52 protein-coding genes, 5 pseudogenes and 1 other annotated feature (1 of these 58 running past the window's edge) are annotated in these 57,671 nt (G+C 66.3%); of the genes and pseudogenes, 28 read left to right on the forward strand and 29 right to left on the reverse strand.

Annotated features, from left to right (window positions below; all coding sequences use genetic code 11):
• On the reverse strand, nucleotides 1-222 hold a 222-nt coding region (locus OO71_RS31470), incomplete at its 3' end, for a hypothetical protein (RefSeq protein WP_033293606.1).
• A gap of 183 nt (nucleotides 223-405) precedes the next feature.
• Here OO71_RS31470 and OO71_RS31475 point away from each other — a divergent pair.
• Together OO71_RS31475 and OO71_RS31480 are read left to right on the forward strand one after the other, a co-directional pair.
• Nucleotides 406-1,908: a TldD/PmbA family protein gene (locus tag OO71_RS31475; protein ID WP_245633841.1), complete on the forward strand. Its 1,503-nt coding sequence runs from the start codon at nucleotides 406-408 to the stop codon at nucleotides 1,906-1,908.
• The gene (locus OO71_RS31480) at nucleotides 1,905-3,293 is read left to right on the forward strand and encodes a metallopeptidase TldD-related protein (RefSeq protein WP_033293608.1); all 1,389 of its coding nucleotides are present in this window, start codon (nucleotides 1,905-1,907) and stop codon (nucleotides 3,291-3,293) included. Before OO71_RS31475 ends, OO71_RS31480 begins: the two co-directional genes overlap by 4 nt.
• A gap of 417 nt (nucleotides 3,294-3,710) precedes the next feature.
• Here OO71_RS31480 and OO71_RS31485 read toward each other — a convergent pair whose 3' ends face one another.
• Complete coding sequence (locus OO71_RS31485) at nucleotides 3,711-5,096, reverse strand: metallopeptidase TldD-related protein (protein WP_033293609.1); 1,386 nt, start codon at nucleotides 5,094-5,096, stop codon at nucleotides 3,711-3,713.
• 85 nt (nucleotides 5,097-5,181) lie between these two features.
• On the opposite strand from OO71_RS31485, the gene OO71_RS31490 reads away from it, so the two are divergent.
• Entirely contained in the window at nucleotides 5,182-6,597 is a 1,416-nt protein-coding gene (locus tag OO71_RS31490; protein ID WP_033293610.1) for a S10 family serine carboxypeptidase-like protein, read from the forward strand.
• Between the two features lie 45 nt (nucleotides 6,598-6,642).
• Here the strand turns inward: OO71_RS31490 and OO71_RS31495 are convergent, their stop codons facing one another.
• Complete coding sequence (locus tag OO71_RS31495) at nucleotides 6,643-7,827, reverse strand: aminotransferase class V-fold PLP-dependent enzyme (RefSeq protein ID WP_033293611.1); 1,185 nt, start codon at nucleotides 7,825-7,827, stop codon at nucleotides 6,643-6,645.
• A 531-nt stretch (nucleotides 7,828-8,358) separates the two neighbouring features.
• Nucleotides 8,359-8,568, reverse strand: a complete 210-nt coding sequence (locus OO71_RS53415) for an amidohydrolase family protein (RefSeq protein ID WP_156096637.1) — start codon at nucleotides 8,566-8,568, stop codon at nucleotides 8,359-8,361.
• 642 nt (nucleotides 8,569-9,210) lie between these two features.
• Between OO71_RS53415 and OO71_RS31500 the strand changes: the two genes are divergently transcribed.
• The 4 genes from OO71_RS31500 (at nucleotide 9,211) to OO71_RS31515 (ending at nucleotide 14,383) form a co-directional block, all read left to right on the forward strand.
• Nucleotides 9,211-10,452 (forward strand): dicarboxylate/amino acid:cation symporter, encoded by a 1,242-nt coding sequence (locus OO71_RS31500; RefSeq protein WP_245633842.1) that lies wholly within the window; start codon nucleotides 9,211-9,213, stop codon nucleotides 10,450-10,452.
• Nucleotides 10,453-10,465: 13 nt separating this feature from the next.
• Nucleotides 10,466-11,182, forward strand: coding sequence for a cysteate racemase (gene cuyB, locus OO71_RS31505; RefSeq protein ID WP_033293612.1), 717 nt, complete (start codon nucleotides 10,466-10,468; stop codon nucleotides 11,180-11,182).
• A 208-nt stretch (nucleotides 11,183-11,390) separates the two neighbouring features.
• Nucleotides 11,391-12,725, forward strand: coding sequence for a methylaspartate ammonia-lyase (locus tag OO71_RS31510; RefSeq protein ID WP_211260654.1), 1,335 nt, complete (start codon nucleotides 11,391-11,393; stop codon nucleotides 12,723-12,725).
• Between the two features lie 2 nt (nucleotides 12,726-12,727).
• Nucleotides 12,728-14,383 carry a fumarate hydratase gene (locus OO71_RS31515; protein WP_425388718.1) on the forward strand — a complete coding sequence of 552 codons (1,656 nt, stop codon included), beginning with the start codon at nucleotides 12,728-12,730 and terminating at the stop codon, nucleotides 14,381-14,383.
• Between the two features lie 92 nt (nucleotides 14,384-14,475).
• Here the strand turns inward: OO71_RS31515 and OO71_RS31520 are convergent, their stop codons facing one another.
• A complete protein-coding gene (locus tag OO71_RS31520; protein WP_051792490.1) occupies nucleotides 14,476-15,147 on the reverse strand; it encodes a GntR family transcriptional regulator in 672 nt (223 codons plus the stop codon).
• Nucleotides 15,148-15,407: 260 nt separating this feature from the next.
• On the opposite strand from OO71_RS31520, the pseudogene OO71_RS53420 reads away from it, so the two are divergent.
• Nucleotides 15,408-16,095, forward strand: a pseudogene (locus tag OO71_RS53420) (hypothetical protein); the annotation flags it as partial.
• Between the two features lie 414 nt (nucleotides 16,096-16,509).
• On the opposite strand, the gene OO71_RS31530 reads toward OO71_RS53420, so the two are convergent.
• Nucleotides 16,510-17,553, reverse strand: coding sequence for a LysR substrate-binding domain-containing protein (locus tag OO71_RS31530; RefSeq protein ID WP_245633843.1), 1,044 nt, complete (start codon nucleotides 17,551-17,553; stop codon nucleotides 16,510-16,512).
• A gap of 420 nt (nucleotides 17,554-17,973) precedes the next feature.
• Complete coding sequence (locus tag OO71_RS31535) at nucleotides 17,974-19,149, reverse strand: CaiB/BaiF CoA transferase family protein (protein ID WP_033293614.1); 1,176 nt, start codon at nucleotides 19,147-19,149, stop codon at nucleotides 17,974-17,976.
• A 983-nt stretch (nucleotides 19,150-20,132) separates the two neighbouring features.
• Here OO71_RS31535 and OO71_RS53425 point away from each other — a divergent pair.
• Entirely contained in the window at nucleotides 20,133-20,309 is a 177-nt protein-coding gene (locus OO71_RS53425; protein ID WP_425388719.1) for a hypothetical protein, read from the forward strand.
• Between the two features lie 429 nt (nucleotides 20,310-20,738).
• On the opposite strand, the gene OO71_RS31545 is transcribed toward OO71_RS53425, so the two are convergent.
• Nucleotides 20,739-21,569: an alpha/beta fold hydrolase gene (locus tag OO71_RS31545; protein WP_162186133.1), complete on the reverse strand. Its 831-nt coding sequence runs from the start codon at nucleotides 21,567-21,569 to the stop codon at nucleotides 20,739-20,741.
• Nucleotides 21,570-22,180: 611 nt separating this feature from the next.
• On the opposite strand from OO71_RS31545, the gene OO71_RS53430 reads away from it, so the two are divergent.
• Nucleotides 22,181-22,651, forward strand: a complete 471-nt coding sequence (locus tag OO71_RS53430; protein ID WP_156096639.1) for an alcohol dehydrogenase catalytic domain-containing protein — start codon at nucleotides 22,181-22,183, stop codon at nucleotides 22,649-22,651.
• Nucleotides 22,624-22,812 carry a hypothetical protein gene (locus OO71_RS31550; RefSeq protein WP_033293616.1) on the forward strand — a complete coding sequence of 63 codons (189 nt, stop codon included), beginning with the start codon at nucleotides 22,624-22,626 and terminating at the stop codon, nucleotides 22,810-22,812. Before OO71_RS53430 ends, OO71_RS31550 begins: the two co-directional genes overlap by 28 nt.
• Nucleotides 22,813-22,912: 100 nt before the next feature.
• Here the strand turns inward: OO71_RS31550 and OO71_RS31555 are convergent, their stop codons facing one another.
• The 7 genes from OO71_RS31555 to OO71_RS31585 form a co-directional block, all read right to left on the reverse strand.
• Entirely contained in the window at nucleotides 22,913-23,098 is a 186-nt protein-coding gene (locus OO71_RS31555; protein ID WP_033293617.1) for a hypothetical protein, read from the reverse strand.
• A gap of 595 nt (nucleotides 23,099-23,693) precedes the next feature.
• On the reverse strand, nucleotides 23,694-24,227 hold the full coding sequence (locus OO71_RS31560) for a cupin domain-containing protein (RefSeq protein WP_051792492.1): 534 nt from the start codon (nucleotides 24,225-24,227) through the stop codon (nucleotides 23,694-23,696).
• A 1,012-nt stretch (nucleotides 24,228-25,239) separates the two neighbouring features.
• The gene (locus tag OO71_RS31565; RefSeq protein WP_084145410.1) at nucleotides 25,240-26,604 is read right to left on the reverse strand and encodes a carboxylesterase family protein; all 1,365 of its coding nucleotides are present in this window, start codon (nucleotides 26,602-26,604) and stop codon (nucleotides 25,240-25,242) included.
• Nucleotides 26,601-26,966 carry a metal-sulfur cluster assembly factor gene (locus tag OO71_RS31570; protein ID WP_051792494.1) on the reverse strand — a complete coding sequence of 122 codons (366 nt, stop codon included), beginning with the start codon at nucleotides 26,964-26,966 and terminating at the stop codon, nucleotides 26,601-26,603. The genes OO71_RS31565 and OO71_RS31570 overlap by 4 nt, the downstream gene beginning before the upstream one ends.
• A gap of 1 nt (nucleotide 26,967) precedes the next feature.
• Nucleotides 26,968-28,044 (reverse strand): amidohydrolase family protein, encoded by a 1,077-nt coding sequence (locus OO71_RS31575; protein WP_033293618.1) that lies wholly within the window; start codon nucleotides 28,042-28,044, stop codon nucleotides 26,968-26,970.
• Nucleotides 28,045-28,051: 7 nt separating this feature from the next.
• The gene (locus tag OO71_RS31580) at nucleotides 28,052-28,570 is read right to left on the reverse strand and encodes a gamma carbonic anhydrase family protein (protein ID WP_033293619.1); all 519 of its coding nucleotides are present in this window, start codon (nucleotides 28,568-28,570) and stop codon (nucleotides 28,052-28,054) included.
• Nucleotides 28,554-29,951 carry a phenylacetate--CoA ligase family protein gene (locus OO71_RS31585; RefSeq protein ID WP_245633844.1) on the reverse strand — a complete coding sequence of 466 codons (1,398 nt, stop codon included), beginning with the start codon at nucleotides 29,949-29,951 and terminating at the stop codon, nucleotides 28,554-28,556. The genes OO71_RS31580 and OO71_RS31585 overlap by 17 nt, the downstream gene beginning before the upstream one ends.
• Nucleotides 29,952-30,236: 285 nt before the next feature.
• Between OO71_RS31585 and OO71_RS31590 the strand changes: the two genes are divergently transcribed.
• The 5 genes and pseudogenes from OO71_RS31590 to OO71_RS31605 all read left to right on the forward strand — a co-directional run bounded on the left by OO71_RS31590 (nucleotide 30,237) and on the right by OO71_RS31605 (nucleotide 36,067).
• The gene (locus OO71_RS31590; RefSeq protein ID WP_033293620.1) at nucleotides 30,237-30,992 is read left to right on the forward strand and encodes a hypothetical protein; all 756 of its coding nucleotides are present in this window, start codon (nucleotides 30,237-30,239) and stop codon (nucleotides 30,990-30,992) included.
• Nucleotides 30,993-31,009: 17 nt separating this feature from the next.
• Nucleotides 31,010-31,177 (forward strand): annotated as a pseudogene (locus tag OO71_RS53435) (thiamine pyrophosphate-dependent enzyme); the annotation flags it as partial.
• A gap of 38 nt (nucleotides 31,178-31,215) precedes the next feature.
• Complete coding sequence (locus OO71_RS52465) at nucleotides 31,216-31,668, forward strand: hypothetical protein (protein ID WP_033293621.1); 453 nt, start codon at nucleotides 31,216-31,218, stop codon at nucleotides 31,666-31,668.
• Nucleotides 31,669-31,735: 67 nt separating this feature from the next.
• Entirely contained in the window at nucleotides 31,736-32,350 is a 615-nt protein-coding gene (locus tag OO71_RS31600) for a TetR/AcrR family transcriptional regulator (protein WP_033293622.1), read from the forward strand.
• A gap of 483 nt (nucleotides 32,351-32,833) precedes the next feature.
• The gene (locus OO71_RS31605) at nucleotides 32,834-36,067 is read left to right on the forward strand and encodes a bifunctional cytochrome P450/NADPH--P450 reductase (RefSeq protein WP_033293623.1); all 3,234 of its coding nucleotides are present in this window, start codon (nucleotides 32,834-32,836) and stop codon (nucleotides 36,065-36,067) included.
• Here the strand turns inward: OO71_RS31605 and OO71_RS31610 are convergent.
• The 7 genes and pseudogenes from OO71_RS31610 to OO71_RS52475 form a co-directional block, all read right to left on the reverse strand.
• Nucleotides 36,040-36,693 carry a TetR/AcrR family transcriptional regulator gene (locus OO71_RS31610; protein ID WP_051792496.1) on the reverse strand — a complete coding sequence of 218 codons (654 nt, stop codon included), beginning with the start codon at nucleotides 36,691-36,693 and terminating at the stop codon, nucleotides 36,040-36,042. The genes OO71_RS31605 and OO71_RS31610 overlap by 28 nt on opposite strands.
• Before the next feature lie 283 nt (nucleotides 36,694-36,976).
• Nucleotides 36,977-37,099, reverse strand: coding sequence for an IS3 family transposase (locus OO71_RS51005; protein WP_162186135.1), 123 nt, complete (start codon nucleotides 37,097-37,099; stop codon nucleotides 36,977-36,979).
• Between the two features lie 10 nt (nucleotides 37,100-37,109).
• Nucleotides 37,110-37,886: an IS3 family transposase gene (locus tag OO71_RS47785; protein WP_156096640.1), complete on the reverse strand. Its 777-nt coding sequence runs from the start codon at nucleotides 37,884-37,886 to the stop codon at nucleotides 37,110-37,112.
• Nucleotides 37,794-37,922 (reverse strand) — a sequence feature (AL1L pseudoknot). Its footprint overlaps the gene before it by 93 nt.
• Nucleotides 37,883-38,068, reverse strand: a complete 186-nt coding sequence (locus OO71_RS49390) for a hypothetical protein (RefSeq protein ID WP_084145416.1) — start codon at nucleotides 38,066-38,068, stop codon at nucleotides 37,883-37,885. Its footprint overlaps the feature before it by 40 nt. The genes OO71_RS47785 and OO71_RS49390 overlap by 4 nt, the downstream gene beginning before the upstream one ends.
• A pseudogene (locus OO71_RS53440) lies at nucleotides 38,065-39,121 on the reverse strand (IS3 family transposase). The gene OO71_RS49390 and the pseudogene OO71_RS53440 overlap by 4 nt, the downstream one beginning before the upstream one ends.
• Nucleotides 39,122-39,353: 232 nt before the next feature.
• A complete protein-coding gene (locus OO71_RS31640; RefSeq protein ID WP_162186136.1) occupies nucleotides 39,354-42,251 on the reverse strand; it encodes a M36 family metallopeptidase in 2,898 nt (965 codons plus the stop codon).
• A 205-nt stretch (nucleotides 42,252-42,456) separates the two neighbouring features.
• Nucleotides 42,457-43,415, reverse strand: a pseudogene (locus OO71_RS52475) (ATP-binding cassette domain-containing protein).
• Between the two features lie 257 nt (nucleotides 43,416-43,672).
• On the opposite strand from OO71_RS52475, the gene OO71_RS31650 reads away from it, so the two are divergent.
• Nucleotides 43,673-43,930, forward strand: a complete 258-nt coding sequence (locus OO71_RS31650; RefSeq protein WP_156096641.1) for a hypothetical protein — start codon at nucleotides 43,673-43,675, stop codon at nucleotides 43,928-43,930.
• A gap of 87 nt (nucleotides 43,931-44,017) precedes the next feature.
• Here the strand turns inward: OO71_RS31650 and OO71_RS52985 are convergent, their stop codons facing one another.
• From OO71_RS52985 to OO71_RS52490, 3 genes and pseudogenes are all read right to left on the reverse strand, one after another.
• Nucleotides 44,018-44,140 (reverse strand): hypothetical protein, encoded by a 123-nt coding sequence (locus OO71_RS52985; protein ID WP_281178493.1) that lies wholly within the window; start codon nucleotides 44,138-44,140, stop codon nucleotides 44,018-44,020.
• 195 nt (nucleotides 44,141-44,335) lie between these two features.
• Nucleotides 44,336-45,158 (reverse strand): annotated as a pseudogene (istB, locus tag OO71_RS53445) (IS21-like element helper ATPase IstB).
• A 12-nt stretch (nucleotides 45,159-45,170) separates the two neighbouring features.
• Nucleotides 45,171-45,608, reverse strand: a complete 438-nt coding sequence (locus OO71_RS52490; RefSeq protein WP_425388720.1) for a Mu transposase domain-containing protein — start codon at nucleotides 45,606-45,608, stop codon at nucleotides 45,171-45,173.
• Here OO71_RS52490 and OO71_RS52495 point away from each other — a divergent pair.
• Nucleotides 45,495-45,905, forward strand: coding sequence for a hypothetical protein (locus OO71_RS52495; RefSeq protein WP_245633848.1), 411 nt, complete (start codon nucleotides 45,495-45,497; stop codon nucleotides 45,903-45,905). The two genes, OO71_RS52490 and OO71_RS52495, sit on opposite strands and share 114 nt — an antisense overlap.
• Here OO71_RS52495 and OO71_RS52500 read toward each other — a convergent pair.
• Entirely contained in the window at nucleotides 45,884-46,156 is a 273-nt protein-coding gene (locus OO71_RS52500) for a hypothetical protein (protein WP_245633849.1), read from the reverse strand. The two genes, OO71_RS52495 and OO71_RS52500, sit on opposite strands and share 22 nt — an antisense overlap.
• Here OO71_RS52500 and OO71_RS52505 point away from each other — a divergent pair.
• From OO71_RS52505 to OO71_RS31700, 9 genes are all read left to right on the forward strand, one after another.
• Entirely contained in the window at nucleotides 46,142-46,327 is a 186-nt protein-coding gene (locus OO71_RS52505) for a hypothetical protein (RefSeq protein WP_245633850.1), read from the forward strand. The two genes, OO71_RS52500 and OO71_RS52505, sit on opposite strands and share 15 nt — an antisense overlap.
• 290 nt (nucleotides 46,328-46,617) lie before the next feature.
• Nucleotides 46,618-47,865, forward strand: coding sequence for an IS256 family transposase (locus OO71_RS31665; RefSeq protein WP_033293625.1), 1,248 nt, complete (start codon nucleotides 46,618-46,620; stop codon nucleotides 47,863-47,865).
• Between the two features lie 687 nt (nucleotides 47,866-48,552).
• A complete protein-coding gene (locus OO71_RS53450; protein WP_033293677.1) occupies nucleotides 48,553-48,804 on the forward strand; it encodes a hypothetical protein in 252 nt (83 codons plus the stop codon).
• A 79-nt stretch (nucleotides 48,805-48,883) separates the two neighbouring features.
• A complete protein-coding gene (locus tag OO71_RS31675; protein WP_033293626.1) occupies nucleotides 48,884-49,255 on the forward strand; it encodes a hypothetical protein in 372 nt (123 codons plus the stop codon).
• Complete coding sequence (locus tag OO71_RS31680; protein ID WP_033293627.1) at nucleotides 49,252-50,424, forward strand: hypothetical protein; 1,173 nt, start codon at nucleotides 49,252-49,254, stop codon at nucleotides 50,422-50,424. Before OO71_RS31675 ends, OO71_RS31680 begins: the two co-directional genes overlap by 4 nt.
• Before the next feature lie 19 nt (nucleotides 50,425-50,443).
• A complete protein-coding gene (locus tag OO71_RS31685) occupies nucleotides 50,444-52,849 on the forward strand; it encodes a DEAD/DEAH box helicase (RefSeq protein ID WP_211260655.1) in 2,406 nt (801 codons plus the stop codon).
• Nucleotides 52,850-53,059: 210 nt separating this feature from the next.
• The gene (locus OO71_RS31690; protein WP_033293679.1) at nucleotides 53,060-53,395 is read left to right on the forward strand and encodes a helix-turn-helix domain-containing protein; all 336 of its coding nucleotides are present in this window, start codon (nucleotides 53,060-53,062) and stop codon (nucleotides 53,393-53,395) included.
• 15 nt (nucleotides 53,396-53,410) lie between these two features.
• Entirely contained in the window at nucleotides 53,411-54,277 is an 867-nt protein-coding gene (locus OO71_RS31695; RefSeq protein WP_033293628.1) for an ImmA/IrrE family metallo-endopeptidase, read from the forward strand.
• Complete coding sequence (locus tag OO71_RS31700) at nucleotides 54,274-54,888, forward strand: PIN domain-containing protein (protein ID WP_033293629.1); 615 nt, start codon at nucleotides 54,274-54,276, stop codon at nucleotides 54,886-54,888. Before OO71_RS31695 ends, OO71_RS31700 begins: the two co-directional genes overlap by 4 nt.
• On the opposite strand, the gene OO71_RS50450 is transcribed toward OO71_RS31700, so the two are convergent.
• From OO71_RS50450 to OO71_RS52995, 3 genes are all read right to left on the reverse strand, one after another.
• Nucleotides 54,885-55,241: a hypothetical protein gene (locus OO71_RS50450; protein ID WP_156096642.1), complete on the reverse strand. Its 357-nt coding sequence runs from the start codon at nucleotides 55,239-55,241 to the stop codon at nucleotides 54,885-54,887. The two genes, OO71_RS31700 and OO71_RS50450, sit on opposite strands and share 4 nt — an antisense overlap.
• Before the next feature lie 425 nt (nucleotides 55,242-55,666).
• The gene (locus OO71_RS31705; RefSeq protein ID WP_033293630.1) at nucleotides 55,667-56,779 is read right to left on the reverse strand and encodes an IS630 family transposase; all 1,113 of its coding nucleotides are present in this window, start codon (nucleotides 56,777-56,779) and stop codon (nucleotides 55,667-55,669) included.
• Between the two features lie 71 nt (nucleotides 56,780-56,850).
• Nucleotides 56,851-56,979 carry a hypothetical protein gene (locus OO71_RS52995; RefSeq protein ID WP_281178495.1) on the reverse strand — a complete coding sequence of 43 codons (129 nt, stop codon included), beginning with the start codon at nucleotides 56,977-56,979 and terminating at the stop codon, nucleotides 56,851-56,853.
• A 182-nt stretch (nucleotides 56,980-57,161) separates the two neighbouring features.
• On the opposite strand from OO71_RS52995, the gene OO71_RS31710 reads away from it, so the two are divergent.
• Nucleotides 57,162-57,671 carry the 5' portion of a hypothetical protein gene (locus OO71_RS31710; RefSeq protein WP_051792502.1) on the forward strand. The gene runs 423 nt beyond the window's last position, so only the first 510 of its 933 coding nucleotides appear in the window; it begins with the start codon at nucleotides 57,162-57,164; its stop codon lies off the right edge, out of view.

The raw sequence follows: 57,671 nt of genomic DNA on the forward strand, positions 1-57,671 counted from the left end.
CTCCGACACCACCGCACCCGCCAACGACACCCCCGACACCCGCCACCACACCGGCACCCCACCCACACCCAAACCCACACACTCCACCAAACCCTCACCCCAGCCGCTGTCCTCCAGTTCCGAGACGCGAGAGGTGATGTCGAGCCGGTCGCCGGAGTCGACCACCTCGATCGAACCGATGTTCTTGCCTGCGCGGACCATGGCGAAGTTTTCGACGGTCATGGTGGCCTTCCGTTGATGGGTCGGAGCGATCGTGCGCTGCAGCCTATTGCGGCGCATTTCGATGAATCATTGAAAGTATCCTCAAAGTGTTGACATCGGTCAACTTGGAATGGAATGGTTGCCTGGCAACGTTGTCTCATCACGCCGGGCTGGACCCGTCAGCGGGAAATGAGGAATGCCACCGTGCCGGAGATCGATCAATCCTTCCTTGACCTGCCTGCCCGAAGGCTGGCCGACGCCGCGTTGGGCCGGGCCCGTGAACTGGGTGCCGAACATGCGGATTTCCGCTTGGAGCGGATCCGCACCGGAACGTTGCAACTGCGCGATGCCAAGCTGGAATCGAGCACGAGCGAGGAGGATTTCGGCCTGGCGGTGCGGGTCATCCACCACGGGGCATGGGGATTTGCGAGCGGGGTGGCCCGTTCCACCGACGCCGCCGCCGCGCTGGCCGAGCTGGCGGTGTCGACCGCGCGGGTGGGCCGGGTGCTGGTCCGGGACCCGGTCCGGCTGGCAGCAGAACCCGTGCACGACGCCGTCTGGGTTTCCTCCTATGAGCAGAACCCGTTCGAGGTGCCCGAAGCGGACCGGGCGGAACGGATGACCGACCTTTCCGGGCGACTGCTGTCGGCCAAGGGTGTCGACCATGTCGACGCTCTGCTCATGCAGGTGATCGAGAACAAGTTCTACGCCGACACCGCGGGCACGACCACCACCCAGCAGCGGGTCCGGATCTGGCCGCGGCTCACGGCGGTGCACCTCGACAGCGGAGCCGGTCAGTTCACGTCGATGAGCACCCTCGCCCCGCCCACCGGGCGAGGATGGGAGTACCTGACCGGAACCGGCTGGGATTTCGACAGCGAGGTGGCCGAACTGCCCGGTCTGCTTGCCGAACAGGCCGTGGCGCCGAGCGTGGAAGCCGGTAGCTACGACCTGGTCGTCCATCCCTCGAACCTCTGGCTCACCATCCACGAATCGATCGGCCACGCAACCGAGCTCGACCGGGCCCTCGGCTATGAGGCCGGGTACGCCGGTACGAGCTTCGCGACGTTCGACAAGCTGAACAACCTGAAGTACGGCAGCAAGGTCATGAACGTCACCGGTGATCGGCTGGCCGACCACGGGCTCGCGACGATCGGTTACGACGACGAAGGTGTTGCGGCGCAGAAGTTCGACCTCATCCGGGACGGCACACTGGTCGGCTACCAGCTCAACCGGCAGATGGCCGACATGAAGGGATTCGGGCGATCGAACGGCTGCGCATTCGCCGACTCGTCCCGCCACATCCCGTTGCAGCGCATGCCCAATGTATCGCTCCAACCCGCCGACAACGGTCCCTCCACGGAGCAGTTGATCAGCGGCGTGACCCGCGGCATCTACGTCGAGGGTGACCGCTCGTGGTCGATCGACATGCAACGCTACAACTTCCAGTTCACCGGGCAGCGGTTCTACAAGATCGAGAACGGCCGGCTGGCAGGCCAGCTCAGGGACGTCGCGTACCAGGCGACGACAACCGACTTCTGGGGTTCGCTCGAAGCGGTTGGCGGACCGTCCACCTTCGCGCTCGGCGGTTCTTTCTACTGCGGCAAAGGTGAGCCGGGACAAGTGGCCGCGGTCTCGCATGGCTGCCCCACTGCGGTGTTCAGTGATGTGAACATCCTCAACACCAGGACGGAGGCCGGCCGGTGAGCACATCCCAGGAAATCGTCGAGGCAGCGTTGAACGCGTCGGTGGCGGACGGCTGCGTGGTGATCGCGGCCGAGACGACCGAGACGAATCTGCGCTGGGCAAACAACAATCTGACGACCAACGGGCAGATGAGTTTCCGGACGCTGACCGTGGTGTCCGTGGTCGACGGCGACCGCGCCGGGGTGGAGACCGGGGTGGTCACGAGCCTGGACGAAGCGGCGGAGCTGGTCAGATCGGCGGATGCCGCGGCGCGCAACGCGGCACCGTCGGATGAGGCCAGTCCGCTGGTCGAGCCTTATGAGCACGATGACGATTGGAAAGCGGACACTCCCGGCACCTCGGCCGCGATCTTCGAGGGTTTCGCGCCGGCCTTGGCGCAGGCATTCGAGCAGTGCGAGCGGGATGAGCTGAAACTGTTCGGATTCGCCGAGCATCGGATGACCTCGACCTTCCTCGGGACGTCCACCGGTCTGCGCCGCCGGTTCGATCAGCCGACCGGACACGTGATGATCACCGGCAAGTCCCCTGACTTGTCGCGGTCGGCGTGGATCGGCAGCCCCACCCGTGATTTCACCGAGGTGGACCTCCCGGCCGAGGTCGACCGGCTCCGGCAGCGGCTGGAATGGGCAGAGTCGAAGATCGAGCTGCCTCCCGGCCGGTATGAGACGATCTTGGCGCCCGCGGCGGTGGCCGACCTGGTTGTACATGCGTACGTGGAAGCGGACGCCAGGAGGGCGGACGAGGGACGGAGTGTGTTCGCGTCCACGGCCGGTGGTGGCAACCGGATCGGCGAGCGGCTGTCCGATCTCCCGCTGTGCCTGTACTCCGACCCGGCGGAGCACGGCCTGGAATGTGCCCCGTTCGACATCGTCACCGGAAGTGTTCTCACGTCCGGAATGCAATCGGTGTTCGACAACGGCCAGCCCGTATCGGCCACTCGCTGGGTCGAGGACGGACGGCTGGCCAACCTGGTCCGCAGCCGGTCCTGGGCACGGCAAACGGGAACGAAACCGCAGCCGTTCATCACCAATGTGATGCTGTCCGGTGGCGAGGGCGGTCCTTCTCTCGACGACATGGTGGCCGGCACCGAGCGGGGCCTGCTGGTGATGTCGTTGTGGTACCTCCGTGAGGTCGACCCGAAGAGCCTGCTCCTCACCGGCCTGACGCGGGACGGCGTCTATCTCGTCGAGAACGGCCGGGTGCGAGGCGCGGTCAACAACTTCCGGTTCAACGAGTCACCGATCGACCTGCTGGGAAGGCTGACCGAAGTCGGCCGCACCGAGCCCACCCTGGGCCGGGAATCGCACGACTTCCTGTCGCGCACGGCGATGCCGCCGATCCGCGTTCCGGACTTCACGATGTCGTCGGTGAGCCAGGCGTCCTAGACGGCTGCCGATGCCCTCGCGTACGTGCGGATTTCCCCGATCCGGGCGTACGCGAGGGTAGCCGTTTCCCCTGTGGACGTGCGACGCCCGGGTCTCCCGGAGTGGCTGGCCCGGCGGTACCGCGGCCGCGCTCAACCTGCCCCGTGCTCGGCTTGATACGTCCGTGAAATCGTCGGCCAGCCCATGGTCGAGTACCCGCGCGCCGGCCTGGTTTTCGATGCGATCACCCTCACGTGGCGAGACCGCTTCCCACCCGGCTGTGAGCTGCCGTTCGAGTCGATCTTCGCTGCCCGGAACCGGCATCAGCGCCCTCCCGGTACCACTCGCGACCAGGCCCGCCAGGCCGTTTCGGCTACGCAGAAGGAATTTCGATGCCCGGCTGCGCGGATGCGGTCTGCACTTCCGACCCGTGGCCGCTCACAGTGCCTGGCTGACCGTCGACATGGTGAAGTCCGGCACGCGGATCGGCGGCATCGCGGTGCGCGGGAAGTAGCCTTGCCACTCGCGCCCGAGCGTGGGCTCGGTCCGGCCGACCTCGGTGAGCCGGCTCAGCACGCTCAGCGGCGATTCGTTGAAGCGGAAGTTGTTCACCGCTCCCCGGATCCGGCCGTTTTCGACGAGGTAGACCCCGTCTCGGGTCAGCCCGGTGAGCAGGAGATTCGCCGGGTCCACCTCGCGGACGTAGAACAGGCAGGTCAGGAGAAGTCCGCGTTCGGTGTTCGCCACCATGTCGTCGAGCGACGGTCCGCCTTCGGCACCGGTCAGGGTCAGGTTGTGCACGAACGGCCGTGGCCGGGCGGCGGTCCGTTTCGCCCAGGCGCGGCTGCGGTGAAGATCGGTGAGCCGGCCGTCATCGATCCAGTCGACCCTCGTGGCGGGCTGGCCGATGTCGAATACGGAAAACGGTGCCGGGTACGGCCCGGGCTGGCCACTCACCAGCTCGAACGGTGGACACTGCAAACCGTCCTCTTCCGGGTCGGAGTACAGGGTGAGTGGATGGGGGGAAAGCTGTTCGCCGATCCGGTTCCCGCTACCGGCTGAGAACGGGCTGCGCCCTTCGTCGGCGGCGCGGGCGGACGCCAGGATGTAGGTGAAGACCATGAGATCCGCGACCGCGCTCGGCGGGAGAATGGTCTCGTACTGGCCGGCCGGCAGCTCGATCCGCTTCCTGGCCCAGCCCAGCTGCCTGCCGATCCGGTCGACCGTGGCTTCGACGTCGATGTCGGTGAAGTCGCGGGTGTGCAGGCCGGCCCAGGTCGACCGGGACAGGTCCGCGGACTTGCCGGTGATCGTCACCTTGCCGGTGGGCTGATCGAACCGGCGCCGGAGGCCGGTGGACGAGCCGACGAACGTGGACGCCATCCGGTGCTCGGCGAATCCGAACAAGGCGATCTCGTCGCCTGCGCACCGGTCGAATGCCCGGGCCAGATCGGGGACGAACCGGTCCAACGTCCGGATCGAGGTGCGGGCCGGCTCGCCGGACCAGCCGTGGTCGTTGCCGTCGGGGGCCACCAGGGGACTGGCAGTGTCGTCCGGCGGCGCGGCCGCGGCCGCCACGTCTGCGGCCCGGACGAGCCGTTCTGCCTCCTCGGCACTGCTGACCGGCCCGGTGACGGTCGCCGCGCGATTGCCGTCCACTATGGACGTCACGGTGAGCGAACCGGACGAGAGATGACCGGTGGTGGTGAGGCTGCTGTTCGCCCAGCGGAGGTTGACCTCAGTCTCCTCGGTCGCGATCACTACGCAGCCGTCGGAGGCTGACGCCCGCAATGCTGTCTCGACGAGTTCCTGGGGCTCGCTCATCTACCTGCCTCTCCGTTGTGCTACACGATGTTGAGAACTACGATATCTTGTTGCAGTCAGGTTCGGGAAGAGATCTGGAGGACGAATGGAAGAGCATTACGAGGTGCGGGATTCGATCACCGCCGATGGCCGGACCTTGCCGTATCGCTTCGCGCTGGATCTGATGCCCGTCCGCGATGAGACGGGTGCCGTGGCCGGGACGGCGTCGGTCTTTTCCTATCTCGCCGACGTGCCGGACCCGGACTCCGCGCGGCCGGTGGTGTTCGCGTTCAACGGCGGGCCCGGCTCTTCCTCGGTGTTCCTGCACTTGAGTGGCCTTGGGCCGAAATACGCAGCCCTGCCGGACGATCCGGCCACCCCGATCTCGCCACCCTATGCACTGCAGGACAGCCAATCCTCCCTCCTGCCGATCGCCGATCTGGTTTTCATCGACCCGGTGAACACCGGATTCGGCCGGTTCTCGGGCGAGGCGGCACCGGGGGATTGCTACTCCGTGGATGGCGACGCCCGGTACTTCGCCGACCTCGTACTCGCCTGGACGACCCGGTACGGACGCTGGGACTCGCCGAAGTACCTGCTCGGCGAGTCCTACGGCACGGTACGGGCACCGGCCCTCGCCCATGTCCTCCTGACTGACGCGGCGATGCCGGTCGACGGGATCCTGCTCGTCAGCCAGGCCGCCAACATCCTGGACGCGTGGGACCGGCCGGGTAATGTCGCGGGCGCGGTCGCCGCCCTGCCGACCAAGGCGGTGACTGCCTGGTTCCACGGCCTTGCGTCGAAACAGGCAGCGGACGTGGAAGAGGTTTTCGACCTCGCGACGGAGTACGCCTATGGCGAATTCGCGTCGGCACTGATGAAGGTCAACTTGCTGACCGAGGCCGAGTTGTCGGCCGTTGCGCAGCGGCTGGAGCACCTCACCGGCCTGGCCGCGAGCACCTACGTGCGCAACCGGTTGTGGGTCAGCAATCGCGAGTTCTGCGGTGCGTTGTTCGCCGATTCGGGGAAGGCACTGAGCCAGTCCGACGCCCGGTATGCGTTGCCGGCCGGCAACCCGGCATTGCGGGAGGGGTCTTTCGACGCAGTGGACCTGCGGATCAAGCCGGCGTTCGCGATGGGAGCACGGCAGTACCTGCATGACCGGTTCGAGATACCGGCCGGCCACGAGTACCGTCTCGACGACGCCGATGCGGACGAGCAGTGGGATTTCACCAGCGGATCGGCCGGCAAACCGTCACCGTTCTCCGAGTACCCTTACCCGGCGAAGATCAGCCAGTACCTCAAGCAGGTGACGAACTCCCGCCTGTTCCTCGCGACCGGTCACTACGACATGATGGCCACAACCGGAATGGCCGAACACCTGGTGCGGCAGTACGACCTGCCATTGGAGCGGGTCATCTCGCGTCGATATCCGGCAGGACACATGATGTACGTGGAGACAGTCTCGCGCCGGCGATGGGTCGAGGATATCCGCGCCTTCCTTGCACCCACTCAACGGTGAAGAGGGGGGAAGTCCTTCCTCGGCATTGCCGGTGGAAGCAGCCTTCTATGGCGCCGACATGATGCTCTCGAGTGCGTTGAGGGCTTGGTCGATGTCGGCGATCGCCGTGAACAGGTGCGGGGAGAAGCGGATCAACCCCATCCGGGGTGAGCAGATCACGCCGGCCCGTTCGAGTTCGGTGTGCACGGCCACGCTGTCCCGCCCGGGGATCTCGACCGAAAGGATCCCGCCTCGCTGCTTGCGGTCGCGTGGGGTGATCACGCGGCCGCCCAAGCGGTCCACCCCGCCGGCCAGCCGGTCGGTGAGCATGGCGACGTGTTCCGAGATGTGCTCGATCCCGATGTCGAGCAGGTAGTCGATGGACAGCCCCAGGGAGAATCGGGCGAGCGTGGAGCCGCTGCCGTACTCGAGGCGCCGAGCTCCCGCCGCATAGTCGAGCACAGTGCCGTCGATGTGGTCGTAAGGCGGCTTCGGCGCACTCGTGACCGATCCGGCGAGCGCCGGGCGGATCCGCTCGCTCAACGCGGGGTGGAGGTAGCAGACGGCGGCGGTGCTGAAACCGCACAGCCATTTGAACGAACCGGCCACCGCAAGGTCGATCCTGGAGGCAGTGACGTCGAGCGGCACGACGCCTGCCGCCTGGTAGCAGTCGACCGCCGCGATGGCACCGTGCGCATGAGCCAGATCGGCCAGCGCCGTCAGGTCGAACCGATGACCGGTGACCCACTCCACCAGGCTCACCGCGATCACCGCGGTGTCGTCGTCGACCAGCTCGGCGATGCGCTCGATCGTCAGCTCCGACCGATCCGCTGACGTGTCGACGATGCGTACCTCCAGCCCGGTGTCCTCGGCCAGCCGGATCCAGGGAAAGGTGACTGCGGGCACCTCGGTGTCGACGGTGACGATGTTCGCGCCCCGGCCCGGCCGCAAGCTCAGCGCGATCTGGTTCATGACCTCCGACGCGCTCGTGACGAGGGCGATGTCACCCGGTTCCGCATTGAACAACCGCGCGCCGGCTTCGCGCGGAGCCTCGCTGAACTGTGGTGCGGCTTCGAGATACGCACTCGTCCCCCGATTCGCGATATCCCGCAACAGCACCTCGACCTGCCCGCGAACCGGCGACGGCACAAGCCCGATCGCGGCCGAGTTGAGGTAAGCGGCCTGCTTGGCGTAGGGGAAGTGATCACGTACCCGGAAGGGAAGGCCGGCCGGCCGGTCGTCACTACGCACGGACACTCCTCACTGATGCAATAGGATGTTTAATGGCTACATGGATTGTTGATCGGTGTCAACGGGCGGTGGCCCCGGGGCCGGATTTGCGGCAGCAGCTACCCCAGGATGTTCCGGGACTTCATGTGCGCCAAGGGCGTGTTCGACCTGGACGCGGAAGCTCTCGCCGACGGTGTTGCGATCTTCTTTCCACGGCGGGAGTGGCGCCTGTCCCTTACGGGTTGCGTACGGACCTGGTAGCCGGCGTCGGCCATGACCTTCGCGCACCGCCCGATCGACGCCGGAGCCTGTGCAGGCGCGGCAGTCGTTGCGCTTGCCGGGCGTGAGACCGTCGGCGGACATGCCGCGGTCGTGCGTGGACACCGGCGTGCCATCCACGACCCGCACCAGCTTCCGAACCAAGGTCGTCGATCTTGGCGCAACACTGTTACGGGACGGCGTTCAGCGCGCCGGACGCCGCTGTGCGACTGCTTCCCAGACGCCAGCCCGGTTTGCCAGGTCGAAAGCTTCGCGGTGAACAAGGTCTCGCACTCAGTCTTTGCCGAGCGTCGTTACGACGCCGCCGAGATGGCGATCGCTGCGCAGACTCGGCCCTAGGTGTGGCGTATCGAGGCTGCCTACTTCGCTTTCGAGGCCGAGCGCTCGTGCGCCACTGATGGTTGGCATTCGCAGAACCTCGTCGGGAGGCAGAGTCTCCGTGTCACGCGTCGCATACTTGTCTACGAGGGCCGACATGCGCATCTCATGGAGCAGTCAAATCGGCGACCTCGCCCCTGACCAGCAGCATCGTGACGGCGCGCCGCTGCCGGCCGGTCGAATGCTGGAAAGGCTGCCTCGCCATTCGGTGAACGGTCCTGCGCAGCGTCCAGCCGTACGCGGTGCTTGAGTGGGCTGCGCGCGGCGTTGAGCGAACGCTTCGGCGCCGACACCGTCGAACTGCTGATGGCCGGCTACAGCCTCACTGAACTGTGGCAAGTGACTGTCTTGCCGCACCCGACCGAGCCGATTCCGGTAGCCGACACCGCGGCGGGTGAAGCCTTTACCTCCGGTCACAGTGACCGGCGCGCCTGTATTCCCCTGGACGCACAGGCGGAACGCACCGATCAAGCCATCGTGCGGCTCTGGCGTACCGCGCGACCGGACAGATGTCGACGCTGGCGGGCGAATGCTCGGTATCGCGTGCGGCCAGCGGTAGACGTTGCTGCCGACCGGTCTACCGGGTGTCGAAGCTGTGCTGGGACCGCCACATGCAGCTCCGTCAGAAGTCTTGACAGGCCCGCCAGACCCGGCCAGACTCATCGCCCAGTACGCAAAGCGCAATATATTGGAGGCTGCGTGGCGACATCCCTGACCCGAAGGCGCTGGTGGAGACTCCCCATCGGGGTGCAATCGCTCATCGCCGTTGGCCTCGGTGCGCTCATCGGTACGTTCGCGCCGGCGGTGGGTGAGCAGCTCAAGCTTCTCGGCGACGTCTTCCTGCACCTGGTGCAGATCATCGTGCTGCCACTGGTCTTCCCGTTGATCGTGCTGGGCATCGCCCGGATGGAGTCGGTCAAGCAAGTGGGCCGGATTGCCGTCAAGGCCATTCTCTACTTCGAGATCGTCACTACCGTGATCCTTTTGATCGCAGTGGGCCTGGCCAAGCTGGCCGGCATCGGCACCGGTGCCTCGGTCGGGTCCGCGGACACCACGGACCTCAAATCTCTCGACCAGGGCATCGATTTCAGCGAGCTGGTCCTGCACATGTTCCCGGCGAACATTTTCCGCGCGTTCGCGGACGGGAATCTGCTTGGCGCCATCGTCTTCGCGGTGTTCGTCGGCGTAGCCATGGCGGCCATCGGCGACAAGGCAAAGCCTTTCGTCACCGTGCTGGACTCCATCGCCTCAGTCATGTTCAAAGTCGTCGGCTACGTGATCCGCGTCGCGCCGCTGGGGGTGCTTGGCTTCATCAGCTATGACGTGGCGCATTACGGCTTCGGCAACCTCGGCAGCCTGCTGGGCTTCATCACTGTCGTCTATGTCGGACTGGTCATCGTCGTCGGGGTGCTCTTCCCCCTCATCGCGCTCATCTACCGCATTCGCTACCTCGCCTTGCTGAAGACGATCGCGGGACTCGCCGGGGTCGCCTTCGTCACCCGTAGCTCCGAAGCCGTACTGGCCCCGCTCATGGGCAAGCTCGAAGGATTTGGCATCGGCCGGTCGACGACGTCCTTCGTCGTACCCCTCGGTTACTCGTTCAACACCGACGGATCGGTGCTCTACCAGGCGGCCGCGCTGGTATTCATCGCAAACGCCTACGGTGCCGATACCTCCCTGCCTGCGCTGCTCGTCATGGTCGGCGTCCTGGTCGTCCTCTCCAAGGGGGTAGCCGGCGTGGCCTCCGGCTCGATCGTCGTGCTGATCGCAGCCGGGAATTCCATCGGCCTGCCCGCCGAGGGCGTCGCGCTGCTCCTCGGCGTCGACTTCGTCGTCGACATGGCTCGGACCGGAGTGAACGTAATCGGCAACTCCCTTGCTGCCGCCGTCGTGGACCGTTCGGAGGCCAAACGGGAGGCCAGGAATGCATCGCGGCAGGTAGCCACCGATCCGGCTCCCGACCCTCTTCAGGAAGACTTGGTTCGATGAAGGACTTCGTTCGATGAGCCACGCGGCCGATGCGCGAGAGACGATCGGCATTCTCGGCGGAATGGGACCAGCGGCGACGGCGGACTTCTACGCCAAGCTCGTCCAGGCGACCCCGAGCGTGCGGGACCAGGATCACTTCCGGACGGTCATCTGGTCCGATCCCACGGTGCCCGACCGTACCGAGGCTCTGCTGGGCGATGGGCCGGACCCCACCCCCTGGCTGTTGCACGGAAGCCAGGTACTCAAGGACGCCGGCGCCACCGTGATCGCCATTCCGTGCAATACCGCGCACGCCTTCGTCCCGAAGATCGCCGAACACGTGGGGCTGCCGATCGTCGACATGATCAGCGAGGTTGCCGAGCACCTGGCCGCGCTGCGGCCCCCGATCCGTACTGTCGGACTGCTCGCGAGCACCGGCACCGTCCGGGCCGGGCTGTATGAACAGGTGCTCGTTCGGCTCGGGATCGAACTCGTCCCACCCGAACCGGACGTCGGCCAGCACGAGGTCATGGCCGCGATTCGGGCGGTGAAAGCGGGCAGCAGAGGTGCCACGGTGTCAGACCCGCTGATCCGCACCGCACATCGGCAGATCGAACGTGGTGCGCAAGTCATCATTGCAGGTTGCACCGAGATCCCGCTGGGGCTCGAACCCGGCTCCTTGCCCGTACCTCTGCTCGATTCGGCGGAAGTCCTGGCTCAGGCCTTGGTCCGCCGCTCGGCTGCGCGGTGAAGATCTCTGCCATTGCGGACGGAGGTGAATCCGCGCTTCGCCGATACCTGCTCTCGCAAGACTGCGACGCTATCCACTTGAGCGCAGGTACTTCACCGTCGAACAGGCGATCTCATCTTCGGCTGTCCACGATCTCTGCCGCCAAGTAGGGCCAGTGGCATCAGCCGTCAGGCTGATCGTCTCACAAATATCCGGAAAGGAAGTTTACGTGAACGACTTGTCGGCCCTGACCATCGCAGACGTGATAGCGTCTCCCGGTCTGGGCGGTTTCTTCTTTGATGATCAGGCGGCTATCAAGTCCGGCGCACTCCGGGACGGAAATTTCTATTCAGGATCTGCGGTGACCCCGGGCTACCGATCCGTTCGTGAGCCTGCTGAGTCGGTTTGCGTGATGCTCCTGCTCAGTGATGGTTACGTAGCACGTGGTGATTGTGCCAGTGTGCAATATTCCGGAGTCGGTGGTCGTGCTCCGCGATTCCACGCCGGCGAGTTGGCCGGCCTGATCGAGACTGCGCTCGCTCCGCTGGTCCGCGGACTGGAGGTGACCACTTTCCGCGCGTCAGCGGCGCATGTTGAGCGCCTCATCCAGGAAATTCCCGGCTTGGGGGGTGCTGCCTCTTACGGCGTGTCGCAAGCTTTGCTCGATGCAGCTTCGCACGCGGCCGGCCATCACCTCATGGGTCGCGTCCTCAAGGATGAATGGCAGCTTCCAGGGCTCCTCGCGAGCGTTCCGCTATACGCGCAGAGCGGCGATGACCGCTATGACAACGTCGATAAAATGATCATCAAGCGGGTTCCGGTCCTTCCGCACGGCTTGATCAACCGACGTGAGCTGGTCGGGCAGGGAGGGATCGTCCTGATCGATTACCTCCATTGGATCCGGGAGAGGCTCCGGAAACTCGCGGGAGGTGAGCACTACGTCCCCATCATCCACCTCGATGTGTACGGAACACTGGGTATCGAAGCGTCAGGTTCGGTAGCCGGAACTGCGGACCTCCTTGGGCGGCTGGAGGAAGCGGCAGGTCCGCATCTCCTGCGTGTGGAGCACCCCATCGACGCCGGCTCGCGAGATGCCCAGATCGAGGTGCTGTCCCGGTTGCGCGCGTTGCTGGAGGCGAGGGGATCGCGCGTGCAGATCGTTGCGGACGAGTGGGCCAACACGGTCGAGGACATCGTGGCGTTCGCGGAAGCGGGGGCGGCGCATCATGTCCAGGTGAAGACGCCTGACCTCGGGTCAATTCACCACGCCGTGGATGCCGTATTGGCGTGCCATGACCGCGGGGTAGGTCCATTCATCGGTGGAACCTGCTCGGAGACCGACCTTTCGGCCCGTGCTAGTACCCACGTCGGAATCGCCACCGGGGCCACCCAATTGCTGGCCAAGCCCGGTATGGGCGTTGACGAGGGGCTGGCTATCGTCACCAACGAAATGAATCGTGCTGTGCGGCTCGACCGGTATCTGCACGACACGGCGGGGAAATATTCCCATGTCCCCTCCCGTGGCTCACTCGGCGGGATGGCGTCCACCTTTACCGAGAATTGAGTATGGGAATGCCCGGATTCGATTACACGGCGCTGCTGCCCCTTGCGGTCGACGGCACCGAATACCGCCTGTTGTTCACCGATGGAGTCGGCGTCGATCGCATCGGTAAGAAGGAGTTCGTCACCGTCGAACCACAGGTTCTCCGGTTGTTGGCGGAAGAAGCCTTCCGGGACATTTCGCACCTGCTGCGACCCGCTCATCTCGGGCGGCTCCGTGCGATCATGGACGACCCGAACGCCAGTCCTAACGACAAGTTCGTGGCCTTCGACCTGCTCAAGAACGCAGCCGTCGCGGCGGGGGGCGTGCTGCCCATGTGTCAGGACACGGGCACCGCGATAATTCAAGGCTGGCGCGGTCGACACGTGTTGAGTGATGGCGCGGACGCCGAGCATCTATCGCACGGGGTCTATGACGCCTTCCGCAAACTCAATCTTCGCTATTCGCAGCTGGCACCATTGAGCATGTACGAAGAACGCAATACCGGTACCAACTTGCCGGCGCAGGTCGAGCTGCTCGCCGACGGGGACAACGAGTACAAGTTCTTGTTCATGGCAAAAGGTGGCGGAAGCGCCAACAAGAGCTTTCTCTACCAAGAGACGAAAGCGCTGCTCAATGAGCGAAGCCTGCTTGGGTTTCTTGCGGAGAAGATCGCGGCCATCGGTACGGCCGCCTGTCCGCCGTATCACCTGGCGATCGTAGTCGGTGGTACCTCGGCCGAGTATGCGTTGAAGACCGCCAAACTGGCTTCCGCTCATTACCTCGACTCCTTGCCGATCTCCGGTTCGCCAGGCGGGCACGGGTTCCGGGACCTCAACCTGGAACAGCAGATCTGGGACCTCACCCAGGGCCTGGGCATCGGCGCGCAGTTCGGGGGCAGGTACTTCTGCCACGACGTGCGGGTAGTGCGCCTGCCCCGGCATGGTGGGTCGTGCCCGGTCGCGGTTGCGGTCTCATGCTCCGCGGACCGGCAAGCCTTGGCGAAGATCACGGCGGAAGGAGTGTTTCTCGAACGGCTCGAGACCGATCCCGCCCGCTTCTTGCCCGATACCACCGCGGATGACCTGGTCGGCGACGTCGTTCCGATAGACCTGGATCAATCGATTGACGCCCTGCGGGCACAACTGTCTCGGCACTCTGTCGGCACGCGTCTGTCTCTCAGCGGAACGTTGATCGTCGCCCGTGACCTGGCACATGCGAAGATGAAGGAACGTCTGGACGCGGGCGCAGGCTTACCCGATTACCTGCGGAATCACCCGGTTTACTACGCGGGCCCGGCCAAGACGCCGCAAGGACATACCTCCGGTTCGTTCGGACCCACGACTGCCGGGCGCATGGATTCGTACGTGGAGCAGTTCCAAAAGGCGGGCGGCTCACTCATCATGCTCGCCAAGGGGAATCGCTCGAACGCTGTCACCCACAGCTGCGCCGCGACCGGCGGTTTTTACCTGGGCACCATCGGCGGACCGGCCGCGCGGCTGGCACAGGACTGCATCAAGAAGATCGACACAGTCGAGTACTCAGAGCTGGGTATGGAGGCCGTCCGAAGGATCGAAGTCAAGGACTTTCCTGCGTTCATCGTCATTGACGACAAAGGGAACGATTTCTTCGCGCAGCCCGGCCCTGCGGCGCTTACCCTCGGCCCATCCCGGCGTGACTAAGCAAGCGTGAGAGGTGCCGTTACCGGGGCAAGTGCGACCGTGGTGACCGGCTACCCGGGCTGGGTTCTGCGATGGCCGGCCACGCACTCTGGTCAGGCCAGCTGCTCGCGTTCGAACAGCCGGGTGATCTGCCCGCCGAGTTCGGTCCAGTGCGCCCCCGCCACCTTGCCGGCGGCGGGTCCGTCCCCGGTGGCGCAGGCCTCGATCAGCTGCTCGTGGTGCTCGACGGTGTTCCGGCCGCCGAGCAAGCTGGCGAACTTCCGGTACAGGATCCGGTGGACCAACGGATGCAACTGCTCGAGCGTCCGGCTGAGCACGGGGTTGTCCGCAGCCTCGATGACAATACTGTGGAAACGATCGTCGGCCGCCAACGCCGCGTCGATGTCATCGGCGGCGACCGCCCGTTTGAAGGTCCGATTCTCGGTACGCAACTGCCGCAACGCGGCCCGATCCAGCTGCGGCACCCCGGTTTCCACGGCGAGCTGATGAAGAACGCTCAGTACCGCCAGAGTCTTCTCCGCGTCCCGGCGATTGACGGTGGTGATGCGGGTGTAGACGCCGGGCCTGGCCTCCACAAGTCCGTAGTCGACCAGCCGGTTCAGCGCCTCGCGTACCGGCGTCCGGCTCAGGCCGAGGCGCTGGGCCAGCTCGCCGTCCTTCACCTTCTCGCCCGGGGCCAGTTCGCCGCGCACGATCGAGTCGCGAAGCCGGTCGAACACTTCGTCGCTCAGCAGACGGCGGGTAACGGGGCGGTCTAGCGACATACTGCATACAGTACCCCACTCCGGGGCACGTCCACGTCGATCGCGGCCCACCGAGCGTCGGAAAGGTCGAGGGTTGAGGGTGCCGCTCGCTCGCGGCGTTGGCGCACCGCGCGCGTCGCGCCATCCACTTGCCGGAGCGGCGTTCTCCGCCCCCTAGCGGACGCAGACGACGGCGCATCACGACCCGAGGACGGGCGGTCCTTGTGCTGGACGGCGAACTGCTGAGGAAGGCGCCTTGGGCCGCGAGGCCGCGTTGATGGGCGGCGCCGACCGCGGATCGAACCGGGCGAATGCGCGACATCGTGACCACGCTGCAGGCCGAGCAGGACCACATCGTCCGCGACGGATACGCCGGGGTACTTGTGGTGCAGGGTGGACCGGGGACAGGCAAGACGGCGGTCGCGCTGAGGTGGAGTTCGACCAGCAGGCAGGGTGGCTGGATCCGCCTGACTGCCGCCCTCGGCATGGCTTTTCGTACGGGATTACCGCACAGCCAGGCCTGGCCGGTATTCCAGCAACGGCTCATCGAACTGATAGCTCAGCACGTGATCGACCAGATGGAGAGTGCGGTGTTCACCGATACCGGCGATGCCATCGATGGTGGCAGCGCCGACGGCCGGCTCGGCGCGGCCGACCTGCGTGCGTTGGCCGACGCTGCAGTGCGCCACTTGCTGGACGAGGCCGCCGCGATTATCGGCGACACCAACTCCGCAGCCGGGAGCAGGGTGACGTTCGGGCACGTGGTCGTCGACGAGACGCAGGAACTGTCCGCGATGGCCTGGCGGATGGTCATGCGTCGCTGCCCCACCAGATGACCATCGTCGGCGACCTCGTCCAGACCAGCGATCCGGCGCTTCGTCCTGGGATCGGGTACTGCGGCCACCTGTGCACGATCGCTGGCGGTCGGCCCAGCTCACCATCAACGATCGAACCCCAGCCGAGATCATGGCCGCCTTGCCACCCGCGATCCTCGCCGCCCCTTGGGCTACAACGACCTCTACGTCGCTCCACGATTGGCAACGTGGTGGTCCTAAAAGGCAAGAGACACAGGCCGAGCGCCCGGAGTGAAGCAGAGGACGAACGACCGCGAGCTGTGTCGATCAGCGGTGACACTTGATCGTGAATGCCGCACTGCCGTCAAAACTCGCCGACACAACTATGAGACCGCACGCCGAAGTCGGACGATTTGCTCTTGCCCGGCAACGGATCTTCCTGTGCCGGTCGGTCGTATGCGGGGTTTTCGGCGCCTCCAAGTGCTCGGTGAGGCTCAAACCTGGCAGGCGCGCGGGTCCTCGGCGAAAGGCGCCGCAACGGGGCCACTCGTCGCAATCGCGAGTCATACCCTCGCGACGCGGGATTGGGTCACGTGAGGTGGATGCCCGGCCAGCGGCCCGCGGCGGTCAGTTCTCGGGTCACTTCGACAATGCCCCGGTGGACTGCTGCGACGCTGTCGCGCGGCTCGTAGCGGTCCGTGGCGGTGCGTACGGCGATGTACCTGCGCAGGCTGGGGTCCACGATGCGCCGGATGCCGAGGCTGTTCGGATCAGCGTGGATCGCCAGCACCGAGCGCGGGAGGATCGTGCAGGCCTCTCCGCTCTCCGCGATGCGGAACAGCGTGCCGAGCGACTCGACATCGCCGATGTTCAGGGGCGTCATCCCATGGGCGGCGAATGCGCGGTCCACGAGCGTCCGCAGGTTGCTGTGTACCCCCGGCGTGACCAGTGGCACGTGCCGAAGGTCGACCAGGGACACCTCGTCCGGCGACGCGGGGGCAGGCTTCGGCTGGCCGATGAGATACAGCTCCTCCGAGTACAGCGGCAGCTCCGCCGAGCGCGGCGCGTCATCCTCGCGGAAGACGGTGGCCAGGTCCAGCCGACCGGCGAGCAGCAGCTCGTTGACGTATCCGCTCATCGACTCGAACAGCTGGAGATGGATGCCGGGATAGTGGGTGCGCACCCAGGAGAACAGCGCTGGGGCGAGTGGCGCGGCCACCGTCGTCGGCAAGCCGACCGCGACCGGGCCGCGCACCTGCGGCCGGTCAACGGTGATGTCCCGGGTGAGCCGGTCGAACTGCCGGATCAGCTGCTGCGCGTCCCGGTACAGCGCCTCGCCTGCGGGTGTTGGCCGCACCCCTCGTGGGCCGCGGTCCAGGAGCCGGACGCCGAGGTGTGCCTCGAGGTTGGCCATGCGCTGGCTGATCGCCGGCTGGGATACGTGCAGTACGCCAGCGGCTCGGGACAGGCTGCCGGCGTCGACGGCAGCGATGAAGTCGCGGAGCTGGGCGATGTCCACGGTGGTAGTGCGCCGCCTTCCCAGTGACGTACGAGTCATGACGAGGTGTGCCGCGCGGCGCTCGGCCTGGCGGATGGTGCGACGGACGAATTCGACGACGGGCCGGTCGATCATCTCACCCCACCGGCAGCACCCGCCGGGCCCCAGCGCACCTCGTCCTCGTCCGGCGCGAAGGCCGCGTGCACGTGCGGCACCTGCGCCGGATGGATCAATCCCCGCGCCGACTCGACCACGGGAGCACGCGGGCACGGTCCCGTACCTCCACCTGGACTCCGCCTTGGGAAGTACAACGGCGGCTCGGCACGCCGCGAGATCCTCCGCGAACCCCGCGGACCGCGTGTCGTTGATCCTGGCAACCACCGGCAGGACGGCGCCCCGGGACCATACGGCGTGCTTGCTGGCCTTGTCGCCGAGGGCCACGGCGTCCTCCAGATCGACGATGACGGCGTCGGCCCGCTGCCGACCGCTTTCGCGAACCGGCCGGGCCAGGACGCCGGTACGAGCAGCCAGCTCACTGCGCTTCGCTGGACTCGGTCAGATGGAACGTCCAGCGACCAGGTCGTCGATCTCGTCGTCCGTCAGGCCGACTTCGGCGAGGATGCTCCGGGTGTGCTCGCCGAGTCCGGGTACCGGGTCCATCCGCGGTGTTGCGTCGACCAGCCCTGGAGGGGCGAGCGCGGGGATCGGTCCCGCCGGGGTCTGCACCTGGTGCCAGCGGCCCCTGGCCGCCAGCTGTGGGTGCTTCCATACTTCTTCGAGCGAATTGACCCGGGCATGCGCCACCGGCACGGCCGCGAGCAGCTCGACGGCCCTCGCGCTGGTGAGCTCGGCGAACCGGGCGGCGATGAGGGCGCCAAGAGCCGCACGGTTGGAGTTGCGGGCCGCGTTGCCGTCGTAGTCCGGGTGTGTGGCCAGCTCTGGGCACCGCAGGAAGCGTTCGCAGAACGCCGCCCACTCCCGCTCATTCTGGATGCACATCATTACGACCTTGCCGTCCCCTGAAGTGAAGGGACCGTACGGGTAGATGGTCGCGTGTGCTGCGCCTGCCCGCGGTGGCGGCAGGGCGCCGTCGAACGCGTAATACAGCGGGAAACCCAGCCACTCGACTGTGGCCTCCAGCATCGACACATCGATATGTGTTCCCTCGCCCGTGTGGCCGCGCTCCAGCAGGGCGGCCAGGACCGAGCTGTAGGCGTACATCCCGGCGGCGATGTCGGACACTGAGATGCCTGCCTTTGCAACCTCCTCGGCTGTGCCGGTCACTGACAGCAGCCCGGATTCGCTCTGCACCATCAGGTCATATGCCTTCGCGGCGGTGTACGGGCCAGGCGAGCCGTAGCCGGAGATGTCGCAGACGATCAGCCCCGGGTGGGTCGCATGCAGCTCGTCCCAGCCCAGGCCGGCGCGTTCGGCCGCGCCAGGTGCGAGGTTCTGGACGAAGACGTCGGCCTCGGCGAGCAGCCGACGCAGCACGTCCATGCCCCGCAAGTCCTTGAAGTCGAGCGCGAGTGACTCCTTGTTGCGGTTGACCCACACGAAATGTGAGCTGAGCCCGTGCACGCGCGTGTCGTAGTCGCGGGCGAAGTCGCCGGTACCCGGCCGCTCCACTTTGATGACTCGAGCGCCGAGGTCGGCAAGCTGGCGAGTGGCATACGGAGCGGCGATGGCCTGTTCGAGGGAGACGACGGTGGTTCCGCGGAGGGGTTGCATGTGCTTCTGTTGTCTCTTTCTCTCGAGCCGAGGATCAGGGCGATCACCGGTTCCGTCTTCGGCGCCAGAATGGGCAGGACGACCAGCAGGATGCGATTGCGCAATGCAGAGCTGCCAAGGCATTCCTCCCATCACGGCGTGAGTTCCAGGTGAGCGAAACACGACGGTCGAAGATCCGGAAGGCGGTAGTCCGCGATAGGGGTATCGGGCGCGCTTATGGAAGGAACGGTCACGGCAGCGTCGACGTGCTCAGGCCCAGTGCCAAGGTCGTGGGGGTTGGCGGTGGTAACCGTGAAGGGTCTGCCGGGTGAGTGTGCTCCGGCCCGGAGTGTTGGAAGGTCGCCGCCAGTTGCACCGGAGACCTTCTCGGCGCACCCGATCGGCGCCCGTTCTGGAGCAGTTCTGGCATCCAGAACCAAACGGGGGCAAGGCTTGCTCCACGATCGCTCCGGCTATTGAACGGTAGCTGAAGATTGCCCGGCTAAAACCGAGATCAGGCGGACGAAAAAACCGCCCAGCGCAGGACTAGGCGGCTCGGTGCGGATCAGATCGAGCGGTAGACCGCGGGCTATGGGGCTGGCGCGACGGTTTACGAACTTGGCGAGCGGTTCGGCATTGAGCGGCGCAACGTTCTCCGTCGGCATGGTGTGCGGATGCGACCTTTCGCCAGAGCGGATTGACGAGGCTGTGTTGAACAAGCTGCGTGAACGTCGGGTTCCACCCGCGACACTCATGGGGGGCCGCGCATCGAGGTGGGTGATCCTCGATGATTCGACGCGCGCAAGCATCCGCTCGGTCAGGTTTGGATGGCGCTGCCGTCGTCCGGACGGTGACGTGGTTGGTCGGTCTCACGTTCCTCTTTGGTTTCGGCAATGTCCGGAGCCTCGCGCTGCGTCTTGGCGTGCCCGCGTGGGTTGCGGCGCTTGCTACGCCAGCGGTCGATCCTAGGGCTTCTGCTCGGCATCCGGCAGGTGGCTCTTGCGTTGAACGTGGCTGACCCGCTCATGGCCGGTGGCTACGGGAAGGCTGCGTTCGACGCCGTGGATCCATTGCTGTTGATGGGATGGGCCGAGGTCGGGCCGGATCTGTTGCGGGTTCTGGCCACCGCAGCCCGATCGGTCGCGGCAACAGCCGATGTGACACCAGAGCAGATCGGGTGACCCGCCTCATGCAGCGCTTGCGGTTCCGGAGACATCACGGGACGTGATGCTCGAGACTGCGCTCGAACAAGCCGACCTGAGAATGGTGCGATCGCACGGACTCGGTTCTGTTCTCCGGCCTGCCGAACCGGTTGCGGACGGTCCCGAGTTGCTCTGCCCGCGCTGATTTCACCGCGGTTGGTAGGGGACCTAGACATAGCGAATGCTCAGCGAAGAAGCAGGCCGATACCGCTGCCCATCGAAAAAATATGTCAGCCTACTTCTTCCTCCGGCGCTTATGAATAAGCCTCCCACGGTATGATACACGACCGGCGGCCCGTTTCTGATTGAATCGAGCGTGGTAACCCGATTTCTTTCAATAAACGGGCCGCCGCACACTACGACGTGCCGAGGGGAATCTATTGATTCTCGCGTGAATAACCTCGATGCCTATGCGCGCGCCGCCAGGAACTCGCCCACGGTGTTGGCGACCTTTTCGGGTTCCTCCAGGCAGAGCACGTGTGAATTGCGCTCAAACTCGAGGTACTGGACGTTGGGGAGTGCGTCGGCGAGTTCGCGCGCCAAGTACGGTGTCGTCATCAGGTCGAGCCCACCGACCATCACCAGCGCAGGCACGTGAACGTCGGCCAGTCGCGCGACGGCGTCGTGCTCAAGCACATGGTTGAGAATGCGCCGGTAGGCGTTGCCGTCGACCCGCGGGTCGGGGCTCTCTTTCTCCGCCATCATGGCCTGCCCCATCGCTTCGAAGCCGGCCACCAGATCGGCGTACTCGTGGAAGGATCTCGGCGAGAAGTCCGTACAGATGCCCAGACCCAGTCCTGAGGCCAGTCCGGCGTGCTTCAGCAACAGCAGCCGGGTATTGATCATGTAGGTGAACCACCTGTCGGTTCGCGCGATCGTCGAGGACAGGATCAGCGAGCGGACGCGGTCCTGATAGCGGATCGCAAGCTCCTGGGCGACGCAGCCCCCCATCCAGAAGCCAGCCACATCCGCGCGCTCGACGCCCAGCGCATCAAGGACGGCGCACGCGTCACGAGCGGCTATCTCACCGGTATAAGTCCCGTTGTCATCGCTCCAGCCGCGGATGGCCGGGTCGACAAGAATGACCTGACGGTTCATCGCGAGCAGGTCGATCAAAGATCCGAGCCCGGGCACCATCCGCGGGCTGTCAAGATCCTGCAGCAAAAGCAACGGCTCGCCGGTCCCGACGACCTCGACGTGAATCCGATTCCCCTCGGTGTCGACATCTATGGTGCTCATGTGCATCACGCTCCTCAAACTTTGTGATGGGTTTTTCGATGAGAATCACGTTCGCGATCCGAGTTTCAAGAAGCCAAGTGGGAGTCGGCGATGAGCGGTGGGCGCGCCTGGAGCCGTTGCTCCGGGACCGCGCCCCGATCAGTTGGGGTCGGTGGATGGACCATCGCAAGGTGATCGATGGTGTGTTGTGGCGTACCACGGCCGCGGCGGCGTGACGCGACCTGCCTGCCGAGTACGGACACCGGAAGACCGTTTGCAACCGGCATCGCCGCTGGCCGGCGGACGGCACGTCAGTCCAGCGACACGCATAGCGCACCCCTATTCGTTGCCTTATTGAGCACTTGCGACATGCAACCGCAACGTTCGTGGTGCCCAGCGATGTCTTGCTGCCGCTGGGCGGTTGAGGTGTGGGCGCCCCCTCTGCGTCCCACGCCCCATGGTGGCCGACGTCAGCGTATATCGACGAGCGACTGCTCGCAAGTAGTGATTCCAAAAGATTCGAACAACGCTAATTGCTGTGGCTACAAGCTAGTTGGGGCCGATCGATGACTCCGGGGCGGCAGCCTTATGAGCGAACATAGAGTCGCTTTAAGTCGCGACTGGTGAAGCTGATGAACGACCGCAAAGGGGTGATCGCAGGCCGGGGAGGGGAGGCCCGCGCCCCGCACATATCGGTCGCTGATCGAGTGGACCGCCCCGACTTTCACCGAGACACGGTCCCGGCCGTGGAGGTGGGTCAGCGGGTGGCCGTACTGCCGACGCTGACCTGTGGGAAGTGTGCCGGGTGCCGCGCGGGCCGGTTGAGCGAATGCGACGAGCTCGTCATCGTTGGGGAGCACGTCGACGGTACTTACGCGCAGTACCTCGCGGCGCCGGAGCGCAACGCCATTCCCATTCCTGATTCGGTGAGTCATGGGCAGGCGGCGGTCAGCATTGTCGCGTACCTGACGGCTTGGCACCTGCTCCGTACCCGCGGGCAGCTCGTCGAGGGGGGAAACCGTGCTCGTGGTCGGCGTGTGCAGCGCCGCGGTACGGCTGGCGAAAGTCCCGGCAGGTGCCCGATTTCGCCGACGCGGTCGTGAAGCTCACCGGCGGACGGGGCGACCTGTCCATCGACTCGCTCCGCCACGATGGGCGGCTGGTCGCGATGGGCTCGCACCCCGGGCGCGTCGCTGAGGTGCAGCCCGTGGGCATCCACCGCAAGGAGATCGACATCCGCGGGGCGCACACCCGCCCACCTTGACGAGATCCGTGCCTTCCTTCCGCTGCTGGCCGACGGTTCACTGCAACCGGTGATCGATTCGGTCTACCCGTTGGAGAATGCCGGGACGCCCAACGCCGGCTCACGTGACGCTTTGCCCGGACAGCCGACTGACGTCCGCGCCATTTCCCGGCCGTACTTCGAGGACGTCCATGAGGTGGTGGCCGATCCGCGCGGCAGCCCGGGACGGGTTTCCAGCGCGGTCGCCCGGCATCAAGGCACGTCCCGGCCGGGCGAAATCGTTCGTCGCGATGGACAACCGGAGCATGTGGCACAGCGCGGGCTGCTCACCGGTGACTTGACGGAGGGGAAGGTGGCGCGGTTGCGGCCGGAAACCCCAGACGACCGTCGACGACCTGCCGGCCGGTTCGAGTCCGGGTCGATTCTGGTGCGGGCGTTTGCGCTCCCGGTACCCTCCTTGGTGATCTGCGGTCAGCAAGGTGCTGATGGGCGAATCGCTCGCCACACTGGAGGAGCTGTTTGGCTTCGAGACGACGGCCGACATACGGACCGCAAACGCCGAATGACGACCCGCGGCAGTGCACCGAACGAGGCTGTGCGACGAACGACGCAACCTGTCTGCCGATCGGCTCAGGAGACTGGCTGCCGCCGAACCTGGCGGCGGAGCCGATGTCGGCGCGTTCACCAGGCTGGCAGGCCCCGAGGATCGCGGCACTGTGGTCGACGCACTGCACGAGGTTGACCTGCTGCCGACGGAGTGGAAGACGTCCTGCATGAGGAGGTGGTCAGGTCCTGCGGGATGAGCCGGCGTCCGATGTGCTTGCCGGGCAGCGCATCGCCTGCCCGGCGGTACCCCGGAGCCGGACATGCGGAACAGGCAGGCAAACCGGGGTGCTTCCCGGTCAGGGCCGAACTCCGGGCGGCGCGATGATGTTGATCTGCGCTTTCCCGGCGGCGGCGGTGAGTTTCCGCGCGGTCTCCTCATCCATTTGCCAGCCGCGTTTCGGCCCGTCGTATTCGGCGGGCTCGGAGACTTCGCGCAGGAAGTCCTCGAATCCGGTGGGCGAGGTGAGCAGCAGGAAGGTGGCGCCGACTTCGGGGTCGGCTTGAAGCGTGTGCGGAACACCGACCGGGAGCAGCACGGCATCACCCGGGCCCGCGGTGAATTCGCGGCCGACCGACCAGTAGGTGATCGACCCCTCGAGGACGAAGAACATCTCGTCTTCCACCGCGTGCTCGTGCAGCGGCGGGGTTGCTCCGGGAGCCATCTGCTGCCACGCGAGCAGGAGCTTCCCCTCGGTGTGCGAGGCGTCGAAGATGATCTGGACGTTGTCGCCGAGGAACCACAGCGAGTCGCGATCCGCCTTGCGGATGTGCTGGACTCGTTTGGCCTTGACGAGGGTTTCTTCGTCGTAACTGCCGGGCTCGCTGGTCATTGTTCGTTCTCGCTCTCGGGGTCGGCTGTACCGGGACGGCAGTGGTTTCCCGTTCCATCTGGCGAGGTGTTCCACGTGGGACGGGGACGAAATATGCGAATGATCGCTCTTGAAGAGGTGCTCCAGCTCTGAGTATCCGAGAGTAGGGCAGCGACTGATCGATCGCAAGTGGCTGCGGAGGGGGCTGGCCCGCGGATGGGGCAGCAGTGGCCGCCGCGCGACTGACTTGACCTGTAAGGTGCGAGTTTCTATTCGCAATAGTTGTCAACGCCAGGTCTTGTCCTTGACTTTCTCATGAGGAGTAGTGATCTGGCCGGAGGGACGGCAGCTGCGTAGGTCGGCGATCGCGAGATTCAGTTCGCAATTGGTGAGTGTTCCACCGGAGGGGGCGTGCCCGGCCCAGCTGGCGAAGGTCGAAGCGTCCGTCCATGGCCGAAGTTGCTGCGCGGAAGGACATCCGGCCGCCTCTCGAGCGGTTGTCTGCGCGGGAAATGGAGACTTCTCATGGTTATCCGGGAGCTCCAGGGCGAGCAGCAGGCGCGGCTGGCTGCTCGCCGCCGGGGTTCTGGAAGACGTACCTGCCCTCCGTCGACGCCGTCTGATCGCGCTGCTGACCAACACCGGGGTGGTGGTGCCCGCCAGCCTCGTCACCGCGCGGCCGTCACCTGCGGCGATCGAGGTCGGGATGGGGCTCGCGGCGAACGACGTGCCGGACCCGCGACCCCACCGCCACCCGGTACAGCCGCCGCGCGCTCGAACAGCTCGCCGAATTCGCCCGGAAGAACGACCTCATCGTGGGCACCGACCAGGCCTTCGATGACACCATTCTCGACGGTTTTGCCATGACGGAAATCGCCGCGCTGCCGGGGGGCTGGTCTATTCTACCTTCGCGGACCGGAACCGGTGCCTGTCGGCGATCGAGGGGATGGTCGACGCCTTCGCCCGGCACCCGAAAGCCGCGGTGACGGGGAAATCCCGGTAATGCTCCTTGCGGCAGTGGCCACTTCTTCGTTCAAGACAGCCGGAAAACGGTCGGGTCGGCGGTGGTGAAGGGTGACCAGCCGGGGTTTCCGTCGCGGACGAAACGGCCGAGGCGGTCGCCGAACGAACGGGAGAGCGGAGCGAATTCCGCGTCGATGCCGCGTAATTGCGGTGCCTCGGCCCAGGCTTCCGCAGTGCCGAAGACAAACGGCAGCTCGGCACAGTGGCACGCGCCGAACGGGCCTGCGCGCCAATCGAATTGGTAGACGAAGGCAGGTTTCCCGCGTTTTTCCCGTTGCTGGGCCACCGCGACCGCGGCGGTGGTGAACTCGCTGTCGGTGAGGGCGGCACCGAGGACCCGGCCAGGAGCCTGGCCGTGCTCATGAGCCGCATAGACCCGTTCGCCGTCGCCGAATCGCCGGTCCAGTTCGGCAATCACGTCGGCCTTGCTCGCCTCGGCGACCGCCGGATCGAGGTCGAAGAATGCGCGCATCTCCTCGCTGGTGGTACCGACCAGCACGTCGAGGTCCTGGCTTGCGTTCCGATCCAGCGCATCGAGCGGGCTGGCCCAAGGCAACTCTGCGGTGGCCGTCGGGTACAGCGGGGGGACGATGCCCCCGAAGGTGTGCCGTTGAACGGCGACCCGGCCTGCTGCGGCGAGCAGGCGGTCCGGCGCGACGGTGCGCAGGTCATCGAGCCCCTCGACGACCGCGGCCGCGACTTCCGTTGCCTCCGCCGGGGTTTGCAGCGGCCAGCCGTACGGTCCGCTCTGCAGGAAGACTCGCCGGACCAGCGGACGCGTGGCCTCGGCGGCGGCCAGCAAGGCAGCCGAATGTGCACCCGCTGATTGTCCGCCCACCGTGATCTTCGCCGGATCACCGCCGAAGGCACCGATTTCCCGGGCGACCCACTGCAGCGCGGCGCTCTGGTCGGCGAACCCGAAGTTGCCGTTCCCCAAGGCCTGGTCGAGCTCGGCGAGGTAGAGGTATCCGAGCGGGCCGAGCCGGTAGTTCGCGGTGACGACGACGATTCCCTGCTGCGCGGCGAGGATACTGCCGTCGTACCACGGCCAGCCGCCCGATCCGGTGGCCCATGCGCCGCCGTGCAGCCAGAACAGCACCGGTGCCGCGCCGGAGACGTCTGGCGTCCAGATGTTCAGCGTCAGGCAGTCGGTTTCCGACGTGGCTCGGGGAGCGGGCCCCATGACGCTCTCGAGCCGTGACGGAAGCTGCGGGGCTGCCGGTCCGGCGACTCCCGCTTCCCGGACGCCGGTCCATCCGGGAGGTGGCATCGGTGGGCGGAATCGGTCTGCGGTGGCGTACGGAATGCCGAGGAATTTCGTGACGCCGCCGTGTTCCCGGCCGTCGAGCCGCCCTTGTCCGGTGATCACCCTCATGTCGCACTCTTGGCGCTCAGCGACAGCAGCCGACGGCCCGCGGATCGGCGTTCGGCCAGCTGGGTCCGGCCCGCGTCGGTCATCCGGTCGGGTGTCCAGACCGGTTCGGGGTCGACGTGGACCCGGACTTCGGCCACGCCGGGCACGGCGGCCACCGCGTCTTCGGCATCGCGCACGATCAGCGTGCCCAGCAAGCACATCGGCGACGTCAGGCACAGGGTGACCTCGACAGTTCCGTCGTGCTCCCGGAATCCGAGGACCAGGCCCATGTCGACGATGCTCAGCGGAGCATTGGCGGCGATCGAACACGGATCCAGTACCTGGTGCAGCGCGGTCTCGATGGCTTCGGCGGCGACGGACATGTCAGGCCACCCCCGCTTCCCGCAGCCAGTTCGAGTACGGCGCCTGCAGGCCGTTCTCCCGCACCGCGACGCTGAACTCGTCGGTTTCGATGCGGGCCCGCGCGGCGGCGATGTCCAGGCCGATCATCGCGGCGTAGTTGCGGCCGAGGATGTCCGCCTTGATCTCGCGAGTCAGGCTGACCTGGTACTTGTCCTCGAGGTCGGCGGGCAGCTCGAAGGCCCAGAACTTCTCCAGCAAGGACTGCGAATGGCCGAGTACCCCGCCGTCGGCCCAGAAGATTTTCTGTGCGCCGCCCCAGTAGAGGAACTGGGCGAGCACCTCGCCGAAGATCCGCGGTGCCTTGTTCAGCAGCAGTGACGTGGTTTCGAGATTGGCGTACACGTTGGGAAAACGCGCGATGGCCTGCGCCGTCTCGTCCACGAACGCCATCCCGGCATGCACGATTTCGAAGTTCAGGTCGGGGAAGTCGTAGGCTGCGCGGTCGACGTCGTCGACGCGGTAGGGGTTCATCGGCACCGGCCCGTTCGGCAGTGCCTTGTGGATGGCGATCACTTTCAGGCCGAGGTCGCGAGCCGATTCGTAGAGCGGGTACGCCACTTCGGGATCGTCCATGCGCCAGCTGCGGATCGGGGCCACCGAATCGGGGTACAGCTTCAGGCCCACCGCTTCCGGCAGGTCGGCCACCTGTCGTTCCATGTCCTTGATGGCGACATCGATGCCGCGGAACGGGGCGGCACCGACATAAAGGAGGTACCGCTGCGGCCATCGCCGGGCGGCCTCGCAGTTCTTGGCGTGCGAGACGATGGAGTCGAAGGTCCACCCGTCGAGGTCGATGTGGTGGCTGACTGCCAGGTCCACCTGGCTCTCCAAGAACTGGGTGGCACTGAGCATTTCCATCGTCTGGTCGGAAAGGAACACCTCCCGCGGGACCTGCAGCTCCGGCGGGTTCCAGGTGCGGTGGATGCCGTAGACGAGCTCGGGCAGCGCCCGGCCGACCCGGTTCCGCCGGATGTTCGCCGCGCTGAAGTCGTAGGCGTGCGCGATCGCGTTGATCACGAAGACGTCGTTGTCGATCATGATACTCCTAACCGGTCACGTGGGCATCGCGGTGCAGCTCGGACAGCCGGAGATAGATGTCGGCGTTGTGCCGCAGGGCGGTGCGCTCGCCATCGGTGAGCTGCCGCCGGACGCGGCCGGGTACGCCGGTGACGAGTGAACCCGGCGGGATGGCCGTGTTTTCCAGGACCACTGTTCCGGCCGCCACGAGGGAGAACGCCCCGACCCGGGCCCCGTTGAGAATCGCGGCACCGATGCCGACCAGGACGTCGTCGGCGACCGTGCAGCCGTGCAGGACTGCCCGGTGGCCCACCGACACACCGGCGCCGACCGTGAGGACCAGGCCGGGATCGGTGTGCAGAACGGCACCGTCCTGGATGTTGCTGCGCGGGCCGATGCGGATCGCGTCCAGGTCGGCCCGGATCACCGCGCCGTACCAGACACTGGCCCGGTCGCCGACCGTGACGTCGCCGAAGAGCACCGCGCCGGGTGCGACGTAAGCCGTGTCGGCGACGCGGGTGCAGGCGCGGTCAGCTGAGCCGTTCATCGATGACTCTGCGGGCCTTGAACATCTGCACGTCGAAGGTGTCCGGTGCCACCACGTCGACCGGCGTGCGGACCATGACCCCCGCGCGCAAGCGTTCCGCGAGGTCGTGACGCAGCTGCTCGTCGCGATCCGGCGGGGCATCGGCTGCCCGTTCCACCTCGACGCGCATCTCGTCGAGCTCTCCGGACCGGGTCACCCGGATCCGGTACTCGCGGCCCGTGCCGGGGGTCTCGCGGATGATGGCGTCGATCGCGCTGGGGTACACGTTCGCCCCGCGGATCAGGAGCATGTCGTCCAGCCTGCCGTAGACGCCCCGCGGCAGCCGGGGGAAGGTACGCCCGCAGGCGCACGGCGAATCGTCGAGGTGGCCTTCGTCGCCGAGCCAGAACCGGATCATCGGCTGGGACTCCCGCCACAGATGGGTCGCGACCACCGCCCCGGACTCACCCACTGGGATCGGGACGTTGGGATCGTCCCGGCCGACCACCTCGGTGTAGTTCTCGTCCTGGACCAGGTGCACCCCGCCCTCGGCATGCCGGCAGCCGACGTTCGCGTAGAACGGGTGCATCTCCGACGAAGCACCGGCGCCGAGGTCGACGACTGCCGCGCCGCCGAGTCCTTCGGACATCGCCTTCCGGATTTCCGGGATGCTGCCACCCGGCTCGCCGGCCACGATGATCACCCCGAGATGGCTGCCGGACAGGTCGATCCCGAGCTCGGCTGCCCGGCGCCCGAGGTGCTGTGCGTACGACGGCGTGGCCACGAGCGCGTCGACCCGCATCCGGGCCAGCTGCGTGAGCTGCTGGTCGGTGGGCATCAGGCTGCCGACCGGGAAAGCGCACGCGCCGAGCACCTCGCACGCCTGCAACAGGCCCCATCCGCCGAGAAACAGGCCGAAGGGAAAGGAAATCTGCACGATGTCGTCGGGCCGGACCCCGGCCGACCACAGCGCGATCCGGCAGACCTCGGCCGAACGTTCCCAGTCCCGCCGCGAAATGCCGTACATCGTCGGTATTCCGGAAGTACCCGACGACCCGTGGATCCGGGCGAGTTCGGCGGGAGCCACCCCGAGGTAGGACCCGAACGGCGGATGCTCCGCCTGGTCCGCGACGAGCATTTTCTTGGTGATCACCGGAACTTTCCGGGTGAAGTCGTCGAGTGACTTCACCGAGTCCGGGTGGAAGCCGTGTGCCTCGTAGTGCCGCCGGTAGAACGGGATGGTCTCGTAGACGTAGTGCAGCTGGTGCTGTACGCGCTCGAGGATCAGCGAGGCCCGCGCGTCCGGATCCATGGTCTCCCGCAACGGGTCCCAGTACCGGCGGTAGTCCTCGTCCCGCCGGGTCAGGCTGCGCCGCTCTGCGGAATTCATCGCGGACGTCACGAAACCGCCTCCTGTGGGTTCGGTCACTCTCGCGCAGGAACTATGACACGGCCTGCGCGGGGCGTCAAGGCTTAATGCGAACATGTAGTCGCACGGTTCTCTCGTTCGATTTTCTCGCCTGTAAGGTCATGGTTGGTAATATCAGCGAGTGTGCGACTTGGTACTCGCGTTAAGGATACGCAAGGGCAGGTTCGATCCATGACGTCGAGCACATCGCGGCTACCTCAACCCGGTGATCGAAGAGGCGCGCCGGCTCGGCGCGCGGATGTGGCATCCCGCAGTCCGATGGTGCTGCTGGCAGGACAGCACGGCACGGCGGGCGACCACCTCGACCCCCTGCATGAGGGCTGTGCCGCGGAGTGCTTCAAGACGGTCGCGAAGTGGACCCACCGGGTGACCGACTGGGAGATGAACTCCTACTGGGTGCGTAAGGCACTGGTCGATGCGGTGGCCTACCCGCCGGGTCCGGTGGTCGTGCCCGGTGCCGGCCTGCCGGTGATGCCGTCGACCCAGGCCGTTCCCGTCCTCGTGGATCGCGCTGCCGATCTGCTGGCGGCCGCGCAACGGCCGCTGATCATCGCGGGTGACGGCGTGCACTGGTCCGGCTTCCGCGGCCCGCTGCTGCGTGCCGCCGACACAGTGCTCCTCGTGGGACTGCGCGCCGGTGAACTCGAATCGTGGTTCGAACCACCGGACTGGCCTGCCGCGGACCGGACCACCTACCTCCAGCTGCAAGAGACGGCCGACGAACTCTGGCTCGGGCTCGACAGCCGGGTCACCGTGCTCGGGTCGAGCCGGCTCGTGCTCGCCCAGCTCACCGAAGCGTTGCGGGCCCGGCTGCCCGAGCAGCCGGTACCCCGCCCGGAGTGGCTGGGCGAGCTCGCCGGGGTCCGGACGGCATTCGCCGGAAAACGCGCGACGGCGCTCTCCTCGAGCCAGGGGAAGACGCCGATCCACACCTACGAACCCAGGCGATCGCCGATGAGGCGGACGAAGACGAGACCATCATCTACGACTCCTATCAGGGTTCGCTTTACCTGACCGACGCCGTCACCGCAATGCTCCCGGGGCAGGTACTCGAAGCCGGCCCGCGCGTCGCGCTCGGCCAGGGGATCGGCATGTGCTTCGGCGCCGGGATCGCCCGTCCGGGCAAGCAGGTGATCACGCTCGTCGGGGACGGCGGCATCGGCCTGGCCGGCATGGACATCGAAACGCTCGTCCGCTACGGCATGCCCGCCGTCATCGTGGTCCTCAACAACAGTTCGTGGACGGCAACTCGCTCCTGCAGGACGAGATCCAGCCCGGCTTCGGCTCGTGGGAGATGCTGCCCGACCTGCGCTACGACGAGGTCTTCGCCCCGTTCGGATGTCACGTCGAACAGGTCACCGGCGGCGAAGAGCTCAGGCCGGCATTGCGCCGGGCCTGCCGGTCCGGAAAGGTCGCGGTCGTCAATGTCATCGCCGACACCGACGGTCCGGAGGCGTCGTTGCCCTGGCTGCGGCTCAAGGCCGGAGAGTTCCACAGCCGCGGGATCGGCGATCTGCCGGAGAGCATCCGCCGGCACTTCCGCGGCCTGCCGGTGATCGAAGCACTTCGGCTGCACAAGACTGCGCTCGACAACGGCACGCGCATGCCACTGTCTTTTTTGGCCGCATTGACCGGTAACAGCGAGGAAGACTTGCACCGGGCAGTCGAGGCCACCGGTTACCGGTACTGACAAGCCGGCCGGATGGCCGCGGTTTGTTAGCCTGATGCGACTCGATATTCGCATCGTGAGGATTCGCATGCCTGAAGACAAGGTACGGCGCAGGTCGCGGTCGGCGCGGTCGATCGAACGCCGGCACCGGATCACGGCGATCGCCACCCAGCAGATCACCGAGCACGGCTTCGAAAACCTCTCGGTCAACGACCTCGCCGCCGCCGTCGGGATGAGCGTCGGCGGCATCTACCGGTACATCACGACGAAGACCGACCTGCTGGTCATGGCGTGCGAGGACATCTACGACGGAGTGCGTGACGAGCTCGGCGGAATCGCGGCCGGATCCGAACCGGCCACCGAGAAGCTCCGGGCCGCGATCGAGAGCTACCTGCGCACCTGCTGGTCCCGGCGGGCCCAGATCGCCATGGTGTACCGCGAATACCGCCGGCTGCCCCTGCCCGAGCAGCAGGTGTACAAGGAGCGGGAGAACGCGATAGCGAGCATTTTCGCCGATCTGGTGGGAGCGGGAATGCGCAGCGGTGAGTTCCGCCCGGTCAACGCGCGGATGGTGGCAACGGACATCGTCTTCCTCGGGCACCTGCCGTCGTTCAAGTGGTGGGCACTGCGCGAGGCGATCGACTCCGACGAGCTGTGCCGGGAGCAGACCGAACTGTTCCTGCGCGGACTGCGGAACGATTGACGGGCCTCCTGGCCCGCTGCAAACTACCTGCTGCCGGAGCGGGAACCGGATCCGCTACTTGACGGCCGGTTCAGAGAAGGCGTGCGGGGGAGTCCCGGCATGCGGCCGCTTCGGTGACGGCGGGGTCACGCTCTTCCGGTGGCCCGGGCACGGCACCCGCGACTGGTTCGGCTGCCGGCCGCAGCGCGCGTCCCCCCGAAAACGGCATGACGTTTGCGCCGGATCATCGACCGACCGTCCAGCACACGTCGCTTCGCATGGCTCGCCCGAGATCGGCCTCGAACGTCAGGCCAGCTGACGATGCCCGCTGACGTCCGGGCACTCCCGGCCACCATCGGCCAAGGAAGGGCACGCGCCCCCTCCGTCGCGGGTTGCGTCAACCGGTCACCTCGAAGACATGACCAAGCGACCTTGTCAAGTGATCAAGTCGACGCTAGGGTCGCCAGTAACCGACAATCTTCCTGGAGTTGAGGGAAATTCCCCATGAGAAGCACTCGCGTTCCGACGACGACTGAAACGATTCCGGAGCGCCCTTCACTGCCCTTGGTGGGCCATGCCCTGGAAGTTTCCAGGTCTCCCGACATGCTGCTGTACCTCATGGACCAGTTCAAGGAGCAAGGTCCGTTGTACCGGCTCCGCCTCTTCGGGTCCTCCCAGGTCATGGTTGGCGGCGGGGACCTGGTGACCGAACTGTCCGACGAGACGCGCTTCCGCAAGAACATGAACCCGGGTCAGCTCGAAGTCCGCGAGATTACGGGCGATGCGCTCTTCACTGCCTTCCACGACGAGCCGAACTGGCAGAAGGCGCACGACATCCTGATGCCGGCGTTCTCCATGGGCGCGATGCGTCGCTACCACGCGACGATGCTGCGCGCGGCCCGGAGCCTGATCGCCAAGTGGGACGGGGCCGTCGAACAGCAGGCCGTGGACGTGCCCGGCGACATGACCCGGCTGACCTTCGACACGATCGGCCTGACCGGATTCGGCTACGACTTCGAGTCGCTCCGCCGTGACGAGCCGCACCCCTTCGTCGCAGCCATGGCACGGTCGCTCGCCTTCGCACAGGTCAAAGCCGAATCGCTCCCGGGCGTGGAGAAGATCAGGCGGAAGCAGAGCGAACAGTTCCGCCGAGACCAAGAGTTGATGAGGAACCTCGTCGACAAGGTCATCCAGCAGCGCAGGGCCTCCGGCGACACGAGTACGGACGACCTGCTCGGGCGGATGTTGAACACCCGGGACACGACGACCGGCGAACTGCTGGACGACATCAACATCCGCTATCAGGTGCTCACCTTCCTCATTGCCGGACACGAGACCACCAGCGGGGCCTTGTCGTTCGCCCTGTACTACCTCACCAAGCACCCCGAAGTTCTCGCGCGGGCCCAGGCGGAGGTCGACGCCCTGTGGGGAGACAACGACGAACCCGATCCCGGGTACGGCGACGTCGGCAAGCTGACGTACATCCGCCAGATCCTCAGCGAGAGCCTGCGCCTGTGGCCGTCAGCGCCCGGCTACGGCGTCGAACCGCTGGAGGACACGGTCATCGGTGGCAGGTACGCCGTGCGCAAGGGCGAGACAATGATGATCATCACCCCGGCCCTCCACCGGGATCCCGCCTGGGGCGAGAACGTGGAGCTGTTCGACCCCCAGCGCTTCTCGCCGGAACGGGAGCAAGCCCGCTCCGTCCACCTGTACAAGCCGTTCGGAAACGGCGAACGCGCCTGCATCGGGCGGCAGTTCGCCCTCCACGAGGCCGCCCTGATGCTGGGCCTGCTGATCCACCGCTACCGCCTGATCGACCACACCAACTACCAGCTGAAGATCATGAGGACCCTCACGATCAAGGCCGACGGCTTCACCCTCCGATTGGCACGGCGCGCCGGCGTCGAGCGACGCCTGTCCGCCGTCGTGAGCGACCGGCCGGCACACCAGGGCCGGACCTCGGCCCGGCTCACTTCCGGCACGGCGTTGGCCTTCCTGCACGGGTCGAACCTTTCGACCGGTTCGGGCATAGCCCAAGATCTGGCTGCGGAGGGCCAGGAACGCGGTTTCACCACGTCCGTCGCGCCCCTTGAGGACGCCGTGGGCCGGCTGAAGGATGCCGAGGGCCCGGTGGTGATCGTGGCGGCTTCCTACAACGGCCAGCCCACCGACGACGCCAAGAAATTCATCGCCTGGTTGGAAGATCTGGAACCCGGCTCGCTCGACGGCGTCCAGTACGCCGTCCTCGGCCTCGGGGACCGCAACTGGGCCGCCACCTACCAGCGCATCCCGGCCTTCATCGACGAACGCCTGACCGCAGCAGGGGCCAGTCCCATTCTGGCGCGGGGCATTGCCGACGCCTCTGGTGACTTCTCCGGCGCGGTGGACCGGTGGACGGCCGATCTGTGGGCCACCCTCCTCGACCGGTACGGTGCCGCGCCGGACAGGACCGGCACCGCACCGCAGGCCCGGACTCACGAGGGCGAATCAGAGGTCGGCGAAGGACGATACGAGCTTCGGGACGCGTCCGCTTCAGTCACGGGCGAGCTCACGGCACGCCACGGTCTGGCCCCGATGAAGGTGCTTGACGCATACGAACTGGTCGACATGGCACACCCGCTGGGCCGCTCCAAGCGCTTCCTGAGGCTGCGGCTGCCGGACGGGACCACCTACCGCACCGGGGACCACCTCGCCGTACTTCCGCAGAACCCGGAGGCACTGGTCCAGCGGGTCGCGGTCCGGTTCGGCCTCGACTTGGCCCGCACGGTCCAGGTGCGGGCCCGTCGGCGCATGCGCAACTCGCTGCCCGTCGACCGGCCCCTGACGTTACGCCAACTGCTCACCGACTTCGTGGAGTTGCAGAACCCGGCCGGCCAGGAAGAGGTCGCGGTACTCGCCGAGCACATTCCCTGCCCGCCGGAACGCCGCCCGCTGATCGCGCTCGCCGGGGCCGAGCCAGCCGCCTTCCGTGAGCAGGTGACGGACCGCGGGACCAGTGTTCTCGACCTGCTGGAGCGGAATCGCGCCTGCGAGCTGCCATTTGAACGCTTCCTCGAACTGCTGCCCATCCAGCGCCCCCGCAACTACTCCATCTCCTCATCCGCCGAAGCGGCACCAGGTGAAGTGGATCTGATGGTGTCATTGCTCACCGCGCCGCACCGCAGCGGCGAGGGCACGTTTCACGGAACAACCTCGCACTACCTGCAGACAGTGCGGGCCGGCGCCTCGGTCCTGGCCCGGGTGCTGCCCTGCAACGAAACATTCCGGCTTCCCGAGGACGTGTCCGTCCCGGTCATCACGGTCAGCGCGGGTACCGGGCTGGCTCCTTTCCGCGGTGCCGTCCTCGACCGCGTGCATCGGGGTTCCACCGGCACCCTGTTGTGCTACTTCGGCTGCGATCACCCCGAGGTGGACTTTCTGCACCGCGACGAGCTGGAAGCGACCCAGACTGCCGGGGCCGTGACTCTGCGGACCGCTTTCATGCACGCGCCCGAAGACGGCGTCGTGTTCGTCCAGGACCGTATCGTGCGGGAGCGCGACGAGGTCTGGGCCGTGCTGGAAGCCGGCGGACGCGTCTATGTCTGCGGTGACGGGCGCCGCATGGCGCCCGCGATTCGGGAGGCGTTCATGGCGGTGTACCGCGAGAAGACCGGTGCGGCAGACGCCGAGGCCGCCGCGTGGCTTGCCGCCCTCATCGAGTCCGGTCGCTACAGCGAGGACGTGTGGGCCGGCTGACTGTCCTTTGCAGGCAGTAGCACCGGTTTCGTCCGGCCGACGGCAAAAGCGACGACGGACGAGACCAGCGTCTGCAGGCACACAGTCTCGGCCTCCTCGTCGCGCAGCGCGAAACGCTGCAGGGTGAGCCCGTCGAAGCCGGCCAGGAAGAACCTCGCGACCGTCTCCGGTGGCTGCGCGAGGTCCTGGCCGGTGCGCGCCGCGGTCCGTGCCACGAGATCTCCCGTCATCCGGAACATGTCGCGGTAGTGGCTTTCGAGCACCTCGCTCAGCCGGGGGGTGTGCAGGGCCAGCGTGCACAGCTCGTACAGCAACTTGTAGTTGGCCGGCCTCTCCTGCACGGTCCGCCACAAGCCGGCCGCCAGGGCCGCGATGGCCTCCGCGAAGTCCCCACCACAGGGTGCCGCCCGCTCCACCTGTGCAACCAAGTCACCCGTCAGGTGCCGCAGGACCCCGATGTACAGCTCTTCCTTCGTCCCGAACGTGTAGTGCACCGTCGCCTGGGCAACTCCGAGCTCGGCGGCGATGGCGCGGGTGTTCCCGGCAGCCAGCCCCTCCCTCACCATGAGGTCGATCGCGGCCTGGATCAACTGAGGACGGCGGACAGACGCTGGGACGTGGGCCATACCCAGATGATATCGACCGACCCGAAGCCCACCCAGTGGCTCGACCGGATCAACCCCACCGAATCGAGGAGAGCCATTTCCCGGAGGCCCGACGTCGCTTCCTGGCCTCCCGTTTCGCTTCGCGTGGCTGAGGTGGTCGGATCGCGGTGCAGCGGTGGTTTCGGTTGTTCGTGGTGGGGCGGGCATGGCCGTGGCCCGACACGCTGGTCGGGTTCTCCAGGGTTCCCCGGGTCGTGAGTGAGCGGGAGCGTGAACCGTGACGGGTAAGGGACCGGCTTGGGTGTCAGGCCAGCGCCGGGTGGCGTGGCAGGTGTTGAGCGTTGTCGGCGCTCTCGTACTCGACCGGCGTGAGGTAGTCCAGCCGGGAATGCAAGCGGGCGTTGTTGTACCAGTCGACCCACTCCATCACCGCGTACTCAACCTCGGCCAGGTTCGTGTGAACGGGCCGTGCCGGCTGACCAGTTCGGTCTGAACAGCCCGATGATCGACTCCGCCAAAGCGTTGTCATAGGCGTCACCGGCCGAACCTATGGGCGCCGATAACCCTTGCAGCGCGAGGGACTCGGTGAAGGCAACCGACGTATGTTGACTCCCGGCATCGCTGTGGTGGATCAACCCTGGCTCGACGGGATGCCCGTGGTGATCGCGCCGCCAGAGCGCCATGTTCACCAGGGCAGTCGTCTTCGCGCTCGCCGCGGTCCACTCGACGATGGCGCGGGAGCAGACATCGGAGACGAACGCGACGTAGGCCCATCCGGTCTGCGTCGACACGTAGGTGAAATCCGCCACCCACGCCCGGTTCGGGGCATCGGTGGTGACGTCCCGGTTGAGCCGGTCACCAGCCCGCACGCCGTCTTTGGCGCGGATCGTGGTTCGCGGTGGACGACCCCGGGTCACTCCCTGCAGGCCCAGGTCTCGCATGATGCGGTCGACGGTGCAGAACGCCACCTCGTGGCCTTGTCGGCGCAGCCAGCGGGTCATTTTCCGTCGCCCATCGACCGCCTCGGGCCTGTCGTGGGCATCCCGCAGGGTGTTGGTCAGGGAGGCGTCGGCGATATCCCGCTCCGACGGTGGCCGGCGGCGGGCCTTGCGGTAGGTCCTGGGCGCAATCTGGATCCCGTGCGCGCAGAGCACTCGGCAGATCGATTCGACGCCATGGACCTGGTGGTGTTCGTCGATAAACCCGACGATCAGCGGTGTCGAGGGTCGAGTCCCTGCGCGAAAAAAGCCGACGCCAGTTTCAGGATGTCGTTGGCCTGCCTGAGTTCCTTGTTCTCCTTGCGCAACCGGTCCAGCTCGGCGCGCTCGGTCGCGGCCAGCTCACCGGCCGCCGCGACGGGCGGCGTGAACCGTCTCGGGTTCGTTGCCGGCTTCACGTTGGGGGCGGCTCCGGCTGGAGCGTCGCTGTTCGAGCGTAGTAGGTGGCTTCGAACTCTTGGGGTGGGATGTAGCCGAGGGTGCTGTGCAGTCGCCTGTGGTTGTACCAGTCGACCCATTCCATGGTGGCGTACTCGATGTCGTCGACAGTCCTGGCCGGGTGCACCCGAAACGGACTGTTTCTGCAGATCACCTCAGTCTTGAACAGGCCGATAGTTGACTCGGCGAGCGCATTATCGTAGGCATCCCCGACACTGCCGATCGACGCCGCGATACCTTCAAGTGCGAAAGTCTCGGCGAATGCGATAGACGTAATATTGAGACCCGGCATCACTATGATGAATGAGATCGTCGCCTATCCGTCGCCCTTCGTGGTGGTTTTCACCTGTGTGGCGTGCCAGCCGACGATCGCCCGGGAGAAGCAGTCGATGACGAACGCGACGTAGACGAACCCGGACCAGGTCCGGCAGTAGGTGAAGTCGGTGACCCACTTCCGGTTCGGTGCTGTCGCGGTGAAGTCCCGGTCGAGCAGGTCAGGGGCACGCCGGCCGGGCCTGTCAGCGGGGATGGTGGTGCGGTGGCGGTCCCCTCGGACCAGCCCGGACAGGCCCTTGTCGCGCATCAGCCGATCTATCGTGCAGGCCGCTACACGGTGACCCTGGCGACGAAGGTGTGCGGTCATTTTCCGTCGCCCGTACATACCTTCCGGGGTGCCGGCCGTGGCGCGCAACGCGTCGATCAGATAGGCGTCGGCGATCGTCCGGTCCGATGGCCGACCCGGTAACGACAAGCACGCATCTGATCGATGAACTGACAGATCAGTGGTGGTGAGGGTCGAGTTCCCTCGCGAAGAAAATCGAGGCAGCCTTGGGAATTCCGTTGGCTTCTTTCAGGTCCCGGACCTCACGTCCGAGATCCCTGATCCGCTGCCGCTCGGTCGACGTTGGCCCGGGCACCTTGACCGCCACCCCATCCGCGGCCAACAGCACGATCCGCGCCTGCCGAGCCGGCCCCGCCGAGATTGACGACGACCGCAGCCACGACTCCAGCACCTCGCGCTCGACACCCTGCCCAAAGGCAGGGTGTCGAGCAGGTCGGGGTCGGGTGCCTGCTGGTTTGCCTCCTCGGCTTCGGCGAGCTGGGCTTCGCCGCAGCAGTCCCTTTGCCTGAACGAACAAGGTCTGCTGATCGCCGGGATGGTCCCTACGCAACCGGCACTGATCTGCTGAGGAGACCACCGCGCAGAGTCAACCCTGCAACTCCAGCACCGGATCAGCCAAAATCTTATGCCCGCTTGCCGAACACCAGCAGTTCACTGGCGGCCATGCTGGTGCAGCCACTCACTCCGGCCGCGGGACACCCGGCGTTCTCGGTAACCGCTTGCGGGGTAAGCAGCCAGAGCCGGATGAATCGCACACCCTGCCCGGTCGCCCCGGTGGGATCGACCCGCACCGCCTTGCCGATGTCACCGGGTGTGAATCTTCCAGTGGCCGCGGTCTGCCATGCCGCCCCATCAACGGATGTCTCGATCCGGTAGTCGCCAGTGGCCGCGGTTTTGTCAGTCCAACAGCCGTTGGAAGGGTCGACGGCAAAATGATCGACATTCAGCGTGGCCGGCAGTTCGATCGCGACGAACTTCGGGGTCTTTTCGGTTGGCTTACCTGCCGCGTCGAGGTCGGCGGTACTGGCCCAGGTGGTCCGCCGTGACCCGTCGACGACGCTTGCCGGGCCGCGTTCGCAGGAGGGCTCATCGACGTCGTTGGTCCCGGTCATGACAGCGCCACCGTCGGTATCGGTCCAGTTCCGGCGCACCTGCCAGTCCACAGTGGCACCCTCGGACGGGACGGTCACGGTGCGGCGCACCTGCTCCTCGTATCCAGCTCCGCCGACGCGAACATTCGGGTAGGTCCCAGGGAGCAGGCCATCGATCGTGTACGTGCCGTCCTGCTCACTCACTCCGGCGTAACGGCCGGCCGGTCCCGAACCCAGCCCCGCGATCACGACCGGCACGCCGGCGACCGGTGCGCCCGACCCGGCGTCGGTGACGGTGCCGCGCACCGTCGTCCGTGGTGTGCCGGCAGGCCGCGGGGTGTCGAAGTTCTCCACCGGATGCTGGTCGGAGCCGCCGATGGAGCCGGCAAAGAAACCCATGCCACGTGCCGCGAACACCTGCCACAGCTTCGCGACATGCTTGCCATGGTTGATCGCCTGGTCGGCTTGGATGATCGCGTTCCGCACGTCGAGCATCGAGGGATAAGTCGGGGAAAGCTCCAACCCGCGCGTCAGCAACGACCGGGTCAGCTCGCTGCCCAGTGCGGTGCGGACGTCCCACATCGTCTGAGACCAAATCTGGCCGTCGGCGTGTGCGTCGCTTCCGGGGCGGGAAGAGATCTTTCCCATGTCGCCGTAGGTGTATCCCCCAGGACCAGCCGCCGCCGTGCCAGGGCACGCGGGCGACGTCACGCCGACCGGGCAGTCGAGCGCCCTGCTGGTGGGCGCTCCGCCCCTGAGGTACAGCGGTATCTTGACCTCGCCGGGCTCCGCCGTATCGGTCACCAAACCCTTGTCGACCAGGTAGTCCTCGGCGTACCAGTCGCTCGAAGCCTCGCCAACCGCCCCACCCTGGAACGAACTGAGCGCCGGGACGTTGGTCGCGTCGACGACCAGCCGTGACGTCAGGCCGTGGGTGTACTCGTGGAAGACGACATCGGCGGAGTCGCTTCCGTTGACCGCGACGGAACCTTTGCCGATCAGGCCGGTCTGCAGGCGCCCCGGTTGCCCATCGGGAGGGGTAGTGAAGCCGGCACCCTCGAAGATGGGTCCGGGGAGCCCGTTCTCGGTCCCGGCCCCAAAGAGCGCTGCGGCCTCCACCGCGTCGCCACCGACACCCATGCCGGTGGAATTGACCTTCTGGAAGTTCCCTGCCGCCTCGGTGAATCCGATCGGGGCCGCCAGCAGATAGTCGTGCCACAGGTTGACGAAGTAAAAGTTCTGGGCGGCGATGCGGCTGGCATTGTCCCGCCACGACCACGCCACACCCGGATCCCAGGTACACACGAATTTCTGGCATCCCGGCTTGCCGGCGGGAAAGAAGCGCTTGAGCTGGAATCGATACCCGTCCGCACCCGCGGGCGCGATTTCCTCGTCCGGCTCGGTGGCGTCGTTAGCGTTGGCATCGGTGAAGGTGTGCACGTTGTTGCCCGACAGGGTTTTCGAATCTGGCGGTAGCCAGCCCTTGTCGTTCAGGTTCACCTGATGGGGCTCGCCACCGATCGCGGCACCCGGATAGTTGTCGACCACGTCGGCGTGCTGCCCGTTGGCTCCGGCGGCGGGTGGTCGCAGCGACGCGTCGGCTTTCCCAGCGGTGGCGGCCGGTTCGGCAGGGTGCTGGTGGGTGAGCTGCTGACGGTACAGCACGGCACCGGACTGTGCGTCGATCACATCCAACACCGGCTTCTTGGCGGACATGGTCACCGTCTGCCAAGCCCGGCGTATCCCGCCCGGCGCCGCGAACAGCACCTCTTTCGACGTGTCTCCCGCCGCAGGATCGAGACGGGGCTCTCCGGCGCCACGCTTCGAGATGCGGACGGCCTGTGCACCGCTGAGAGCAGCCTTCCCCGCCGGCGCCTTGACACCGGATACCGGCGAACCGGAGATGTTGATGATCCTGCCATCGCGGGCGACATTCACCTTGACCCCGTTGCCGAACAAGGTCAGTCCACCAGCCGTCTGTACGAACGACAGATGATGAATTCCCTCGATGTCCTCGTAGTCACGGGCCAGTTGCAGCCCGTTCAGGTCGTCTGCCGACAACCCGAACTCCTTGGCGTGCTCCCGCAGATAATCCATGGCCACTTCGCGGGCAGGTTTCCGGCTCGGCCCGGTGAGCATGCCGTCGAGCTTGCCGACCATGCGTGGGGTTCCGGTGAACCGGTCGATGTCGACGATTCCCTGGTCGCCCCGCTGCCGGTCGAGCCCTGTCGGTCGCGACCCTGCAGGCATCGCGGCCCCGCTCCAGCGACCGTTGCCTTGCCTGACATCGACCGAAACGGGCTCACTGGCTGCCCGGCCACCGGTCGGCCCGGCGCCGTCGACCGGCGCGGGACCGGCCGACACTGGCGCGGCAACCAGGGTCGCCGCGGCAATCAGCGCAACCAAACTCACCGCCCGTAACGTCGCCAAGGATCTACGATCGCCGGCCCGAGTCATCAAGTGTTTCCTCCTTGTGTGAACCCTGTTTGCGGGATATGGACGGTGCCGGCCGCATGTTCCGCGGACACCGATGTGATGAGCTGGATGGTCCAGGGGTGCTGTGGGTCATCCAGCACTGGTGCGGTCGACCCACCCTCGACGATCTCTCCGCTCTTGAGGACGATCGCGTGCTCGGTCATCCGGCGGACGACCGACAGGTCGTGGGTGATGAAAGCCTGCTGGTCTTGTAGCGGCTGCGGATGTCCCGCAGCAGTTCGAGGATCTGCGCCTGCACCGACACGTCGAGCGCGGCGACGGGCTCGTCACAGATGAGCAGTCGGGGCCGCACCGCGATTGCTCGGGCGATCGCCACCCGCTGCCGCTCTCCCCGGACAGGGTGCTCGGCTTGCGCGCCACGTACTCGGCAGGCAGGCCGACCATCGGCGGCAGCTCGCGAACTTCGCTGGTCTCGCCAGCCCTGCCGGCTCGGTCGCCGCGGGCCCGGACCGCTTCGGCGAGCGTCGCCCCGATCGTCATCGCGCGATTCAGTGACGAGTACGGGTCCTGGAACACCACCTGCATGTGGCGGCGTACCGCGGTACGCCGCGCCCGCCCTGGCTTGGTGTAGTCGCTGATGTCGTTGCCGGCCAACGTGATCATCCCACCGTCGGTGCGGGCCAGCCCAAGCACGCAGCGGGCGATCGTCGTCTTGCCCGGCCCGGTCTCGCCGACCAACCCCATCGACTCTCCCTCGGCGATGGCGAAGGAAACGCCGTTCACCACAGTGGTCGTGCGAGCCTTGCCGGCCAGTCCGGACACCAGGTACCGCTTGACGAGCTCCTCGACCTGCAGCAAAGATGGTTTTCCGCTCGGCCGTGGCTGATCAGCTGCTTCCGTACGGTGATCCTGCAGGGCCCGCACGTCGGGCCGGAACTCCTCGATACGCCGGCATGCCGTGCGATGCACCGCATTCACGGCCACCAGCGGCGGCCGGGACGTGACGCAGGTGTCGGCGCGCCAGCCGCAGCGTTCCGAGAACGCACACACATCGGCCACCGAGTCGGCGGCCGGGACGCGTCCGGGGATCGTCGTGAGGTTCGGCGCGTAGTGCGACATCGACAGCTCCGCATCAAGCAAGGCGGCGGACACGGCCATCAACTCAGCGGACCTGGCCAGCTGGCCGCGCGGACAAGTGAGCCGGCTTCGGCTGGGTGATCGACATATCCGGCCCTTCCACGCTGACTGATCCGGGGCTGCTCCCGAGTCTCACAATCAGCAAGATGCAACATGACGTAGAACTATTCTACCATCTGAGCAATTGCTGAACCGTCCCGGGTTCGGTGCCGCTTGCGTCCTTGTGGGGGATGTGGATCATGTCCAGGCGCTACCCGCCTGAGCGGCGTGCCCGGGCGGTGAAGATGGTGTTCGACCACCTCGACGAGTACTGGCCGGTCTGCGCCGCCTGTCAGCCATCGGGCCGAAGGTCGGGTGTGGGTGTCGAGTCGCTGCGCCGGTGGACGGTGCAAGCCCAAGTCGATGCCCGGCAGGTGCCCGGGCCAACGTCGAACGAGCGGCAGCGGATCGAGGATCTCGGGCGTGAGGTCCGGGACCTGAAAGAAGCTAACGGAATTCTCAAGGCTGCCTCGATTTTCTTCGCGAGGGAATTCTGACGGGGGTCGGTGAAACTCCTCAGGGGTACTCGCTGAAATTCCCCAGCTGAGGAGAGCAGCATAGCCGTTGTCAGCGGTGAAGTGCGATCACTCCTTCGGGGCGGTGATCGGGATCTGCGGACGTGCCACTTCGGGCGTGGTGAGCAGCGCGACGATGCTGACCGGGCCGCTGCAGTGCGGGCAGTCTCGTTGCGCCGCGAGTTGCGACATCGGCGCGGGTGGCGGGACCGCGGCGGTCGCCGTTGGCTGATGTTCGAAGGGCCTGACCGTGCTGCTGGTGCGTTCGACCTCTCGGCGGGCTGCGGCGGTGCGTTTGCACTCTGGTGAGCAGTTGACGCGGGTTTTGGCCTGCCGACCGGTCGTGGTGAACGCTTCCCAGTGGATCGGGCAGGTTTGGCGGTGGCGTTAGGAGACACGCGCGTTCACCGCCTTGCGCAGCTTGTCCGAAGTGGACTGATGGGACCTGAGCCGGTAGGACGGACCGTCGATGCCGACCACTGTCGCCCGATGCAACAATCGGTCCAGCATCGCCGCGGCGACCGTCGAGTCACCGAGAACTGTTGCCCAGTCAGCAATCCCGACGTTCGTCGTCAAAATCGTGGACGACTTCAAGTAGCGTTGATTGAGCACCTGGAACAACGCCGACGCCCCGTCACCGGGTAGCGGAAGGTAGCCCAGTTCATCGATCACGAGGAGCTTCGGTCCGGCGAAGAACCGCATGCAGGTCGCCCGGCGTCCTTCGACCGCTGCCTTGTGACAGCGGGCGGCGAGATCGGCGGCGGTGGTGAAGCAGACCCGGTGTCCGGCCTCGGCCGCGCCGCGCGCCAGCGCGGTCGTCAGCATCGTTTTCCCGACCCCGCGGCCCGACGAACAGAACATACGAGGCGTCGTCGAGGAAACGCAGCGTGGCGAGGTCGCGGATCAGCTTCTCGTCGACCCCGGGCTGCGCGGCGAAGTCGAAGTCCGACAGTGTCCACGGATCCGGCAGGCAAGCGAACCGCAACCGGCCGGCGAGACGACGTGCTTCGGTGGCGTTGACCTCGATCTCCGGCAACCGCTCGAGCGCGGCGGTCATGGACAGGTTCTCGTGCCGGACCTCATCGAGGACTCGGGGTAGCGCCTCGGCGGCGTTGTCGAGTTTGAGGTAGGAGAAATGCCCGCGTAGTTGTTGGTAGCGGCGAGCTTCGCTCACCTGTGGCGATGATGTGTTGGCAGACAACAGGTTCATCCCTTTCTGGATTCATCGGTGGGTGCCCCGTCGAGCCGGGCGGCGGTGGCCGTGTAGGCGGACAGGTCGATCACGACGTGGGCCGCGGGCCCCGTCGCGGGCGGGCCGCGCAGTCGTGCCGCTTCGGCCAACGCCGCCGCCGACGGCGGCCGGCGGGTCTTGTGGGTGCAGGGACGATCTGTGGTGAACGCGCCGAGCACGGCCTTCTCCAGCGCGGCGACATGCCCGTCGTCGCGGATCACCCGTCCCGCGCCGTCCAGGGCGCGGTGGTGGACCGCGACCGTCGCCCCGCCGGCGGTGATGATCCGCAGCGTCCGCGCCGAGCCGGTGACGGACATGAACAACGGCGCCGCCGAGGCCCGGCGGGACCGAGTAATGGTTGCCACGAAAGGAAACCAGCGCCTGCGCAGTCACCGTCCGGGGCACATCGAACTCGGCCGGGAACGCCACCAACGGCGGCGGGCGCAGTGCCTCGTCGGCGGCCAGGGCGGCGACGGTGGTGGGCTCGCCGTCGCGGACCCGGCGGCGGTCGTCGAGCGTGACCGTGAGGCGGTCCAGCCCGGCTTGCGCCTCGGCGACGGTGGCGTCGTCGGCGACCGTGCGCCACCATCGCTGCGCAGCGGAGTGGTTCGCCTTCTCCACGACGCCTTTGCGGTTCCCGCGCCGAGGCGGGCAGACCACGGAGCGGACCCCGTAGTGCTTCGCGACCTGGGCGAACGCGGCAGTCAACCGGCCCGATGCGGGTAGCAGACCGTCGCCATGCGGTCGAAGCGCCAGTCATGGGTGGTGCCGCCGAGCTTGCGCACGACGGTGTCGAGGGCCTCGACCAGGTGCGGGAAGTCGTCGGCGTCGGCGGGGACACCACGCCAGCGGCTCGAGTGCGCCAGCGCCCCGACCAGCAGATGCGCGTGCCGCCCGACATCCCACGTGGCCGGCGGATTCGGTGGTTCCACCCGGTCGAACTGGGTTTCCTCGCCGGGTGGGTGCGCGATGATCACGACGTCGCGGCCGCGGGAGACCTGGCAGGGCTCGCAGTGCGGGCGCAGCTGATGGCGGCGCAGCGCGCGGGTGAACGTCGAGTAGCCGCCGGGATACCCCAGGGCGGTGAGCTCGTCGAGCAGGGCCGAGGCCCACAGGTGCTGGTCGTCGGCCAGCCGGGTCCGCAGTAGGCGACGTACGGCTCGAACGGGTCCGGGCCTGCGGGTTTGCGGCGGCCGGGTTCGGTATTACCGGCCAGATAGCTGCGGATCGTCTTGCGGTCACGGCCGAGATGTCGCGCAATGGCCGAGATCGACCAGCCTTGATCGCGCAGCGCCTGCGCTTCCACGTCTGGTTGTGTCCGGCAGAGTGGTGTACCAGCGCCGCCAGCGAGTGCTGAGCGTGTCGTAGCCGGAGATGAGGCGGTCACCGCGTGATCCTTCACAGGACCGACCAAAGTCCACGAAGGAAGCCTCACGCGATGACCAGTATGCAGCCTATCGACCCGACCAAGCCGTTCGTCGACCAACTCGCCGCGAGCAGCCCTGATCTGCTGCGCGACATGCTTTCGACGTTCATCCAGACGCTGATGGGCGCTGAAGCCGACGCGGCCTGCGGCGCTGAGTACGGTCAGCGCAATGCCGAGCGTGTCAACTCCCGTAACGGCTACCGCCACCGCGACTTCGACACCCGCGTCGGCACGATCGACCTCGCGATCCCGAAGCTGCGCTCGGGCAGCTACTTCCCGGACTGGCTGCTCGAACGCCGCAAACGCGCCGAACGAGCGCTCACCAGCGTGGTAGCGACCTGTTACCTGCTTGGTGTCTCCACCCGGCGGATGGAGAAACTCGTCGAGTCCCTCGGCATCACCAGCTTGTCCAAGTCGCAGGTGTCGATGATGGCCCGCGACCTGGATGCACAGGTCGAAGCCTTCCGCGCCCGTCCGCTCGATCAGGGCCCGTACACGTTCGTCGCCGCCGACGCGCTCGTGCTCAAGGTGCGCGAGAACGGCCGCGTGGTTAACGTGCACTGCCTGATCGCCACCGGCGTCAACGCCGAAGGCTACCGCGAGATCCTCGGCATCCAGGTCACCTCCGGCGAGGACGGCGCCGGCTGGCTGGCATTCTTCCGCGACCTGCTCGCCCGCGGCCTCTCCGGCGTGCAGCTGGTCACCAGCGACGCCCACGCCGGCCCGGTCGCCGCGATCGGCGCCACCCTGCCCGGGGCGTCCTGGCAGCGTTGCCGCACCCACTACACGGTCAACCTGATGTCGGTCTGCCCCAAGTCCTCCTGGCCGTGGGTGCGGACATTGCTGCACTCGGTGTTCGACCAAGCCGACGCCGAATCCGTTGCCGCGCAATACGATCGGATGCTCGACACCCTAAGCGGGAAGCTACCCAGGGTCGCTGATCACCTGGATACGGCGCGACCGGATCTGCTGGCGTTCACCGCCTTCCCAAAACAGATCTGGCGTCAGATCTGGAGCAACAACCCCCAGGAACGACTGAACAAGGAGATCCGCCGCCGCACCGACGTCGTCGGCATCTTCCCCGACCGCAGCTCCATCATCCGGCTCGTCGGCGCCGTCCTCGCCGAGCAACACGACGAATGGATCGAAGGACGCCGCTACCTCGGCCTCGACGTCCTGGCCCGTTCCCGCGCCACCAGCACGACCGAAACCCATCCCACCGAACAGGAGCAACCCACCCCACCAGCCCTCACCGCCTGACCCGAAACCGGATCACCGGTGACCGCCCACTTACACCACACCCAGGGACTTGACCCCACGTCTTCCTCCAGCGAGAGCATCCACCCTCCAGCGACAATCCACGGTGATCAACACCGGAAACCGTCACCCGAAGGCCGTTGACCAGCACAAACGACGCGCCGACAAGACACCCAACTGGGGAAATTCGGAGAGCGCCATCAACGCAACCAATCGTTGCGGGCATGTGGCTGCTATCCGGCTGCAGTGGTCACGGTCATGGCAAGTGGCTGGCAGCGCCCTGCTCCATGCCAAAGAACCTCAGAGGAATCACCCGATCGGTCGCCCTGCATGGAGCAGTTCTGGCGTCCAAACCCCAACGGGGTCAGGGTGTGCTCCCGAATTGCTTCAGCTACTGAACAGTAGCTGAAGTTGGTATGAGTAAAACTCAAGATTCGGAGTAACGAAAAAACCGCCCTGCCTGGATCAATAGATCGGGCGGGCGGTGTTTCATCAGGGTAGTGGAGCTTGGGGGAGCTTATTACAACACAAAACCCCAGGTAGATGCCCTGGAGGTGCTGCTCCGGAAGCTGCCAGACCCCACCGAACCGGCGGCACCGCCCGTCAACCGCCCCAAACCACGACGGGCACGGGCAACTCGACGCCGACCAGGTCCAGGAACTCATCACCGGCTACCAAGCCGGAGCGACGGTGTACGAACTGGGCGACCGGTTCGGCATCGAGCGGCGGACCGTTAGCAACATCCTCAAACGTCACGACGTGCCGATGCGCCGCCGCGGACTCTCCCCCGAGCAGGTCGACGACGCCATCCACCTCTACAACCTCGGCTGGTCCCTGGCACGGGTAGGCAAACACCTGGGCGTCGACCACACCACCGTGCTGACCAAACTCCGCGAACGCGGCATCCCCACCCGCGACACACATGGTCGACCTCGGTCTTGATGTACTGGGGATTCTCCGGTGCACCGTCCAACGGCGGTACCTCGCATCGATCTCACCGAGTTCACTACGCTGACACCCCATGGCAAGGGCTCCGAAGTTCAGCGCCCGGATATCCGGTCGGTGGCGGATCGTGGCGATGAGTGGCTGGGACCGCGACGCGATCGACCTGGTCGAACCAGCTTACGTCGAGTTCACCCGGAACGGGACCAGCCAGTTCGGTTTCTTCGCCGTCCACGGTTGGCTGGACTGCCGCTCGCTCGAGCGGGACGGCCGGCCCGGCGTGGAGTTCACCTGGGAAGGTTCCGACGAGGGCGACCGGGTCAGCGGACGAGGCTGGGCAGTCCTGGTCGACGACCAGACGATCGAGGGCCATCTGTTCTTCCACCTGGGCGACGACTCGAGTTTCCGGGCTAGACCGTTCACCGATGCCGACGAACTGGACAGACCGTGAGCGAGTACCAGTACTACGAGTTCCTGGCGATCGACCGCCCACTGGACGATGGCGAACAGGCTGCGGTCCGGTCGCTGTCCACCCGGGCGCGGATCTCTTCGACCAGCTTCGTGAACGAATACCACTGGGGCGATTTCAAGGGTGACCCGCGCCGTCTGATGGAGCGCTACTACGACGCGCACCTGTACGTCGCCAACTGGGGTACCCACCGGGTGATGTTCCGCCTGCCGGGCGAGCTGCTCGATCCCGATGTCGTCGAGGACTACCGCGTCGGCGACGACGTGAACGCCTGGCGCACGGGCCAGTTCATCGTGCTCGAACTGATCAGCGAGGACCACGCTGGTGAGTTCGACTTCGACTACGACCCCGAGAACCTGCTGTCGGCGATCGTCGGAGTTCGCGCCGAACTCGCCGCCGGTGATCTCCGGCCACTCTATCTCGCCTGGCTGGCCGCCTATGGTTCCTGGGAGCGCGACGAAGACGTTTTCGATGGTGATGCTGACGACGAGCTCGAACCACCTGTTCCGCCCGGGCTGGGCACGCTCACTGCCGCGCAACGGGCGCTGTCCGACTTTCTCCGCCTCGACGACGACCTCCTCACCACCGCGGCCCAGACTTCCCCACCGCTGGGCGCGCCGAACGACGACCCTGATGACCTCGCCGCGTGGGTGGCTCGCCTCCCAGTCACAGAGAAGGACCGGCTCTTGGCGCGGGTAGCGCAGGGTGAGGCGGCGCGGGTGCAGATGGAGTTACTACGCCGCTACCGCGGCGACAGGGCTCCGGCCGTCTCCGCCCCAACTCGCCCTCGCCGGACGGTGGCCGACCTCCTCGACAACGCGGCGCGGCGACGAGCCGACCGTGAGCGTCGGCTGGCCACCGAGCACGCCGAAGACGAGGCACGCCGGGAACAGGCGCGTCTGCTGGCTCGCGAACGACGACTCGACGCATTGGCCGCTGAGGAAGACGCCGCGTGGTCGCGCGTCGAGGCGATGATCGCCACCCGGAAACCGGCCGAGTACGACGCCGCCGTCACGCTGCTCACCGATCTGCAGGCGCTGGCCGAACGCGAGGACCGCTACGACACGTTCACCACCCGCACCAACGCGTTGCGGCAAACGCATGCACGCAAACCCAGCCTCATCGAGCGCCTCAACCAGGCACGCATCTGACCCATCTACGGTGGGCTCTGTGAAAGACGATCTCCAGCCAGCGGAGCTTGCCGAGGAACTCACGGAGCTCCGTGAGTTGACAACGCAGTTGCGTACGGAGAACGCGCGGTTGTTGCGGCTGCTGGAGCTGACTCCGAAGCAGGCGGCTCCGCCCCGCCCGATTCAGACCGGCTTCTTCGAAGCGCACCCCGGCCTGGTCGACCGGCGAGCGGCCCCGGAGGTGAAGGTCGATTTCTTCGCCGCCCTGTTCGCCGCCCGCATCGACATCTACGCCACGCGATGGGAGAACGCACGTACTGGCAAAGCTGGTTGGCTGCCGGCGGTGCGCGGCGGGTGGCGCAAGGGCGTCGGGCACGAGGACCGCGACTACCTGCCACTGAGCAAGGACGTGTTGCGGACGCACCTGGTCGGCGACGTGCATGTCGGGCTGTATCCGCTGGTGGATGGCGACCTGTGCTGGTGGCTGGCGGCCGACTTCGACGGCCCAATGGCGATGCTGGACGCCCTGGCCTACCTGAAGGCCGCCAGGGCGTGGTCGGTGCCAGCCGCGCTGGAGGTCTCGCGCTCGGGCGTCGGCGCACATGCATGGGTATTCTTCACCGCGCCCGTGCCCGCGGAGACGGCTCGCCGACTTGGCACCGCCCTGTTGCGGGAGGCGATGGCAGTCCGTGGCCGTATGGACCTGGCCAGCTACGACCGGCTCTTCCCGTCACAGGACGTGCTGCCCTCGGGCGGCGTGGGGAATCTGATCGCTGCACCGTTGCAGGGCAAGGCCCGCCAGGACGGCGCGACGGCGTTCCTCGATCTGGCGACGATGGAACCACACGATGACCAGTGGGAGTACCTGTCCTCGCTCGGCCGCATGAGTCCTGCCGAGGTCAATCGGGTCGCGCGTCGCGCCGGTGGAGTCACTGTCGGCGCCAGCATCGACAAGATCGGCGCTGCGGTCTCGACCCGGATCCGTACCGCCGCACCCCCCATCGTGCACGCCCGGCTCAGCTCGGGAATCCGCCTGGAATCAGGGGAGCTGACCCCGGCGTTGCACGCGACGCTGAAGCACGCGGCATCGATGACGAATCCGGTGTTCTACGAGCGCCAGCGACTCCGAATGTCCACGTGGGACACACCGCGGTTCCTGCGCAGCTACGACGAGACTCTCGACGGCGGGCTCATCCTGCCTCGGGGGCTGCACGACACGGTGGCCTCACTGGTCGAGCAGGCGGGCAGCCGCCTTGAGGTGATCGACGGGCGGCAGGCCGGCGAGACGCGGGAGTTCACCTTCGCCGCTACGCTGACCCGGCAGCAGCAAGACGCCGTAGACGATCTGCGCGACCATGATCTTGGTGTGCTGGTCGCGCCACCGGGTGCGGGCAAGACCGTGATGGCCTGCGCGGTCATCGCCACCCACGCGATCTCCACGCTCGTGCTGGTCGACCGCAAGACCCTGGCCGACCAGTGGCGCACCCGGATCAGTGAACTGCTGGGCGTCAAAGCCGGCCAACTCGGCGGTGGTCGCCGCAAAACCCATGGCGTGGTTGATGTCGTCATGCTGCAAACGCTGGCCCGCAAGGCCGACATCGAGGAGCTCGCCAGCGGCTACGGGCTGGTCGTCGTCGATGAGTGCCACCACATCCCGGCCGCGGCGTTCGAGCACGCCGTCAAGCAGATCCCGGCTCGCCGCTGGCTCGGACTCACCGCCACCCCGTACCGACGCGACAAGCTCGACGACCTGATAGCCCTCCAGTTGGGCCCGATCCGGCATACCATCGCCCCATCAAGCCGCCCCGGCGAGGACAGCGCACCCCAACTCGAATTGGACACGACTGCGCAGCGTCCGAAGCCGGTGCTCCATGTGCACGACACCGCCTATCGCTACACCGGTGACGCCGACCCGACGAAGCCCGGCGGGATGGCGGCCATCTACCGCGATCTTGTGGCCGACGACACCCGCCTCACCCAGATCGCCAACGACGTGACTGCCGCGCTGAAACGAGGTCGACACTGCCTGCTGCTCACCCAATGGACCACCCATGTCGAACGGTTCGCCGACGAGCTCCGGCGACGCTCGCTCGACCCGATCGTGCTTCGCGGCGGAATGAGCGCGACCGCCCGCCGCGATGCTCTGGCCCGCCTCCAACCTGCGGACGGAGTACCACTGCTGGTCGTCGCGACCGGGCCATTCGTCGGTGAAGGATTCGACTGCCCCGCACTGGACACCTTGTTCCTCGCCGCACCGATCGCGTTCAAGGGACGCCTCGTCCAATACGCGGGTCGGATCCTCCGCGCACACGTCGGCAAGGCCACCGCCGAAGTCCACGACTACCACGACATCAACACCGGCGTCCTGGCTTCTTCCCTGGCCAAACGCGCACCAGGGTACGTCAGCCTCGGCTTCCCCGACCCCCGCCGACCAGCAACACGTTGAGCCGGAGTGGCTGTCGGCGAGTAGACGCACCGGGTTGCTTCTTGTCAATGTGACCAGTCGACAACCCACACCGTCCACGGGATACACGCGATCGACTGGGCGTCCCGCTCGCGCAGTAGTCCAGTCATGGCTCCTAGCGTCACGTACCGCACTCAGCTACACTGAATCACATCGACCGATCATGATTCAGACCTGTGAAGGGTGGCCACGATGACAACGGGGGCCGGCGTGCTCATTGAGCGTGCCCGCATTGCTTCGGGCCTCAGTCAGCGCGCCCTTGCGGACGCTGCTGGCATCTCGCAGCCCACCTTGTCGCGGATCATCTCCGGAGCTAGAGCGGCGAAGATGCCGGAGGTGGTCGCGATCGCGTGGGCAACTGGACATACGGTCGCCCAACTCACCGCACCTGGGACGGTAGCCGATCGAGTGCAGTGCGCCGCCCGTGCCACCAACGACTCCGACATGGACCGCATGCGTGAAGCGCTGCTGCACTTCCTGGAACTGGACAACTACTTGGACGACCAGGCCATCCCCGCCACGGTCTGATGTGGATAGATAATCTTGAGCGCTGAGACTGAAGGTCGTACCGCCGCCGCGCGGTTCCGCCAAGAGCACCACCTGGGCGTGCAGCCGTTGGGTGACCTTGTGGCAGTCATCGAGCAAGCAACCAGGATCGACGTGGCCGTACTCGATGTCGGCCCGGATGAACACGGCCTGACGATGCGAGACCCTGCGCGCGGCGCCGTGTTCATCGGCGTCGCGCGGACCCCGAACCCGATGCGACAACGCAGCACGCTTGCCCACGAACTTGGCCACGTGCTGTTCGAGGACTGGGCGGACAACGGCACGGGCAACTGGAGCGAACGCAGCCCCGCGGAGATTCGAGCCGATGCCTTCGCGCGGCACCTGCTCGTACCGGTCGAGGGCTTGCGTGAGTTCCTCGGAGATCGAGAGTTCGTGACCCAAGCCACCCTCTCTGCAGTCGTCCAGCGATACCTGGTATCACCCCAGATTGCCGCCATCGCGCTGCACCAAGCCAATTACATCGATGACGACACCAAACAGGAGTGGATGGCGCTGACCGCGCCACAATTGGCGTCCCGGTTCGGGTGGAGCGATCAGTACCACGCATTGCGGGCCGACTCCGATCAGCGGAGGGCACCGCAACAGTTGCTCGCCCGCGCGATCAGGGGCTACGCGGAGGCGGTGGTGCCTGCGCAAGCCATCGCCACCTTGCGCGGCATCACACTGGAGGCTGCCGAGGCGGACCTGTGTGAGGCAGGTGTCGTGCCCATCGAGCAGGAGATCGCGTGGGCCGCTCCCACCGAACTACCCGACGTGCACGTAGATCTGGCGGCTCTAGAAGAGGATCTCAGTGCGCCAGATGACAACGGCCAGGTTACGGCGACAGAGAGAAACTCAGGATGAGCCACCGGCCGATCATCGACGCCGGCCCCGGCCTGAATTTCCTCTCGATCAACAAAGAGCGCCTCCTCATCGAGATCCTGGGTCCGCTCAGCACCCCGGAGACCGTGCAAGACGAAGTGCTCCGCAAGGCCCGGCAGGATGCGCGCTTCCGCTCCGCCGCAGTGGTCTGGCAAAAGCTGACGCCCAAGTGGGTGCAGATACTCTCCGATGACCAGACACCCGAACTTGCTGCGGTCGTCCACCGGATCACCCAGCTCCCCATGGAAGAACGGCTGAAACACCCGAAAGATCTGGGCGAGACAATGGTCATCGCCCACGCGGTCGTCGCCGCCGAATCCGGCGAGACAGTGACCGTGCTCATCGACGACGGGTCAGGAGCGCGGATCGCCACTTCGGAGATCAACCGACTCAGACGGCTCCGGACCAGCGGTCACGCTGTAGGGTCGATCTTGCTAGTGAGCACGCTGACCATTCTGGAGCGCGCGGCAGGCGGAGAGCACATTCCAGACAAGGCAACGATGCGCAACATCTACGACCGGCTGCGCGGTCTCGATGACGGCCTACCGCCGATCCGGGACACCAACCTACTGTCAGCTGCTTGCTGGTCCTAGACCTGGGCGACCCTCGCCCTTGTCCGCTGAACCGGAAGCAGTCCACCCGCAGCGTCCTCTTCGCTGGAGAAGACATCCGGATGCTGCCGGATTATCCTCAGCGAGAGATCCAGATCAGCGTCAGCAGCCTTGCTGGCGAACAGCAAGATCCTCGTCCCCGTCCGCGTGACCAACGAACCGTCGCGACAGGGTGGTGACTTCGCATGACCAAACCAAAGAAGCGGCAACACAAGCCCCGAACCCACGTGTCGAAGATCCGGATTCATGGTGTGCGGCACGATCCGCCAGACGCGCACAAGATCGCCAAGGTCCTCGTTGAGATCGCAAGAAGCCTGGATGGCGATCTGGATCACGACCCAGGCAGCCCTACCAAAGTTCTAGTAAGCGACGCAACGTGCCGCGACCAAACCCCCGACACAGATGAACCCCCTGCGAGCGCCTGACCTGGGATTTCCAAGCGCTCAGGGGGTTCATCTACAACTTCATGTGTGGAGCTAAGGGGACTCGAACCCCTGACCCCCTCACTGCCAGTCAGGTGCCCGTGACTCTTCGTACCCAGGTCTACGCTAGCAGGTCGAGAATGTCGTGGTCAAACGGTGCCGTTCACTGTCGTTGCACGTTGTTGGGGAACGTTGATCACGCGCGTCTGCTCCAGGTTTGCTCCGGGAAAATTCGTGAGAATGCGCGCCGCGCAGGCCCTTCACTGCGGCGTCCGGCGCGGCTCCGGCGGTGACTTCTCGTCATCTAGTGCTGTGTCCAGATAGGTTCGCCGGGTTGGTCAGGCGGCTGGCATGAGGGGCTGGTTGCCCCAGCGGATGCCCTTTTCGCTGCGGACTCGTGCGCGTTCGCGGCGTTGGGCGGCGAGCACGTCGGGGTGGCGGGCGTTGGCGTTGCGCCATCGCAGGTAGTCGTGCAGCCGACGAGCCAGCACCGGATGGTTCGATCCCGCGATGGCAAATGTGCGCAGCGGCCCGAAGTGCGCCTCGGTGGTGTTGGCCCAGGAGGAGTAGGTCGGGGTGAAGCACAGCTCGACCTTGTTGCGGGCCGCCCAGGTGCGGATTGTCTGGCCGCGGTGGGCGGAGAGGTTGTCCAGGATGATGTAGATCGGTGCCCCGTCGGGGCTCGCGGTGCGGATCGATGTCAGCGCGGCCAGGGTGTTGGCGGCGGATTTCTGCCTGCGGACTACGCCCCAGAGGGTGTCGTCGCCGACGGAGTAGCAGCCGTGGAACTGCCGGACTCCGTGCAGCTTGTGATAGTTCGCCGGGAGCCGGTCCGGATGCCCTTTCCTGGTCCAGCTCGCACCGAGGTGGGGTCGGATGGTGAGTGGCCCGAACTCGTCGAAGGCGAACACCCGGTCGGGGAACTTGCTGGTGACCTGCTCGATCCTGGCGAGTTTGGCGTCTCGGTCGGGGTCGTTGGACTCCTTCCAGGTCTTGGTTCGCTGAAAGCTGATCTCGTGTTTGTGCAGGAACTGCCGCAACCGTTCCCGCCCGACCTGCACCACCCGCCGCGGGTTGCGGGCCAGGTAGGCGGCGAGCTTGCGCAGGCTCCAGCGGGTGAAGGGCTGCTCGAGTGCTTCAGGTCGCGTGGTGGCCGTCGCGACGAGGAAGGCTTCGTCTTCAGGGCTGATCAGGCGGGGACGGCCACCCGCCCACTGAGGGTCCAGACTGGCCAGACCCGTTTCGTTGAACCGGTGGATCACACCGCGGATCGCGTCCTCGTCGCCCCGGACCAGGCGGGCGATCGCGGGAACGGTGTTCCCGCCGGCGGAGGCGAGCACCACCATCGCCCGGCGCAGCCGCACGGCGGAGCCTGTCCCTCTTCGCACGATCTGCTGCAGCCGCTGCCCCTCATGATCGGTCAGCCTGCGTACCCGCACTGGATCTGCCATCCACCCAGCCTGACCGCAACCCGATCACCGGCCATGAACGCTGACCGGCGTGTCACCAAACCGGCCAACGTTCATGGACAGAGCACTAGCTCGAGGAGCAGGGCGAGCAGGCTGCGCACGGCGGCCGGCGTCAATTCGGGCGGCTCGACCGGCAAGATCACTTCGATCTCCGTGGCGCGGCTGTCGTCAGGATGGCTCATTTGTACAGGCCAGCGTCTGCGGCAGGCTGGGCTAGATCTCGAACGGTTGATCTCGGAGTCGTTGCGTCGGGTTTCGGTGTGGTCGATGCGGCGCATTGCAGGCGAGCCGGGCAACACCCGGTTGGCGGTCGTCGGCCAGCTAATGTGGTGGGGCTGCTGGTGTCCTGTCAGGGGAGGTGCGGATGGTCCAGGTCGGTGACGAGCAGATTTACCGCTTGCGGGACTTCTCTTCATCGCAGCGCGTTCGTGTTGTCGCCATTGAGATGATGAAGAAGAGCGCGAAGTACGAGATCGAGTTCCTGGATGGGGATAGCGCCGGGAAGCAGGAGAAGGTTCCCGGAAAGCGGCTCCGAGGGCCTTGGTCTGGAGTACGTGAGTACGACGAGGTCATGGCAGCCTGGGAACGTTTTGCCGCGTTTGAGCTTTCCGATCCGGAGGAAGCAGCCGTCGAAACCGTGTTCTCGGAGTTGATCCCGGAAGAGGTCGCGAATTGGGAGTGGTCTGTGCCCGTGCGCTGGGTCACGACGATCTACGACCCGGTAGGGCTTGAGCGACTCATCGGGATCCCAGCCAATGAGCTCATTGGCCAGGTCGATTCGTTCGCGAGTGGCGAGAACACGGTAGTTTCCCCCGAGGGCACACTCATGATTGCCGAATATGCCTGCCGGGTGAACCCGATGCCGATCCTGAAC

The organism is Amycolatopsis jejuensis, assembly GCF_000717335.1.
GTDB classification, from domain to species: Bacteria; Actinomycetota; Actinomycetes; order Mycobacteriales; family Pseudonocardiaceae; genus Amycolatopsis; species Amycolatopsis jejuensis.

Coding starts and splice junctions, on each gene's coding strand:
- OO71_RS31565 (WP_084145410.1), bottom strand. CDS start 26,604: ATGAGGGTGATCACCGGACAAGGGCGGCTCGACGGCCGGGAACACGGC.
- OO71_RS31610 (WP_051792496.1), bottom strand. CDS start 36,693: ATGGCCCACGTCCCAGCGTCTGTCCGCCGTCCTCAGTTGATCCAGGCC.
- OO71_RS31555 (WP_033293617.1), bottom strand. CDS start 23,098: ATGCTCCGGTTGTCCATCGCGACGAACGATTTCGCCCGGCCGGGACGT.
- OO71_RS31690 (WP_033293679.1), top strand. CDS start 53,060: ATGACAACGGGGGCCGGCGTGCTCATTGAGCGTGCCCGCATTGCTTCG.
- OO71_RS31665 (WP_033293625.1), top strand. CDS start 46,618: ATGACCAGTATGCAGCCTATCGACCCGACCAAGCCGTTCGTCGACCAA.
- OO71_RS52985 (WP_281178493.1), bottom strand. CDS start 44,140: ATGTCGCAACTCGCGGCGCAACGAGACTGCCCGCACTGCAGCGGCCCG.
- cuyB (WP_033293612.1), top strand. CDS start 10,466: ATGAGCCACGCGGCCGATGCGCGAGAGACGATCGGCATTCTCGGCGGA.
- OO71_RS31605 (WP_033293623.1), top strand. CDS start 32,834: ATGAGAAGCACTCGCGTTCCGACGACGACTGAAACGATTCCGGAGCGC.
- OO71_RS31580 (WP_033293619.1), bottom strand. CDS start 28,570: ATGAACGGCTCAGCTGACCGCGCCTGCACCCGCGTCGCCGACACGGCT.
- OO71_RS31520 (WP_051792490.1), bottom strand. CDS start 15,147: ATGTCGCTAGACCGCCCCGTTACCCGCCGTCTGCTGAGCGACGAAGTG.
- OO71_RS31485 (WP_033293609.1), bottom strand. CDS start 5,096: ATGAGCGAGCCCCAGGAACTCGTCGAGACAGCATTGCGGGCGTCAGCC.
- OO71_RS52995 (WP_281178495.1), bottom strand. CDS start 56,979: ATGAGCCATCCTGACGACAGCCGCGCCACGGAGATCGAAGTGATCTTG.
- OO71_RS31490 (WP_033293610.1), top strand. CDS start 5,182: ATGGAAGAGCATTACGAGGTGCGGGATTCGATCACCGCCGATGGCCGG.
- OO71_RS31705 (WP_033293630.1), bottom strand. CDS start 56,779: ATGGCAGATCCAGTGCGGGTACGCAGGCTGACCGATCATGAGGGGCAG.
- OO71_RS31515 (WP_425388718.1), top strand. CDS start 12,728: ATGGGAATGCCCGGATTCGATTACACGGCGCTGCTGCCCCTTGCGGTC.
- OO71_RS31535 (WP_033293614.1), bottom strand. CDS start 19,149: ATGCAACCCCTCCGCGGAACCACCGTCGTCTCCCTCGAACAGGCCATC.
- OO71_RS31530 (WP_245633843.1), bottom strand. CDS start 17,553: ATGATCGACCGGCCCGTCGTCGAATTCGTCCGTCGCACCATCCGCCAG.
- OO71_RS52495 (WP_245633848.1), top strand. CDS start 45,495: ATGAACAACGGCGCCGCCGAGGCCCGGCGGGACCGAGTAATGGTTGCC.
- OO71_RS31590 (WP_033293620.1), top strand. CDS start 30,237: ATGGTGCTGCTGGCAGGACAGCACGGCACGGCGGGCGACCACCTCGAC.
- OO71_RS31560 (WP_051792492.1), bottom strand. CDS start 24,227: ATGACCAGCGAGCCCGGCAGTTACGACGAAGAAACCCTCGTCAAGGCC.
- OO71_RS31575 (WP_033293618.1), bottom strand. CDS start 28,044: ATGATCGACAACGACGTCTTCGTGATCAACGCGATCGCGCACGCCTAC.
- OO71_RS31570 (WP_051792494.1), bottom strand. CDS start 26,966: ATGTCCGTCGCCGCCGAAGCCATCGAGACCGCGCTGCACCAGGTACTG.
- OO71_RS51005 (WP_162186135.1), bottom strand. CDS start 37,099: ATGGAGTGGGTCGACTGGTACAACAACGCCCGCTTGCATTCCCGGCTG.
- OO71_RS31545 (WP_162186133.1), bottom strand. CDS start 21,569: ATGAGCACCATAGATGTCGACACCGAGGGGAATCGGATTCACGTCGAG.
- OO71_RS31675 (WP_033293626.1), top strand. CDS start 48,884: ATGGCAAGGGCTCCGAAGTTCAGCGCCCGGATATCCGGTCGGTGGCGG.
- OO71_RS53430 (WP_156096639.1), top strand. CDS start 22,181: ATGAACGACCGCAAAGGGGTGATCGCAGGCCGGGGAGGGGAGGCCCGC.
- OO71_RS31600 (WP_033293622.1), top strand. CDS start 31,736: ATGCCTGAAGACAAGGTACGGCGCAGGTCGCGGTCGGCGCGGTCGATC.
- OO71_RS31700 (WP_033293629.1), top strand. CDS start 54,274: ATGAGCCACCGGCCGATCATCGACGCCGGCCCCGGCCTGAATTTCCTC.
- OO71_RS53415 (WP_156096637.1), bottom strand. CDS start 8,568: ATGCGCATGTCGGCCCTCGTAGACAAGTATGCGACGCGTGACACGGAG.